Here is a 57,671-nt window from a genome sequence, read left to right as displayed (position 1 = left end):
TTTTATACAATAAAACCAGTATTTATCTGCATTTATTAAAATTAAATTTTGTAAAATTTCATTTTATCTATGTATAAAACAATGTATTTTAACTTCTCATACTATCCCAATTGATATGTAAAACTAATAAATATAATAAAAATTAATTAGTTATAATAAAAAATAAGACCTATCATCTCTGATAGATCTTATTTCATAGGTATTAATTAGAATTTAAATAACAAGTCTGCACGGTAGTAATCATTTACCTTATGGCCTTCTTGTGTTTTAGCATGGAAGCCATAATATGTTGTAATGCCTACATTTTTCTCTGGTGCATAGGATGCACTAAGCTGCCATGCTTTATAGCCTTCATAGCGAGATTTACCATATAAGTCATTACCTTCATATTTTTGTGTCTTGAATACAGGAGCATTCTTTTCTTGGTTGTAGTAGTCAAGCGCTACACGCCAGGAGTTTTTCTTAGTGATTTTGTAGTCGCCCCATTTTACGCCGACATTCCAAACATCACTATTGCTAAGACCTGTTGCGGTCACCCATTCAGCATTAGTGGCAAATTTACCAATGTTATATTGGGCATTAAAACCATATACATTGTTAAAATCATTAGTAGTCTTACCATTGCCCATTTTAACGTTAGTAGTACCTACATGAGCAAACATGCCACCTACATTTAAGTGTTTATTTACTGGTGCACTAAGGTTAATAAGCGCCATTTCGGTATTATTTTCTTTAGAGGCCTTACTAAAGCGACCTAGTGTTGGGTAACCGTAGGCAGCATTAACATTTACCTTCCCTACTTTTGTTGTATACCCAATACCATCGAAGTTACTAGAATAGATTAAACCATCACCAAAGCTTTGTGTATAACGACCAATATCTACCATATGATTTTTGCCAAATTTGTGTTCTACATAGGCTAAATCAAAGGACATAGTATGATCTTTAGCTGCATCACCAAGTTCAATAGAGCCTGAAGTTAATCGAGCTTTCACAGATGTATTCTTATTAACTTTAGCATCCACGTTCAAACGCACACGAGCTGTAAATTTACCTTCCGAATCTAGATTATCAATGCCTTCTTTTTCAACATAGTTAATACGAGCATCCCCTGAGAACTTAACATTTCCTACGCGGTCCTCTAAAGCAGATACACGAACACCAAGATTTGACAATTCATTAGAGAATTCATCGGCCAAACGATTAATCATCGCTTGTTGCTCTGCATTAGCACGATCTTGATTTGCCATCGCTTTAGCAACCATTTGAGCCATCTCAAAACGGGTAATATCCTTTTGGCCTTTGAAAGTACCATCTGGATAACCGTTAATGATACCGGCACTAGCCAATTGTGATACGGATTGATAAGCCCAGCTATCAGGTGTTACATCAGAAAAAGGATTGGCTGCAAAAGCTGTCGTTACACCTACAACAGATAATGCGGCAACTGCTAAAGATAGATTTTTCTTATTCATCATCTAAACCTCTCTAAAAAAAATTCACATAACATAGAAATAATATCAATTTTCAATATCATTGTAAATGATATTGATTATACAAATCATTCATCTTTATATGTATAAATGGGATAGATTGCAAGCAACATAATACTTCATCAAATATATAAAAAAGAACGTACATTACATTTCTGTAATATACGTTCTCATATAAAGAATTATAGTATTGCATTTTACTACTTAATACTAATAGATTTTGTGTAAAGTTACCTTTTATAGGGCATATTCTACAAAACCTAGTACATGATCTACGGGTACTGGTCCGATGAATCGACTATCGCTAGAATGATTTCGATTATCCCCCATTACAAATACATGACCTTCAGGTACTACAACAGGTGTAGAACGACTATAGTTCATTGTAGGATCTTTGGTATAAGGTTCTTGTAGTTCTTCACCATTACGCCATACGTGACCATCTTTGAATTCCAATGTATCACCAGCTCTACCGATAACGCGTTTTACCCACACATCATTGGTTTGAGCCGATTTATCGATAACGCTAACATAGTTCATCAACGGTTCTTTCACATCATCCGTCCATGTGCGTTCACGATTCACACGGCTATCAATGATAACGATTTGACCATAATCGGGTACATCGCGCATAATATGCTGCCACTTGGTTACGATTAAATATTGACCGTTGTGTAATGTATCCTCCATAGATTCACCGGATACGCGCGTTGGTTGTACGATAAAGATATGAATGACCATAGCGATGACTAGAGCCAAAACAATGGCATAGATCCAATCTAATGTTTCTTTTACAAATTTATTATTCATTAGAGCCCCCTTAATGTCCACCCTTAGTAAAACGTCCACCGAATACATCGTGCACATCTTGAATTGTTATAAATGCAGACGGGTCAACTTCATATACTGCATCCTTCAATCGAGTAATCTCTAAACGAGTTACAACTGAATACAATGCATGCTTAGGTGTTTTTAAATAACCCCCTTCACCATACAGTATGGTAACCCCTCGATTTAGGTTTGCATTTAATGTATCCGCAATTTTTTCTGAATTCTCCGCATCCGTAATAATCATAACACCCTTTGATTCTTCAAGGCCTGTAATTGTAATATCAATCATTTTATAGGCAATAAAATACGCCACCAATGAATACATGGCACTATCCCAGCTATACACAAACCCTGCAGCCCCTAAGATGACTAAGTTCATGGCCATTACGATTTCACCAACAGAGAATGTAGTTCGTTTATCAAAAATAATAGCCACAATTTCAGAACCGTCTAGGCAGCCCCCATTACGGATGATAAGCCCTACGCCAATCCCAAGTATGATGCCACCAAATATAGCACCTAAAAACGGATTTGTCGTAATCGGTGTAAATTCATGGGCAAAGGATGAAAATATGGCCATCCAAACGATAGAAAATAGTGTAGATATGGTGAATACCTTACCATTAATGCGATATCCAATATACAAAAACGGTATATTGATTAACACTACGAATATACTAAACGATATACCCGTAAGTTCAGCCGCCATCAGTGATATACCAACGACGCCGCCATCGATGATATTATTTGGTACTAAAAATAGATCTAGGCCCACCGTATAAATCAGTGCCCCTATAATCATCCAAATACATCGCAGTAGTAGACTGGACCAATGTATCTTTTTTACAACATTACTCATGTGTATCTCCTTCATTATATAATTTTTTAATTGCTGCTAAACGTTTAGCTTCTAAATCATCTTCTACATTACAGTCTTGAGGTTTATTATAATCCTCTACCTTCAATTGTTCAGTATATCGCATACCAATAACATAGGCTGTTAAATCATCTACTGGTTCAGGCGGAAATTGCATCCCTTTAGGTACGAATCGGCGCCAACCTGTAGGCGGATTATATTGCCAATATAATTTTCTAGCCTCTTCTGTGCTATGGGATTCATCAATCAAACTCGTCGTAATTTTATGATTGCGCCCAATTTGTTGAATAGATGGATATAAATGCTTATGATTGGTACCATTACCGCATACGATGTGATGTATACCAAGATAAGTACTTAATATACTTTCAAAAGAACCATTAAATGTCTTAGTTTCCACAATAGTGCGATATATTAATTCGCCTGCTTGTGAAAGAACAGCAACGCCTGTCTTTTCATTCCCTGGGTCGACAGCAGCTATATACGATGTATTATTCATACTATGTTCCTCATTCCTCAATACAATAGTTATATTTTATCACAAAATAAAAGACCTATGTATTAAATCTTAATACATAGGCCATTTATATAGAAACTAATTTGGTTTTATAAGTTTACCCGTATCTGTCATTTGTGTAATACGCAATTTAATATGTACAGGGCCAGATGAATATGTATCACCATCAGCATAGGCCTCTACATATACCTTGCCATGTAACATACCAATACGACGTATCGCCGAAAATAATTCATCTCCAGGTATTGTACCAATATCACCGGACAACGAATCTGGTATAACCCCTTTAGACTTAGCCTCTTCATTGACTTGTTTCAAGAAACGAAGCATATTGACTTGAGCATTACTACCACCATCGATAACAGACGTAGCAATCACGTCACCTGATTTATAAATAAATTGTTGTGGGTACACGTGAATCGTCGCAACCGCTGGTTCACCAGCAATGATATTACCTGCTGCAACCACTTGGATAACCATAGGCGTTTTGGATTCTTCAATTTTAGAAATGGCAACCTCTATATTTTGACGGTCCACATATACAACAGATTCACCATGATCTTCAACACCTAAGCGACGAAGAACGAGTTTATTTGTATCTTCCACAATACTATTAACTGCATCTCGCGCTTCATTAGGGGATAAACCATTACGCACTACTGCCTGTGCTAATAATTGGTCTACTTGGAATAAAATCGTACCTTCTCTAAGATGGATAATCCCCGTTTTTAACTCTTCTTGTGTTTTCTGCAAGTCCGCAATATGTTTTTCCATACTAGCCCGTGTAGCTTCTAAGGCAGCTAATTTTTTAGAGGCCTCATCATAGGAGGCTTGTAATGCAGATAATTCCGCCTCTGTAGCAACCTTCGCAGCCTCTGCATCAGCTAATTCTTGACGGCTTTGTTCAACCTCTTTACGAATTGTTTCAATCTCAGCCATACGGTCCGCTAATTCTTTTTTATTAGCTTCCAATAAGGCTTGACCTCGTTCTAATTCAGCATTTTTAGCAGCTACCTCTGCTGTTAACTGATTCATATCTGCCCGCAATTGATCCATCCCAAAAAGCGCAGTACGTACGCTTTGCGATGTAATTGTAAGAACGCCAACCGTTGCGGCTGCAACGAGTAGACCTGTTACAATTGTTACAATAATCGATGTATGCTTAGGACGCAATCCAAAGAGGGACATTCTACGCTTACCGACCTTTGTTCCTAGTTTATCACCCATATAGGCAATAAGCCCGCCCATGATAGCGATAATAACGAGAATCTTTAATCCTACAAGCATGGTGTCCCTCCTTTCAAAATAAATTGTAATCCAACATACTATCTATTAGCGTGAAACACGCCAATTCAAATATAATCCGGCAATGATACCTAATGTATCAGGAATCATTGCTGCCATCCACGTTGGTAATGCACCACCCTTACCAAGAGCTCCGGCAAAGGTCATGATACCATAGTAAATAAAGATGATTAAAATACTGATACCAAATCCGATAGACGAACTAGACCTTTGTTTTTGCAATCCCAACGGTGCGCCTACTAAGGCAAATACAAAGCTTGCCAACGGAATGGTAAAACGTTGATACATTTCCATTTCTAACTTATTAGAATTTGTATATGCAGCTTTATATGCTTTAATTTGATGACGCAATTCTTTAATCGTCAATTCTTCTGGTTTACGTTGATCTTGTTGTACTTCATTTGGTGAAGATTTAATTGGCAATACCTGTTCTTTAAACTTCATTGTCCGCTCTACACCTTCACCGGCAGATACGTCATAGATTATACCGCTATGCATGACCCATACTTGGCCATTCCATTCAGCATTTTCCGCATTTTCTACCTGTTGTAGTTCACCTTTATCATTGAATTGTTGCACCGTAATCATGCTTAGTTTTTTACTTCCACTATCATAATGTTTAGCATACATCAAGGTACTAAGATTGTCACCATTCATAGATTTTAGCACAATATGATTTTGCGTTTGTGGCGATGCATTCTTCATAATTTCTTCGCGCACAATGGTTTGATACATATTGTTTGTACGTGGTACGACAAATTCATTAAATGCTACAGCACCAATAGAAATAAGCAACGCTAAAATATATACTGGCATTGCAAGTCGTAAGAAACTAAGGCCACCAGCCCTCATAACTACGATTTCACTAGTACTACTTAGTCTGCTGAAAGCCATCAATGAACCAAGCAATACAGACATAGGGAATGTCAATAAAATGATGCTTGGCATCGCTAAAAAGAAAGCTTTCATAACGAGTAGTAACGGAGCCCCATATTCTGTTATATATTGAGCAATGCGAAATAACGTACCTGTACCAATGAAAATACTGGTAAAAGCAAATACCCCAAATAGGAATGGACCTACAAAGGCTTTTAAAATATATTTATCTAATAAGCGCATGGTCCCTCCTATAATTTAAAATTGTTACCTAAATAATGTTCACGAGCAATTGGGTTATTGGCAATTTCATCAGGTGTACCTTCCAATAGGATTTTACCTGTGCTTAGAATATAGGCCTTATCAACAATACCTAATGTTTCTCGCACATTATGGTCTGTAATAAGAATGCCGATTCCTCTGTTTTTTACTTGTAAAATAATTTGTTGGATATCAGCAACTGCAATTGGATCTACGCCGGCAAATGGTTCATCCAATAAGATAAAGTTCGGTTCTAAAGCCAAACAGCGGGCAATCTCTACACGCCGCCGTTCACCACCGGATAGTTGCATCCCCTTACGATCTCGAACATGACCAATATTAAATTCATCAATAAGAGAGTTTACAATTTGATCGATTTCATCACGATTTTTATTTGTTGTTTCCAACATGGCACGAATATTTTCCTCAACAGTCATAGATCTAAAAATCGATGCCTCTTGGGGTAAATATCCAATGCCTTCCGCGGCCCGCTTATACATCGGTAACATCGTGATATCCTTACCATCAACTGTAATAATACCTGTCGTCGGTTTTTCAATGCCTACAATCATGTAGAACGATGTAGTCTTCCCAGCCCCATTAGGCCCCAATAGCCCAACGACTTGTCCTTTTTCAACATGAAGACTTACACCATCTACTACATTCCGACCATTAAATGTTTTGACTAGGTTCTTAGTTTCTATATACATACATTAATCCTTACTAGTTCGGTGTGATAACTAATGTACTACGTCCGCCTAATGTTTCCGCAGAGTTATCCTTCAAGTACAATTTTAACTCAGGAGCATTCAACACATTACCATTTTGTACTGCATGTGCTGAGCCAGTAAGCAATACAACCCCATCATTTTGATTAGGCGTTTGCGTATATGTAGCACGATCTGCCGAACCAGATACATTTTTATCTGGATTATTAAATGTCACGCCACCTTGTGCAACGGCGCGAATTTCTTTCAACCAACCTTCTACTTGGTTACCGGTCAATGTAGTGCCTTCTGCAATTAATTTAGCATTCCCCACTACCTTACCATATTCAGTATCAGAGTTGTACTCAACAGAGTCACCAAAGATTTGGCGATCATCCCGTTGCAAATGAACATCCCCTTCTGCAGTGAACTGGTTATCATTTACACTATGTACAGATTGTGCGGACATGGACATATTATCACCAATCATAGAAACACCACCTTCTAGGGATGCTTCACGAGTTTTAGTATTGTACCATCCATTCGCACCAGTCATCGTTTTATCTTGTTGTGTAATTACTACATTACCAGATGCCTCTGCACGACCTGTATTACCATCATAGGATAATGTATCCGCACTAATGGTCAACGGACCTTCATTAGCAGCCCAAGCGGTAACAGATAGCATCATCATTGCTGAGATTACAGCTAATCCCATATATTTTTTCTTATTCATCGCAATTCCTCAACTTTACTTTTTCGTCAATTTAGCATGACCAATCGCTTTGATTTGTTTCAACGACATATTACCTTCTAACTTATCACCAGTTAAGGTAATATCTTTTGAATCATAAGTGAAAGCCGTTTTTGATGTAAGCATTTTAGTTTTGTTATCAAAATGTAATGCATCGGTCTTAAAATTAGCCCCTTCCGTATTGGTAGCTGTTACACCACCATCAATATCAAGGGAACTATGATCACCAGACAATACAGCATGAGGTGCTGTAATCGTAGTTGTCACATCATCTTGATAGAAAAGGCCCTTCAAATTAGTGAGTACAATCGATTTTGAACGTGGATCATACTCAATTTTCTCTGCTGATAGGGCCCATACCAACTTACCATCTTTCTCTTCTTGGAGCTCGGCCCCTTGGAAATTCACCAGTTGTCCATTATCAGCCCCTTTAGAAGAAGAATCTCCAGAGTCATGCAAAATAAACGCGATTAGACCAACTAGAGCAATGACGATAGCCACGACAATAGCGATTAATTTTTTATTGTTTTTCATGTGCTCTCTCCCGAATCTCTAGTTTCTTATCATAATCAACGATTTCGCTCATCTTAGTCATCCAACGATGTTGGAACCAAATCCACTCATCCGGATGCTCGCGAATAAAGTCTTCTGTTACGCGTACACACTCTTCTGTCAACGTATACATATCTACATCATCATCGCCACTATTATTGTAATGTAATGGTGGCAAGATATGAACAATATGTCCGCCTTCAGGCTTTCTAGATGCAAAAATTGGTACTACAGGAGAACCGAATTTTTTAGCAAATGTAGCCGGTCCTACAACAGCAGAAGAAGGTTGCCCTAAAAATGGCACCGGTAACCCGTGAATATATCCATCTTGATCGGCCAAGAAGCCCAACAATTTCTTCTTTTTCAATGCTTTTGCAGCAGAAACTATTTCATTACCACCGCTGGCAAACACATCGAGGCCCACCATTTCACGATATTCATTCATAAAGCGTGTAAATTGTGCATTAGGTTGTTTCTTAACAATAGTTGTAGATGGATACCCGTGTGCAGCTAACGCAGCCCCCATCCATTCCCAGTTGCCTACATGCCCCGTAAGAACAATAACGCCCTTATCTTCTTTAATAGCATTCTCCAAATGCTCTACACCACGCATTTCGATATGCTCATTAATAAATTTCTTAGTCAAATTCGGCATATACAGAATTTCCATAACACTGCGGCCTAGGTTTTTGAATAGCTTTTCAATTAAAGCCTCTGCCTGTTCGTCATTCATATTCATGCCAATTTTTATATTTTTAATGCCTCTTAGCTTTTGCTTTTTTGCAATAACTCCATACAGGGGTCCTAAGCTAGCACCTATGAGCAAAATGAGCTTATACGGCAGTCGACATACAAGCCAACTAATCCCCTTAACGACATGGTATTGCCATTCATTATTCATTCTGCTCACCTCCTTTATTGACCATGGTTATGAGCCTCCATAGCATAGTCTTTTACGACTGAATCCCACATGTTTTGAGATTTTAAAATATATTCAACAGCATCTCGCACGGCACCAGATCCACCATTGTGATTTGATACAAATTGAGCTAATTCCTTAACCTCAGCCGCCGCATCTTGAGGAGCCATCGGCAAGCCTACAAGCGATAAAGCCCCTAGGTCATTTAAATCATCACCCATATAAGCTATATGCTCTAACTCAATATTGTGACTAGCACAAAGAGAACGCAAAGCCTCTGTTTTATTAGCATGCCCCATCAATAAAGCATCAAATTTTAACTCCTTAGCACGCCGTTCCACCATAGGCGATATACGAGCTGTTATAATGCCCAAAGAAATTCCTGCTTTATGAGCGGCGGCTAGACCTAATCCGTCTCTTGCGGAGAAGGCTTTTATTTCTTCACCACCCGATGTATAGATTAATTTTCCATCTGTTAATACACCATCAACATCGAGGATAATCCACTTAATATTCATTACACGATGCCTCGACGAAGTAAGTCTGTAATGTGAACAATACCCATTGCATGGCCTTCTTCATCTACTACAGGTAGCACTGTAATAGGGCGAGGTTGATTTTTTTCCATTACATGAAGAGCTTCAGCAGCCAATTTATCCTTTGTGATAGTACGAGGCATATTCGTCATCATATCTTCAACTGGCCACTCTAAGAAATTGCTACCGGAATCAAGACCACGACGCACATCACCATCAGTTACAAGACCGATTAGGTGACCATCTTCATCGATAACGCTAGTGGCACCAAGTCCTTTTTCCGTCATTACAAACAATGCATCTCGAACAGTTGCCCCTTTGTGTACAACTGGATTATCTTCACCGCCATGCATGATATTTTCAACAGTCAACAATAAACGTCTTCCAAGTGAGCCACCTGGATGGAAAACAGCGAAGTTTTCCGGCGTAAAATGATGGCGCTCTAATAAACATACCGCCAAAGCATCGCCCAAGGCCAATGCTACTGTTGTACTTGTAGTTGGTGCCAATCCTAACGGACATGCTTCGCGTTCAACTTGCGCCAATAATACAACATCGGAATTTTTAGCCAATGTAGATTCAGGTTTCCCTACAACGCAAATCAATTTAGCACCTATGCGACGCAATGAAGGCAAAATACTAATGATTTCACCTGTTTCCCCACTATTAGAAAAGGCAAGTACCACATCATCTTCAGTAATCATACCTAGATCGCCATGAACACCTTCCCCTGGGTGCATAAATAATGCTGGTGTACCTGTACTCGCTAATGTAGCAGCAATCTTGCGACCAATATGTCCAGATTTACCCATACCAGTACATACAACACGACCTTTGCATGCAAGAATCATGTTAACAGCATTTACAAAACTTTGATCTAATGTTGTTATTAACTGTTCTATCGCTTGTGCTTCCTCATGAAGCACTTGAGCAGCCTGTTCTAAAATATCCAATACTATCGCCCCTTATCGTTTTACGATTTTATCAATAGCTACTAAGTCTTTTAATAAATCTTCAAATTGATTTAAATACACCATGTTTGGACCATCGGAAAGCGCTTCTTCAGGATTATCATGTACTTCAAAGAATAACCCATCTACACCACTAGCGACAGCGGCACGTGCTAAATTTGGCACGAATTCACGATTTCCACTAGATTTTGTACCAGCCCCACCTGGTAATTGCACGCTATGAGTAGCGTCAAAAATTACTGGATAATCAAAGGAACGCATAATAGGGAATGATCTCATATCTACAACGAGATTATTATAGCCAAAGCTAAAACCACGTTCTGTAAGCATAAGATTTTCATTGCCCGATTCTTTCATTTTATTAAGAACATTCTCCATATCTTTTGGAGCCATGAATTGACCTTTTTTTACATTTACACATTTACCTGTTTTAGCAGCACCGTAAACTAGGTCAGTTTGACGGCATAAGAATGCAGGGATTTGAAGAATATCCAACACTTCTGCAGCAGGTTCAATTTGTTCAATAGAATGGATGTCGCTAACAACTGGTACATTCAATTCTTTTTTGATAGATGCTAAAATTTTTAGACCTTCTTCTAGACCTGGACCACGGAAAGAATTAAAGCTAGACCGATTAGCTTTATCAAAGGAAGCTTTAAATACATAAGGAATGCCGATGCGTTCACAAATTGCTTTAGCCTCTTTACCAATTGCCAATGTGCGGTCGTAATCTTCGATTACGCATGGACCAGCTAATACAAATAGCCCTTTGCCGCCACCAATTGTCATATTACCAACGTTTACTGTTTTCATTTATTTCTCCTCTTGCTCGAATATTGCATTTACACGAGCTAAGTCTTCTGGTGTATCAACACCAACAAATCGTTTATCTGTAGTGATGACACGAATGGAAAATCCATTTTCCAACGCTCTCAATTGTTCTAACGACTCTGTTTGCTCTGCTGCAGTAGGCTTCATTTTTGCATAGTCTAATAAAAATTGACGACGATATGCATAAATACCAATATGCTTTAAAGGAGCATTAACAAAATCATGACGTGGATATGGAATTAAAGAACGAGAAAAATACATCGCATCATTTCGTTTATTAAGTATAACCTTCACCGCAGAAGGGTCATCATACTCATCTTCTAACAAAGGGGTTGCTACTGTAGCCATTTGTAGATGTTCATCATCTTCAAAAAGCTCTCCTAACTGATCGATTAAATGCGCATCAATCATAGGTTCATCACCTTGTACATTGATGATTACATCTAGGTCTTTATATTGTTGTGCTACTTCAGCTAATCGGTCAGTTCCAGTCGGATGATTGGCATCAGTCATAACGACCGTACCACCAAAAGATTTAACTGCATCATATACGCGTTGATCATCAGTAGCCACGACAAATACCTGTGGTTTCTTCGCCTCTGTCACACGTTCATAAACACGTTGAATCATAGGTTTACCCGCGATATCTGCCAATGGTTTTCCTGGCAATCTCGTGGAACCAAATCGAGCTGGAATCACACAACCAATATTCACAATAAAACCTCATTTCTTTTATTTGCGTATCTTATTATTATACACTAAATCTCTAAATTTTCTATGAATTCTTGTTTTCCAGAAAGGAACTCAATGCCTATAGATAGCACTAGAATCGGTATTTTCAAGTCTTCAATTGTATACAACTGACTTAATTTAACAGCATCTTTTTCAGTAATCATAATTGCCTTGGCTTGATGAGCAAAAGCCTGCTTCCAAATTTCAACTACATCATCATCCGAAAAATCATGATGATCACCAAAGCCCATTGTATGGACTACGTCATAACCACAATCTTCTAGTGTCTTTGTAAAGGACTGCGGGTTACCAATACCACTTACAGCCATAATAGGCAAATCATTATCAGTACCAATAGGATGTCCTTCATCACCATTAGCCCATGCCTCAAGTGTATAGACTACACGTGGTTTATGAATGGTCTCATAAACAGGCTTTTGTGGCGCCATCCGAGCTAATCGTTTTCTAAGTGCTGCAACCAATCCTGGATCAACTTGATCTACTTTTGTAAGCACAATAATATCAGCTCGTGCAAGGCCCTCCATAGGCTCACGTAATAATCCTCTTGGCAATACATGTTCATAGCCAAAAGGATTCGATGCATCGATTAATACGATATCCTTATCTCGATGCAACGCTCGATGTTGAAAACCATCATCCATTACAAGATAATCAGCACCTAACTCTTCAATTGCTATACGTGCCGATTCTATACGATTACGACCAATAATCACACTAGATTTTGGTAGCACTTTCGCTAATAGCCAAGCCTCATCTCCACTTTCCTCAGGCTCTACTAAAATAGATCCATGCTTGGAAATAATTGTATTTTGACTATTATCTTTAGCTCTATAACCACGGCTCAATACAGTTGGATGAAAGCCTTTCTGTCCTAAAATATCACAGATAAGTCTAACCATTGGAGTTTTACCAGTTCCACCAGCTGTTATATTACCAACACTAATTACAGGTATCGATACTTTTACAACACCTTTATTTGCATCAAACTTTGCGTTACGCATAGTAACAGCTTTTTTATACCCCTTACTAAGAAGTGATAACCCAGCCCTGGCTACATCGCCTAAGATAGATTGATCTTCGCCGCTTACAATGCTCTTAAAAATATCTTCACCATTCATAGTAGGCACCTCCTTCCGTATCGATTACACCAATATTTCTTAAGGAATAATATGATGTGATTCAAATAGTTGACGTAATTCTTGCGTATTGCGACGCGTTGCACCACGATTTTCACGGATAATATCTAAGCAATTCTGCCCCATTTCTTTCGCTAATTCAGGGTGTTTACAGAGATGTAAAATCATAGTAGTTAAATCTTTTTGATTTTTAACTTGCTCACATGCATGTCTAGAATGTAAGAGATTAAAAATTTCCTTAAAATTAAACATATGCGGGCCCACAATAATAGGTTTTCCATGAGCAGCTGGTTCTAGAATATTGTGCCCCCCTGTTTTAACAAGAGAACCACCTACGAAAATGATATCACCTAAGCTGTACAAACGACCAAGTTCCCCTATCGTATCAAGTACTACTACAGGAATTTCCTTATGCACCGGTTCGGTCATATCACTACGACAAATGGCTTCCAAACCATAACGTTTTGCTAAGGTCTGTACATCATGGCCTCTATAAATCTCACGCGGCGCAATAAGTAATCTTGCATTAGGATACTCTACTAAAACCTGTTTAAAAGATTCAAATACGGCTTCATCTTCACCCTTGTGTGTACTGCCTGCAACGATAATAGGATGATTATGACCAAATCCAAATTCGTCTAACAGGGCTTGCTTTTCTTCTTCGGATACTGTTGCATAGGTTTGATCATACTTCATATTGCCAGTAACAGTGATTTCATCAGGGTTCGCACCAAGCTGTGCAATATATTCTGCATCAAAATTTGATTGCATACAGAATCGTTCGATAGAGCTCAACATTTCCCGCGTGAAAGCACTAATATAGCGATAGCGTTTCATACTGCGATCGGAAATACGACCATTCACCATCATAACTGGAATCTTTTCAGACTCTGCGATACGCAAGAAATTTGGCCAAATTTCTGTTTCTACTAATAAAATAGCAATCGGTTTAATGATATGCAAAATTTTACGTGTTAAGTACGGTAAATCTAAGGGGAAGAAAATTATGCCTTCAGCTTCCGGTATAATTCGATGTGCCATCGCATGACCTGTGGCCGTAACGACAGATACAACGACTACCGCTTCTGGAAACTCTCGTTTAATTTCTTTTACAAGAGGACTCGTTGCAACAATCTCCCCAACTGATGCAGCATGAATCCATATCGCACGACGTCCTTCTATTTTTTTTAATAGTGTAGCAGGCATATATCCTGCACTTTGTTTTATACGCTCATAAAAACCATCTTCAAAAGCAAGACGATATAGGATAACCGGAATTAGGCCAATCCAGTAAAATATGAGCAATACATTATATATCCAGTACATGTTTATCCTTTATTAGAGAACTGAACGGAATAAAGATGGTTATATAAACCATTTTCCAAGGCTAATAGTTCTTGGTGAGTTCCCTTCTCTACCAACTCACCTTGATTTAATACAACAATTTGATGTGCATTTTGTACAGTGCTCAAACGATGGGCAATAACAAAGGCTGTACGACCTTCCATCAAGCGGTCTAACGCTTCTTGTACAAGTTTTTCACTTTCTGTATCAAGAGCAGACGTAGCCTCATCCAAAATTAAAATCTTAGGATTCTTCAAGATAGCACGTGCAATTGCAACGCGTTGACGTTGACCACCTGATAACGAACTACCTCGTTCACCTACAATAGTATCGAGACCATCAGGCATCTTATCCACAAACTCTAATACATTCGCCGCCTTAGCTGCTTCGTAAATTTCTTCATCACTCGCATCTAAGCGACCATATAAAATATTCTCTTTAATGGATGCATTAAATAAAACTGTTTCTTGTGGTACTAACCCAATTTGATTACGTAACGATTTAAAGGTTACGTCTTTAATATCTGTACCATCAATTGTTATAAATCCACTCGTAACATCATAAAAGCGAGGTAATAGATTGGCTAATGTTGTCTTGCCTGCTCCAGACGGTCCTACTAAGGCTACGCTTTCACCAGCCTTAACAGACAAGTTAAAATCACATAATGCCATTTTTTCACCATCGTAGGAGAAACTAACGTGATTAAAATCTACATCGCCTTTAATATCAGGCAATTCTATAGCGTTTTCTTTTTCCACTACATCGGCTTTTGTATCTAAAATATCAAACACACGGTCAGCTGCAGCCAACGCTTTTTGGATATTACCATAGACTTGGCTCAAACGCTTAACAGGATTTGATAGGTTAATAGCATAAATCAAGAACGCAATTAAAGAACCAGCTGTAATTGTTCCTGTAACTACGGAATAACCACCATACCACAGGATAACAGCCACTGCAATCGCTGCAGAGAACTCAACCATAGGACTTAATAAGCTAGTCAATTTAGTGGCTTTAATAACGGCATTAAAGTTATTTTGATTTTCTACTTCAAAGCGTTTAACTTCAAAACCTTCGCGAGCAAAAGATTTTACGACGCGAATAGCGGAAATTACCTCTTGTAAAAGAGCTGTAATATCAGCGATACGGCCTTGTACATCATGGCCAGCTAAACGCAACTTTTTACCAAACACATTTATGATAATCAGCACCATTGGCACCGTAATAAATGTAACCAGTGTTAACTTCCAATCGATGAGCAACATGGAAACTAAAGAACCAATTAAGGTAACGGACTCTGTAATGAGAGATATTAGATTATCCACTACTGCTGATTGAAGAGCAGCCACGTCATTTGTAAGATTACTCATGATGACGCCAGTTTTACGGCGATCAAAATAGGATAAGGACAAGCGTTGTAAATGCTTAAAAATTGCTTCCCGCACATCGATGATAACTCGTTGACCAATATAGGACATATTGTAAGTCTGTCCATATGTGGCAAAGCCACGAATTAAAAATATTAAAATGATGGCCCCAACGATGAGATTTAGCATAAACATATTTTTATCTTGCAGTACTTGGTCTACTACATTTTTGATAAGCCATGGTACTACTAGATATGCTGCAGCTGCTACAATCATGCAAAATACAGCAAATATCATTCGTTTATAATAGGGTCTCACAAAAAACAACAAACGTGAGTAACTATTCATCAATATTCTCCTTACCTAGGTTGTAAATCAATTGAGCCACACGATTAACGGCACCAGGCTCACCTAGTTTATCTCTAACGCTACGCAATTCAGTGCGCATACGTTGATTAACTTGTAAATCATCTAATAGAGGTAAGACGGTATTCACTATAGCATCTACGGAAACATCGTCTTGTAATAATTCGGGAATCACTTCCTTACCAGCCACAATATTAGGCAAACCTACATGTGTAAGATTTACGACCATCTTACCGATCCCGTAGGTAATTGGCGATACCTTATACAATAATACAGTTGGTAATTCCATCATCGCCGTTTCTAATGTAGCAGTTCCCGATGCTGCTAAACATACATCACAAATTTGCATTAAATCATATGTATGGTCCTCTGTAATCGTTACAGGAACATTCCGTTCACTGATGAAAGCTTCTAATTCACTGCGATCAATCGTATGAGCACGCGGTAAAAAGAACTGCACATCTTCATGAGATTGTAATAAACGCTCCCCACTTTCAAGCATTACATCCAAGAGGGATAACACCTCTTGTTTTCGACTTCCCGGCATCAATAGAACACGTTTTGCTTCTGGCCTAGCCCCAAAGTAGTCCATCGCCTCCTCCACAGTCATGGATGGATGCACGATATCTACTAATGGGTGCCCCACAAATTCCACATCACAATCGAACTTGCGATATGCTTCTGCTTCAAACGGAAAAATAGAGGCCACCTTTGTAACAAACTTCTTAATGGTCTTGCCGCGGCTGCTATGCCAAGCCCAAATAGTAGGCGCTATATAGTACAATACAGGAATTCCTAACTCATAAGCCACTTCAGCCAATTTCATGTTGAATCCCGGATAATCGATACATACGAGTACGTCCGGTTTTTCTTTCAACATAACCCGTTTTAAATAGGTGCGTAATTTAAAGAACTTTGGCAATGATTTTATGATTTCTACGATGCCAATAACGCCGAGATTTTTGATATCATATACGATACGAACGCCAGCTTGTTCCATCAAGGTGCCACCCATACCGAACATTTCTATATTGGAATCTATTTGTGAAAGCGCTTTGGCTACGCTAGCGCCATGTGTATCTCCAGACGCTTCGCCAGCAGAAAACATAATTTTCATCATAGTTCCTTTCTAGCATCTACAAATGCTTGATCTACAGCACAAATAATAATATTATGGCGATTAGCCATTTCTAGTACATCTTCTTGTTGTACAAATATCGTCTTTTCAGCCTCTACAGCCAAGACAGTACAACCACTATCTACCATGGACATCAAAGTCTTAATACCTACAGCAGGTACATCAAAGCGTACATCTTGATTTGGTTTTTCAGTCTTAACGACTACGGCTTCACCTCTACCGAGTTCACCACCACGCAATATGCACTTATCAGTCCCTTCAATGGCCTCAATAGCCATTGCTGCTTTATGTTTTACTACTACAGTTTGACCAATATCAAGCTTGCCCATCTGTTTAGCCAATTCAAAGCCGAAGCAAATATCCTGCCATTGTTCTTCTGTCGGTTGTCGTTTTGTCAACACTCCAACCTTAGGCATAAACGGTTTCAAATACACAGTTTGATCTAAAACAGAAAAACCTTCTCGTTCAATTTCATCAACAATAGCGAGCATAATCGTATCATCTTTACGATTTTTCAATCGTTTAAGGACACCTAACGTTTTTAAATCAGGAAAGGATAAGCCTTTATACAAAATTTCCTTTGTCACCTTCCCGAGCATGGTAAGTTCAGAAACGCCCTCTTTTTTCAGGGTTTTAAATATTTTGCCTAACTTAGCCACACTAATATGATAAAAAGCATCTGCTTCTTTCTCTAATATAGGATCTGTATCAGGTACAACACCGATGACTACGACTTGATGCCCCAACATATGAGCAGCACGCATGAACTCAACAGGTAAAACGCCAATACCTGCAATTAAACCTACCTTGGCCACGACTAAACCTCCTATGTGAAGCCGAAAACGGTCCACAATACTATGCTAAATTATGTAGTATGAGTGTAAATTTTAAGACATACTCATATACATTATATTGTACTATAAATCACGCATTTTTACTACATTATCAATGCTTTTCCAGCCATAAAAATGCAGTATTTACCTAGACTTTCACTATTAAACAGAACCTCTAAAAAGAATATAAAATAACAACAAAAAAACTCTACATTATATAAACATAATGTAGAGTTTCTCATTAATCACGACGCGTACGCATAATGCCACGATCAGCATTGCGTAAAAAGCGTAATAAGTTTTCAATTTCAACGGAAGAATCAAGTTGCATTTCCATCTCTTCAATAGCTCTAGACAAGCTAAAGCCTGAACGATAAATGATGCGGAACGCTTGCTTCAAGCTACGGCGTACCTCTTCCGAAATACCTGCACGAGATAGGCCAACAGAGTTCAATCCGATAACACGAGCTGGTTGACCATCGGCAATAACATAAGGCGGAATATCTTGTACCACCTTAGCCATACCGCCAACCATAGCATTACGGCCAATTTTTACAAATTGATGAACACCAGCGAGGCCGCCTATAACCACGCGATCTTCAACGATAGCGTGACCAGCCAAGCCTGCGCAATTACTCATAATAACATTATTCCCCACAATACAATTATGAGCTACATGCGTACATGCTTGCAATAAACAGTTATTGCCAACTCGTGTTTCCTCTCCTTCGCCAGTAGCACGACTGATGGTAACGAATTCACGGATAACCGTTTCATCCCCCACGTAACAATAACTTTTCTCGCCTTTAAATTTTAAATCTTGCGGTTCCAAACCAATGGATGCACCTGGATAGATTTCACAACGTTTACCAATGGTTGTCCAACCACCAATAACTACATTGGCACCAATCTGAGTGCCATCCCCTATTTCTACATTTTCCCCGATGACAGCACCAGGTCCAATGACAACATCTTTGCCCAGTTTAGCATTCGGATGCACTATGGCTGTGTTATGAATGTTGGATTCCGCATTTTCCATGCCTACAACTATCACTACAATCACTCCTTAAGTCTATTATACAAGGGCAAACATGTATTCACCGCTAGCACAAAGTTTATCGCCCACATAAGCGCGACCTTCAACCTTGCCCATACGGCCCTTAATTTTTACAATGTCTACTTCCATGCGTACAACATCACCAGGTTTTACTGGATGACGGAAACGTACTTTATCAATGCCTGTAAACATAGGTGTTAATCCACGATTTTCTTCAGGATATAACAAAGCAATACCGCCAACTTGAGCAATAGCTTCTGTTAATAACACACCTGGCATAACTGGATTTCCAGGGAAATGACCTTGGAAGAACAATTCATTGAATGTAGCATTTTTAATGCCCACAGCACGCTTCATTGGTTCTAATTCAATAATACGATCTACCAATAGCATTGGGTAACGATGTGGTAAAATTTCTAAAATGTCTTCGTGGTTAAGAATCATTGCTGTGTCTCCCTTATTTCTTCTATTATACTATGAGCCAAACGAGAATTGAGTTCATGGCTCGATTTTAACGCAATTACATGTCCCTCAATAGGTCCCAATAAATATAAATCACCAATCACATCAAGGGCTTTGTGACGAACTAATTCGTCTTCAAATCTTGGAACAGATAAACAAGTTGTATCATCGTATACAAGAGCATTATCTGTACTGCCCCCCTTTGCCAATCCCATGGCTTGCAATTGTTCTAATTCTTTTACAAATCCAATGGTTCTAGCTCGGGCAATATGTTCTTTAAAATACTCAGGTGTTACATCAAAATCACATTGTTGCGTACCGAGCAACGGATGTGGATTAATCGATGTAAATGTAACGCGATATCCATCATAAGGTACGATAAGAATAAATCTATCGCCATCGTAAATGGAATGGCTACGTTTCACCTTATACACATGTCGTTCAGCTTGTTGTTCTTCAATTTCCGCCTGAAGGATTAAGTCAACAAATACGGCACTACTTCCATCGCCAACAGGTGGCTCAGGAGAGTCCATTTCAACAAAACAGTTATCAATATTCATAGCACTGAATGCAGCCATTACGTGTTCAACAGTGAAAACCTTTGCTTCACCATGTTCCAAAGTAGTAGCGCGCATAGTGTTCGTCACATTATCAATGTGTGCTCGAACGGAGGGGTTTCCCTCTATATCTGAGCGCACAAACACAATTCCTGTATTTTCAGGTGCTGGCTTAAAAACCATGGTTACAGGTTCCCCGCTATGAAGGCCAATTCCCTTATATGAAATAGCCTGTTTAATTGTTTGTTGGGGCTTACTCATAAGAATGTCCTTTCATAATCTAATTCCATGTCTACTATACACCATACTGTATTATACCCTATTTGCATAGCTGTTACAAGAATATAGGACTATTTATCAACTGACTAGATGTAAAAAATCGGCATTGCAAAGCTTTATTCAAAGACATCTGCAACGCCGATTATACTTTTTATATTTTTTTAATGAAACACATCTGGTGGTGTATCAATCTTGTCACCATAGTAACGACGAGTCCATTTCCAACGATTATGTAGCCAGAACCAATCTTCTGGATAACGACGAATATAATCCTCAACAAATTCATTGAGTTTAATTGTAGTAATCGCTACATCGCGTTTTTTATCATCTGTTTTTTCTACATATAATGGTGGATGCACTTCAATTTCATGCTTTCCTGTGTAAGGGCTATAATGCATGGTCACAAAAATAATAGGTACATCTTGCATACGTCCTAATACAGCAGGACCATCTGCTGTTAACGTTTCATAGCCAAAGAATGGTACCAATACGCCATTCTCTCCAGGGTCCTGATCCATGATCAATCCTAAGAAAGCCCCACCCTTTAGGGCTTTTACCATATCCCGTACACTCGTCTTATACATCACATGTTGATGCATAAGCGCACGATATTCATTGATAAATTTATCTGCATCGCCATTTTGTTTTAATGCTACAGATATTAAAGGATACCCTTCAGAAGCCAGTACACCGCCAAGCAATTCCCAATTGCCACTATGAAGGGCGGCTAGGATTGCCCCCTTACCATCAGCTAAAGCTTCATCCAATATCTCCTTATTCGTAAAGTTGACCATATCCTTATAGTCACCATCTTTAATTTCAGGGTATCGCAATACATCGATTATCATACGACCAAATCGAGTCGTACTCGCCTTAGCAATTCGCTTCGCTTCAACAGGATCATCAGTGATTTTACAAAATAAAATCTGCCCGATTGCCAACCGCTTTCGTTTAGGCGGCACTGCAAGCCAAGCAATTTCACCAAGCAATGTACCTAATGCATACTGCCAACTATGGGGCAACATACAAATAAAGGCACTAAACAACTTCATAAACCTATACATAAACGTATTAGCTCTCCTTAAGCTGCGCTTTTAAAGCATCGATTTCCTTCTGCAATTGTTTTACAGTTTTTACCATCTCTGGTAAGCGATGTTCATAAGCGGACAGTTTTAACCATTCCTTATGAGGACGCATTGGGTAACCAGCCATGACGGCATCTGCTGGCACATTACCAGTAATACCTGTTTTGCCAGCAAATTTTGCATTGTCACCTATAGTAATATGCCCTGTACAACCGGTTTGTCCTGCAAAAATTACATTATTTCCACATTTCGTACTACCTGCAATCCCAACTTGTGCAATGAGGAAGCAGTTTTCACCAATTTCAACATTATGTCCCAAGTGAACTAGGTTGTCAATTTTTGTACCCTTTCGAACTAATGTAGATCCCATAGTTGCATTATCAATAGTTGTGCATGATCCAATTTCTACATCATCCTCTAAAATGACATTGCCGACTTGAGGAATATGCGTATGAACGCCATTTTCAGTAGCAAAACCAAAACCTTCACCACCGATTACTGCTTTGGCGCGTAATACAACACGATTTCCTAAGATACAGTTTTCATGAACAATGGCACCAGCATATATATCGCAATCATTACCAACACGAGTATTATGACCAATATAAACATATGGGCGAATTGTAACATTATCACCAATCACTGCATTATCATTAATTACACAATATGCACCAATAGCAACATTATCGCCTAGCTTAACATTCTCACCTATGATTGCAGTAGGATGGATTTCACGTGGTATTACAACAGGTGGATGGAATAATTGTAATACTTGTGCGAAGGCAGCCTTTGCATTATCTACAATGATTTGTGTCATCGGTGCATTAGGCACTTCTTGCTCTAAGATTACAGCACCAGCTTTACATAAACCAATGTGTTCCACATATTCACCAATAGCAAATGTAATCGATTGAGGTGCCGCTTGTTCAAAGCCACGTGTTTCTGTGATTACTAGCGTTTCATCGCCCACTACCTTACCACCAATAAGTTGAGCAAGCTCCAGTACGGTCTTTTCCACTATTAAGTCCCCCCCAAGTGTTAACTAAACTATTGTGCATTGCCTGATTCAGCAGGTTGCGCTTGTTGAGCGTCACCTTGTTGAGCTTGTTGGGCTTGTTGAGCTTCTTGTTGGTTTGCTTCATTTTCTGCAGCTTTAATATCTTCATCAGATGCTTTGCCCATTTTATTGATAAGGTCATCAGTTACATCAACGCCACCGCCTACAACAGCACCTTTAAGCAATACTACATCTAGCTTTTTCTCTTTAGCTAATTCATTAACTTGTTGATCGATATATTGTTTCAATTCTTGATTTTTTGCAGTTGTGAAAGCATTAAAATCTTGTTTTGCATCAGTTGTAACTTGTGCTTTGGAAGCTTCATCAGCAGCATCGATTTTAGCTTGAAGTTCTTTACCTTTTGCATTAATTTCCTTATTAATCTCAATGGATTTCGCAGTTTGTGTCACAACTTTTTGGGAATCTACATAACCAATAGTATTGCTACCGCAACCACCAATAATTGGCAATGCCATAATCATTGTTGCACCTAAAATTAAAGATTTCATTTTCTTATTCATCGTATACTCCTTACTGAACTCGATATGATGCTTTCACAGCATCAGTTATATCTAGCCCTTTGATATTTCCACCATGATCAATCAAAACAAGGTCTAAATGACGTTCTTGAGCAATAATAGCAACGCGCATTCTCACGTCTTCTAAAATGGCCTCATGAAGTGCATTTACCTCTGCCTCTTTATCCGATAATTTCTTTGCCCAACTATCGTTCCACTCTTGAGGAACTGGCAAATTATTCGTCGATACAATCGCTTTAGCTTGATTTTGCATCATTGTATCGCGTTTCTTTGCTAGTTCAGCTTGTACAGATTCGGCATATTGTTTAAGTTCTTGTTCCCCTGCATCACGAATAGGTTTTAATTCTGCATCTACTTTAGCCCGTATAGTATCCATATCAAAATTGGATGGTTTACGTTTAGCCAGCAAGCTTTGAAGTCGGCTTTCCAATTCAGCTTTTTGTGCCTGAGCAGCTTCTTTCTGCGCATCATCGATATAAACACGGCTATCAAAAGCATATAGTTGTAATTGTAGATTTACAATCTCCAAGTCATATCCCTTGTTAACAACCTTGAGCTCTTTCATGTATTTTTGTACCAGTTCAGCCCGTTTAGCATCTAGCTGTGCATTAAGTTGATTTTGCTTTGTAGCGATACGCGTTTGTAATTCAACATTCAACGCATCTGACAATGTTGTGTCTAAAGACAAGGATTTAAGCTGTTCGTTCTGCAAATCAGACTTAGTATTTAACGCCTCTTGTTCTAAAGCATATTGCGCTTTTAACTGTTCTAATTCGGTCTTTGCATTCTTATAATCTTCATAAGACGGATTAAACTCTAGTACATCATCAATTTGTACTACCCCAATAGATGGCCCTTCTGAAGATTGCCGATTAGTAATAAATCCATAGCCTCCATACATCGCAATCAGTGCAGCTGCTAAAAACAGAAATAATCCTATATACCGTTTATTTAGCTTCATACTGCTCACCCTTATCCGATTACCTTTGTATCGTTATTATTTTGCATCAGATGCAAGTTTTTTTAGTACTTGGTCAGTAATATCTACACCGCCATAAAGAACTGCGTCTTTAGGAAGAACTACAGATAAACCCTTAGCATTGCCAACAGCTTTAGCTGCTTCCATGGTTTGATCTGCCATTTGTTTATTCATTTCTTCCATTTTCTTTTCTACATTAGCTTGTGCTTCTTGCTTAATTTTAGCTTTAGTAGCATCATCTTGAGCAGCATCTACCTTCGTTTGCATATCTGCAGCTACTTGACTACGATAATCAGTAAATTCCTTAGCAGCTTTTACATATACAGGGTTTTCAGGATTATCCAAACGGCTCATATCGATTACACCTACATTACTAGCAGCACTAGTACCAGGTGTAGCCATTTGAGTATAGGCTAACGCACCAATACCGATAATAAAAATTGCGGCAATAACAATGGAGAATATTTTCACATTCTTCTTGTTATTCATCATTCTCATCATAATGAACATTCCTCATTTCTGTTAATCTACGCACTATGAGTGCCATAATAGAGATATTGGTGAAAGCCCCCTCTATAGAAGGTGCTTTCACCATAATATGTCTCAATATTAGAATTGTGTACCGAAGCTGAAGTGGAATTTCTTCTTATCCTTGCCAATACCATAGTCGAGTTTAACAGGACCGATTGGTGTAGTGATTCGAACACCGGCACCAACGCCATAGTTAAAGCTCTTAGTATTTTTATACCAAGGAACATTAGGAGCATCCCAAGCATCACCGATATCTGTAAATAATACGCCACTTACCTTTTTCACGATAGGGAAACGGAATTCCAATGTCGCATTATACATATTTTTACCGCGGAATTGATCATCTTCGTAACCACGTAATGTATCTGCGCCACCTAATGTGAACAATTGGCTATATGGTGCATCACCTTGGATGAAACCACCACGTGCACGGAATGCCAATACATTTTTGGAACCCACTTTTTTGTATGCACGCATTTCAGCTGTGAATTTATAGAAATCAAAATCACCGCCTAAGCCATGACCAGCCCATTGTGCAGTGTAGGAAATACGACGACCACGAGTTGGTTCATAAATGTTATCGCGGGAGTCATATACCTTTTGCCATGAAATGGAATTGATGCGACCAAAGTTTTTACCTACATAATCCATGCCGGCAAAATCATATGAGCCGTTATTCCATCTATTATTAGGACCTGCACCAGTACCCGCATCATAACGGAATCCAGAGCTATCGTCATTATCCCATTTGTATTTATCAGAGCGGGATTCAAGTGTTAAGTAGTCGCGTGTATATTCGCCTGTTTGACGACCAAAGGAGATATTAAAGCCTTTGGATTTTTTGTTGTATTCTGCTACTTCGCTACCATCGCTATCATAGTCAGTGTATTCATCTTCACGGTTGAAGAAGGAGAATCCAAGAGAAGTACCTCTGTGGTCAATCCAAGGTTTCAAGTAAGAAATTTGGTAGTTTTTATATTTCTTCTTACCACCGATTTCCCAGTGAACTTTAAATTTATCACCTGTACCGCGAAGGTTATCTTCACCAAATTCAACGATACCCATCAAGCCATCGGATTTAGAATAACCTGCACCTAATGTGATTGTACCTGTTTTATGTTCCAATACGTCAATTTCGATGATTACATTGTTAGGATCTTTTTCACCTGGTAACATACGTACATTTACATCATCAAAGAAGCCCAAGTTGTATACGCGTTCTACGGAACGACGAACTAAGAACTTGTTGAATGGTTTACCAGTTTTTTGTACGAACTCACGAGTGATAACTTTGTTACGAGTTTTCTTATTACCAGCTGGTACAATATCTTCTACAATGCCTTCCACGATATGGATATGAATCATACCATTGTCATCTACAGCAATACCATCTACATGAGCTAACATATAACCATCACGAGCATATGCTGCATTGATGCCTTGTACCTTTTGGCCTACATATACGGAGTTCATGATTTGGCCTTCAGGAATTGCCATATATTTAGATAATACATCAGATGTATATACTGAGTTGCCTTCAAATACAACACCGTGTACTACAGGGTTAGTTACTACAGCAAAGTCAATTTTTACGCCTTCTGGAACAGATGTAAAGACTGGGTTTACTTCTGAGAAATAACCACTATTGCCCAAATTTTGTACATCTTTAAATACACCATCAACGGAAACAGCATCGCCTACTTTTTCAGATAGCAATGTCATTAATTGCGCTGCTTGATCTGCAGGAATGCCAGAGATAGATAAACCTGTAATTGTTTTACCTACATATGGGTTAACAGAATCAGCACTCACACCGGTAACATATTGTGCTTCAACAGATGTTACAGCTTGAGCTTGACCATTTTCTGCAACCTTATCCAAGTCTGTCCCGGCTGTAGTTTTAGAAACCATTTTAACTTGTTTATCGTCTGTTTTTAAAGCTCCGTTATTAACGGTAACTGTACCATCGGAACCTTGAACGACAGTGCCATCAGTGGATAATGTTGTGTCACCACGAGCAGCTAAAATAGCCGCATCAGTATTATCTTGTGTATTAGCGCCCTTTTCTGTACCCGCATTGTATACAGCTGCTTTAGTTGTTGTATCATCAGTAGTCGCAGTGTCTGCTGTAGCAGTTGCATTCATATCTGGTGTATAGCCTGTTTGTACTTCTGCAGCAAACACACTGCCAGTACCCATAACGGCAGTCAACACAGATGCTGCGAGCATACGTTTATAGGCTTTGCTTGTTAACATAAAATCCTCCTAAAATTATCCCTCTTTAAAGAGTATTAAATCTTTATTATTATATCATATAATACTGGGAATTAGTACTACTATAATTCAATTTTATGAAATTAAAATGACTATAATGAAGGCCCCTATTCAGTTTCTTCATTATAGTCATCATTGTTAGAATTCTCGTGTCCAACGTCCACCAATATAGGTACTACCTTTTGATGTATGCCAAGCATTAAACTTAACACTTCGTCGTAACGAATATTCAATACCGTATTTATTTTGTTTATTATTGATACCTTGCGTATAGGTAACCATCGTTCTCGGCAAGACATATTTGCCGATTTCGATATTATAATTCCCTGATGTATCCCTACTAGTAGGTTCGTTCGGATCTATGGAGCCTGTCGTAATATTAACACGATCTAGGCCCAATGCATTTTGCACCGCATCTTGTACATACCCGAAAGCAAACATTTGTGCACTAGCTACTGCTAATGCATTTGCATCTTCATTGGTAATTGTACTACTATTCGACGGCTCACCGCGACCAAAGGTCAACATGGAAATAATTTGTTGGCGCGACAATGAAGGTTCTGATTTAAGCGTTAAATCCATATGATCCACAGTACCTTTCACACCGAGCTGGATATTATACGTACCTATATTTGTTTCCGCATCAAGCTGAAGCATAGGTAGATACGATCCGGTCGCAAATGTTGCAGTTCCTTTATTAATATCGAAGGTGTGACTTAGATATTTAAAAGTACCACTTACTACATTAAACTGACCACTAGCTGAAGGCTCGAAAACAGAACCGCCAAAATGAACATCCCCTCTAATACGCATATCATATAAGGATCTATCATAAAGTCGTACATTTTTACCAGCATGTACATTAACATCAATCCCCAAATTACGCGTACTTTCACTAGTTTCTAGGGAAAGTGGAATTTTGAACTTCATGTTCTCTAGATTTAAATCGCCCATCAATGTAGGGATTCCCTCTTTTTCAGCTATATAGAGTTCCCCCTTTAATGGACCAGAAATATACTCGTTTGCTAAATCTAACCCATCCAATTGAATAGCTGCACGGTAATTAGTCATCATATGTCCCGACCAGTTAATCTTTGCCGCTAAACCAGCGGACCCTTTACCAGCAGACACGCGAGATTGGAAATCGACTTGTTGACCTGAGAAAATTAAATCCCCATCGATATCCTTAAGCTCATTACCTATGGTCTTTATCTTCATGGTACCATTGCGAACAGATACTGTACCGTACGCTTCTGGCTGATCAATAGTTCCCGTTACATGAACAACACCTTTTAACGCCCCAGTTGCGTCTTTCACCGTAGGAGTGATCAAAGGGATAACAGCCATATCAGCCTCATTAAAGTCAATAGTCATATCCATCGCTTTAGAGTCATTTGCATCTAGATATCCGGTCGTATATAACGCAGCTAGCGGAATCTTACCATATGCACTAAGCTTATAGTCCCCTTTAACCCCTTGAATGCGTTGAACATTGATAACATGATTTTCCATAGTGGCCAATACGAATCCTTGATCAATATCGATACCATTATAAGAACCATTGGCAAGGCTTGCAGACAATTCAACCTTAGGATTTTTTGTAGCTCCTGTCATATTAATAACACCGGTAACAGAACCAGTCGCATTAATATTATCGCCGATAAGTGGTAAAAATGGTTCAACATCCACATCACGAACGGCGATTTGTAGATCTGCATCACCATCCAAATCAACAGTACCACCAGCCGCAATTAGTCCATCATCAACAGGTAGTTTTAATGTGCGAATGTTAAATTTACGATTTTCTAGACTTGCGTCTATCTTTGCATCGCCTACTACCTTAGAGTCAATAGTTACATCCTTAATTGAGCCCACCACATTAAGGCTTGGATTACCATAGGTACCACCTAAATCAACAGTACCACTCAAAGAACCGTCTAATTTATCCACCGGTTTTCCAAGTAACGATAATAGATTGCTTACACGACCATTTGTTACCTGTAACATGCCAAATAATCTCTTATCTCCTACAGTAGACATACCTGCGCGCGCCATATAATGACCACCATTTTCTTCATCGAATTCAAATTTTTCTAAATTGACAACGGTTTTATCTGCATATAATGTACCAGAAATATTGGTGATACCTTCGCCATTGATGGTTAAGAAATTAGATGTTACTGAGCCATTAAAATTAGGATTATATAAAGAGCCTCCAATATGCCCCTTAGCCTGTACATAGCCTTTTACATCATAATCAGTATTGACTAATAACCTACCAATATCTATATCTTTACCTTCTAAATCGATATTTAAGGCATCTTCTGACACGGTACCAGAGCCTTGAATTACGGCACCATACCCTTGAATAGTAAACTTAGGTAATGTAAGAATCTTATTTTCTAATGTATAATCGGCCTTTGCATCACTAATTAATTTACCATTATAGGAACCGTCATATAAATGAACATGGCCCTGAACATATGGATTATCTAAAGTGCCCTGAATTTCGTTTTCAGATTCAAACCAACCAGTAAGTGGAACATCAGAAAACGGTCTAATTAAGTTCTCTATTCGAACAGCTTTTGCACGCGCTCGCATATTAAGTGCATTAGAATTCAAATCAAGTGTACCCTCTATAGTAATGGCGCCATCTCCATCACCTATAGATGTATCGGTTAATTCTAATATATGATTTTGAATCGTAAAGCCTGCATTAATGGAATTAAAATGAGCTCCACCATACACAATCTCAGGACTTGTAACACTACCAGTCACAGATGGATTGTCTAAGTTTCCTGTAACGGAGGCATAGCCTGTAATATTACCAGATATGCTAGTACCAACAAGACTTGAAAAATTAGATGCATCTAATGAATCAGCCGATAAGGATAGATTCAATAAATTATTATCAATCGTCCCATATCCACTAAGTTGGCCATCCCCTATTGCCCCTGTAAGCGCTATATTCGTTAAGTTACCTGCGTTATTAAAGCTAACTTGAGCAGAATCAATGGATATACCACGCACGGATAGGCTCGTTCCCACTATATTACCTTCTAAGGAGGTAATATCACTATGTTTGCCTCTTACAGAAAATTCACCATTCACAGTGCCAGACACTGGTGTAGATAAATTTTGTGTAAACGGAGCTATTTCTGCATTATGAATAGTCCCATCAATGGAAAATTCACCGCTATCAATACCGTATTGGCCTTTGCCTTTTACGCTACCATTACCAATGTACAATGAAGCATCATGAATATCCACGGTACCATTAGAATAACTAAAATTAGCCTCACCACTATCGATATGATAGTTATCATACGAGATGGCATCACTCTTTATAGAACCAGATACATAAGGATTAACACTCGTGCCGCCGATATGAACACGACCACCTACGTTACCAGTAATTTGATTCTTGGTAAAAGCCTCTAAAGCTACAGAATCAGCAACAGCATTTAAGTTTAAACCAACCTCGTCCCCTAATGTTACTAAACCATTTACCTTAACAGCTTGATCGTTTACATACCAACCACTATGACTGATTAAAATGGTATTGTTTTGGAAGAAAATCTTACCATTCCCTTGTCCAATTTGATATGTAGTAGAACCATTTTTATAGGTACCACCTACGCCATCAAAGGCTACATTACCAGACATGGAATACTTGCCATCACGGCCTGTAATCTGTGTTTTTACATCATGCAACATCCCGGATGTTATAGATAGATTTTTATTGGATGGAGCCATACTCATAAAGCCTGATATATCAACGGCTTCAGCTTGGATAAATAAATCAAAATCATCCATTTTGTTCATGTCAATTGAGCCATTAACAGCAATCGAATGGTCATCTAAGAGTCCATTTAATGCGCCTTTTGTCATACCATCAACATTTAAGGCTATATTGCCATCTAGATTGGATAGCCTATGTACATTGCCATCTTTAAATCGAACAGCACCTGTAGCATCATGAACGACGATATTGCCATCAAATGATTTCTTAGCACTTTTGGACGATGGTTCTAATAAAGAATTTACATTCCAAGATCCATCAGCTAATTGCCACACATGAATGTCCGGTTTTTCTAAAGTAATGGTAGAAACGATGGCTGCACCACTTGAATTCCCCATCAAAATCGATGGAACAGATGTATATTTCATCGATACATTCATAGTTGGAACAGCTGCCACCAAATGGTTATTCTCATCGCGCAATGATACATTTTGCAGTACTACATCGCCATCCCAAGTGATGTGCATAGAATCATACTGAATTGTACCCCTTACTGTATTATGTAGTTGTTCCTGTACCATGGGCGCCACATAGCGTTCTGCAATTGGATTGATGGAAGTAGCTATTCCAGCCACACCTAATCCTAACACTGCCGCACCAATAAGGCACCATTTTTTCCGTGTCATAGGAAACCCCACGCCTAAAAAACTACGCTTATTTATACATCAATATTACCATACTCTATGATATTTCAATAGTATATGATGCATAAATTTTATGAAATCAAAATGTAATTTATCCTAGTTAATCATAAAAAAATGACGACCGCTAAAGCAGTCGTCATCCGATTAATCATCGTAATATATTATCGGTTATACGATTATTTTTTTGTAGGTGCAGCTGTTGCCAATGCTGCTAATTGTTCTACAGCACCACTATTGGCAATCACATTTGCACCTTGACCTACAGGCGTATCTAAAGGAACACCTGTTGCTTGTTCAAGAGCAGAAATACTTACATTGTAATTATATAGAGCATCTACATAATTATTACGAGATTCTGTTAATTTAGTTTCCGCATCGAGTACATCAAGGTTTGTTCCTACACCAGCACGGTAACGAAGCGTTGCAATACGGAAATTTTCTTGCCCCTGTTTAACAGCAGTTTGCGTGCTTTGAATTGTTTGTTCTGCAGACCGCAAGTTAAGGTATGCTTGTTGTACTGCAAGATTTACCTTATCTACAGCAGCCAAGTTAGCTTCTTTAGCTTTTTCTAATGTATCTTGAGCGACCTTAATTTTATTTTGTGTTTGGCCCCCATCCCACAAGCTCCATGTCGCAGATGCGCCAATATGCCAAGATTTACTGCTTGTACCAAAGTAACCATCAGGATCAGCATAGCCACGACCAGCCTCAACACCTACAGTTGGTAAATAGCCAGATTTTTCAGCCTTTAATGCCTCTTCAGCTTGTTTCACAGCCATTGCAGATTGTACAAGGGCAGAACGATGAAGCATTGCATAAGCCTTTGCTTGCTCTAATGTAACTGCATATGGTTTATATTGCAAATCATTTTCTGCTGTTGTAATAGATGTTTGTGCAGGATATGCGATGACTAGATTCAAATTTGCTTCTGCCAAATTTGCTGCATTTTGAGCTTTTACAAGATTAGTTTGAGAATCTGCCAAATTAGTATCAGCCGCTAATACATCAGAATTAGCTACAAGGCCTACATTATATTGAGCCTTAACACTATCTACATGACCTTGATAGTCCTTAACCGCTTGGTTCGCTACGTCTACCTTATTACGATACATAATCAATGTATAGTAACCATTGATAGCATCATATTTGGCTTGTTGTAATGCTTCTTCATAAGCAGCACCACTACCTTCACGAGCAAAACGAGACTTATCAATATTAGCATCTAGTGCAGGACTAAATACAGGTGCTTTAATCGTGAAGCTATGTTGACCGCTCTTAGTAGTAGCAGTTCTACCTGTCATAGCATTGGCACCATGATTACGAGTACCTTGCCATGCGTAGGATACATTAGGATTTTTTCCCGCTGCAGTAGCACTTACTGTTGCTTTTGCCGCTTGGTAGTCCCACAAGGTTTGTTTTGCCGTGCGATTATTCGCCAATGCAAGAGAGACTGTACTATCTTCATTTAGGTTCAATGCAGCTTCATATTGTTGTGTATCTTGAGAAGCTTTTTGAGCTAATTGTTGTTGCGTTAATTGAATCGCTTCTTTTTGAAGTTTTGTAAGTTTATCACCATTATTGACAGATGTAGAAACAACGTCACTTGCGAATGCACCTGTTGTAGCCATCGATAATATTACGGCTAAAGAAAAGGCCTTCTTATTCATACGTATACCTCCACACGATATGTGTTTTAAAAGACTTGTTTAATACCAAAGTAGGTGCCTCCATTTGAAGAACCAAATGGGCGTGTCATTTGCACAACACCGTACGTATTATTATGTAAGCGTATATCAGAACGTAGTCGATATTTAGGATGATTTAGATCATACATAGCTGCAGAAACGCCAAAAGACCCACGTGGATTATAGTCAATGCCAAATCCGAGCTTGCTTTCAAAAATACCGCCGCGTACTAACCATTTATTGGCGATAAATTTACCACCATTCAAATCAAAATCAGTTCCATCACCAATGTTAGAAAGTCCAAATTCGCCCATGCCTTTATCTGTGTAAACACGAGCACGACCATTGATACGAACCTCTTCTTGATTTGTATTATAAAGTAAATCCACAGAAGGTTCTACTTTAATAGATGACTTTTTTTCAGAACCATTAGCCTCCGCGGAACCATTAGAGTTTTCAGATGCATATGGTTTGCCACCTAACAATTTATTGACACGAGCAGAAATTTGCTCTGTATTATGCAATGTTGCTTTAATATTTTCTTGTGCTTTTGGGTCCGTTACGGTTCCTTCCATGGAACGCGCCATATGGTCAACACGATCTGTAGTTTGTTTAATATTTGTTAAAATGGCACGCATGTCATTACCAGCATTACCATCGGCATTAAATTGTTGAGCCACTTGATTTAGTTGAGCCGTCACATCTGCCATATTCTGTGTAACTGCTACCGCATTATCAGCCATAACAGCCGTAGATTGTAAGGAATGTTTTAATGCATCCTGAGTCTTAGGATCACCAATAATAGTATTAATGGATTGCAACATTTGTTCTGTACCAGCCATTAGTTTTTGAGCGCTTTGCATGGCTTTATCCATCGCATCAACACCTTCACCCTTAACGGAATCTCCATCATGTAAATAAACAGTTGATTTCCCCGGTGAAATTTGAATAAATTTATCTCCTAAGAATCCATCAGATCCTAAGGTAAAGGTTGAATCGCTTGGTATTTGTGTTTTATCGTCGATTTTCATCTTTACCATAACCCCAGATGGTGTGATTTCAATATCCGAAACTGTACCAATTGCGACACCAGAAAATTTAACCTGATTGCCATTTTTCAACCCATTAACTTGAGCAAAATCACCAGTAATCGTCATCTGCGGTTTTGCAAATACGTCTATGCGTCCCACAAATATGATTCCCAGTACAAACAACACAATACCTACAATTGTGAAAGCCCCTACTTTAGCTTCCGTCGTCCACTTCATTATATGTCTCTCCTTGTTACGATATCGATAGCCTCCGCCTCACCATGAATAAATTGTTGCACCTTAGGATTAGGTGAGTTTTTAAAATCCTCAGTTTTTGATACTTCTATAAATTTCCCCTTATCAAGCAATGCAATTCTGTCAGCCACATAAAAAGCAGACTGCATATCATGAGTTACTACGATAGATGTACAACCCAATCGTTCTTGCATACCTCGGATGAGCATACTAATGGTCCCCGATGTGATAGGGTCTAGACCTGACGAAGGTTCATCGTACAAGATGAGCGTCGGGTCTAGCGCGATAGCCCGAGCAAGACTCACCCTTTTTTTCATACCCCCAGATAACTCATTAGGCATGTAAGATTCATAACCGCTCAAACCAACCCAGCCAAGTCGTTCAGCAACAATGTGCTTAATCTCATCATCACTCATATTGGTATGTTCTCTTAGACCGAAGGCGACATTTTCCCCCACTGACATAGAGTCAAATAGTGCGGAGTATTGAAATACCATGCCCATCTTTTGTCGTACCTTATTAAATTCTTCTTCAGATAATGTAGTAATATCTACACCATCTACAATAATTTGGCCCGATGTGGGACGTTGTAAACCTATAATCAAGCGTAATAGAGTACTTTTACCACTACCACTACCACCTAAAATGACAAGCGTTTCTCCATCTGCAATGGTTAGATTAACAGAATCTAATATTACACGCGTGTCATAGGCTACAACTACATCACGTAATTCAATCATAAAGCCCTCGTTCGAGATAATCGATTAAAAGAGTAGAGTCGATAAAAAATAATTCAACACAAATACTAAGATAATACTAGTTACAACAGAGCTAGTAGTGGAAAAACCAACTGCTTCGGCCCCCATCTTTGTATGCATCCCCTTATAGCACCCTACAAGAGCGATGACAGCACCAAAAACGCTAGATTTAATTAACCCCAATGTAAAATCAGAAATGGTTGAAAACATTTGTATCGAATCTAAATAGGTGGCTGGTGCTAGCCCCTTTATAGCGGTAGCTACAAAATAACCGCCTACTATACCAATGACAACGCCATAAAATGCAAGAATTGGTACCATAATCATACAAGCTACAACACGAGGTACAACGAGATACCCAATCGGATTTACAGCCATAACCCGTAATGCATCGATTTGTTCTGTAACCTTCATCGTACCAATTTCAGCCGTAATGGCAGCCCCTACACGGCCTGCTAATACGACGCCTACAAGAATAGGCCCTAATTCACGGCCCATTGCAACGGCCATGAGTCCACCAACCGTCCCTTGAGCACCATAGGTAATCAATACATCGGTAATTTGTAGTGTCATTACACCACCTGCAAATAATAGTGTCAGGCTAATAATCGGTAGTGAGTCTACGCCAAGATGAGCCATCTGTTGCAGTACATGCCATGCATTGAGCATTTTTAATTGTTTTATGGTCTGCCATACAAGTAGCATAGCAGTACCCACATTCGATAGACCGGCCATTACATTGCGACCTATCATCTCAAGCCAATTCACAACAGCCCTCCCCTTACTTACTATTTGCTTATATTTCGAATTTTACTCTACTTGATCATTCGAAGGTTTATCATTAGATGGTTTGTCATTCGAAGGTGCATCACCTGCTGGTTTATCCTTGGATGGTTTTTCCTTGGTTGGTTTAGTAACAGTTTTATCTTTTTTATTTTGAGATGCCTTGGAATCTTTTTTATTACCTTGATCTTCTAATTCCAATTTATGTTCCATCTTAACCTGTTCTTTAGCTTCTTTAGCACGTTTAGCTAATGCTTTGTCACGGTCTTTAACACTCATAACTTGGATTGTAAATTGACCGTCCCCTTGAACGATATACTCTGTGTCGATAGCAGTTTTTTCATTTTTCTTTTCATCATCTTTGCCATCGCTAAGGTCTTCACTACCTTTTTTCTTTTTAAGGTCTCCAGGGCTAGGTTTATCTTCTACACCTTGAAGTTTTGCCTTTTTCACAGAACTTGTAGAAGCCTCTTCATTTACAAGACTAACGCCATCTTCTAAGATTTCTACAACAATTTGATTATTCGTATCAGTCTTTTGTAATTCGTCAAACAAATCGTTAAAGTCTTTGTAAACTTTTAAACGGCGTAGAACTTCATCAGTCAAATTATATTTTTGTTTTTCTAATACATATGGCAATGGAATCTCGCCACCACCACGAACCTCTAAGGTGTATTTACCTAAAGGTTGGTCCTTAGGCACTGTGAAGAATACCTCTTTATTAACTTTTTCCCCACGATATGGTTCTAATGTAACGTCAACTACAATCGTGTCACCAGGAGATACAACGGTCGATGATGCAGCTGCATCCACAAGTTTTGCCGTTTTCTTATCTTGCGTTACCTCTGTTTCCACATTGATATCCGCAATTTCATAGTTAATAAATCGATTGTTCATCAATACATCGATAACATTGTAAAATTCATCAACCGTTTTTTCACTAATGGATTCAGAGCTATAAAACATATTTGTTCGCGTTAATGATTTTTGTTCACCATTACGTGGTGTAATCGTATAGGTAATTTTAGCAGTACCAGCACCACTGCGATCTAATGTCTTATTCAACATATTATACAGTGCTGTAGCCGCTAATGTAGGTGTCATATCCTTATCTTCAATAACCTTTACATTAGACTGCTTATCACGGCCCATATCGATATCTTTTAAATGAAAGCGAACTGGAATCCCGCTAGAAATAGTACCAGAAACACCGGCAATACCTGCGCCACGGTCCTCTGTAACGGTACCGATTTCACGTCCCATAGAACCTAGTTTAAAGGCTGATTCATAACTTTTAACAACCGTAAAAATATTGGCATTATGCATAAAATAATTAGCAGAACCATGTTTTAAAAAAGGATGCCCAAAGGCTACCATTTGTTTGCCATCAACATAGGTAACGGTCCCAATAGCACCGAGTTTTAAATCGCCATCAACCAATAACGCTGCTACAGAACCACCAGCCTCTAAAGGCTTCGCAATATCATCACTACTAGAACTAGCAGTATCATAGGTTTCGTAATTGTATTGAGGTAATTTTGATTTAAAATACTCCATAGATGTACTATCAAATCCATAGGCCATCAAAGGAGTCTTCATTGGAATTAATTGTTTATCTGACCAGGTATTTGTCAAATTCTTTTCATATGGTATATTCCATAATTTCACCATATCTTCGATAGGCGTTATCATGCCAATCGTGCCATCCGCAAAGCCCCAACCATATGCTACGGCACCTACAAGTTTCCCATTAATGTATACAGGACTACCACTCATACCATGCGCAATGCCACCGGTCTGTTCCATAACAGGGCCAGAAAACTTTGCGAGAATCAAATGTCCAGATGGGCCTTTATCCTTCATAACGCCCAATACCTTAACATTAAAATTAGATATCGTATCCCCTACTATTACTGTTTTTGCTATACCTTCCATACCAGTCTGTACATCTTGAACAGGCATAAAATCAACTGCCTGTGCCGATGATAGAGCACTACAGAAGAAAAGCGCCAGTATCGTTTTTCTATACCGACGCCAAGAATGAGAAAACTTCATTCCTATCTCCTTTATTTGCTTTCTACAGTGACAACGACTTGATCACGAGAAATATCCGAACCTACTGTAACATCAACTGCAGTCACAGTGCCATTCACCGTGGATTTAGCTGCCGCCATAGGGCCTGCCAATGTTTCTACAGTCACCAATGTTTGACCTTCTGTAACAGAAGTGCCAACAGCAACAGTAGAAGCAACTTTACCTGTTAATACACTTTGGTATGATACAGGGGCCGCCATTACAGAAGTAATCCCTAGTGCTGTTAAAGCCGCTAAGGCTAAAAATGTCTTTTTCATAACGATCCCTCCTTTTACAATAGAATACATAAAGACATTATACTAAATATCTAGCTTTTTTTCAAACAAAATTGTATGCAATATATCACTTAATTATAAGCATTTTTTCATAAGCACTAGGTGTTTCATTACCTTTGTGAGTATAATGACCACCAACCTCTACATCAACACTGCCTTGATTGGATAATTCAAAGCCATTGATAGCCCCTAAAGAGGTCAATAAGTTAGCCCCTTCTTCCAGTGTAACACCGACAGACGAAGCATTGTGTTTATCTACAGTGGCTACAACGAGTTTTTCATCCTTTGTGGTTCCGATGAAACTTCGACTACGATTCGTAGAGTCTTTAGGTCCCACATAATTACCATTATGTAAAACGAGTGTGCCCCCTTCAACCATAGCACCGCCAGCAGTCTCTACCTTCGCAAGCTCCTGACGTGGTTGCAATACAACAGGCGTGCCCACTTTTAACGGTTTTAATGAAGCTATGGCCTCACCATGAGCAGATAATACAAATTGATTAACCCCTAATGCGGAATTGCCATTTCCTACCTTAATAACCTTCCCATTACTTACTGTCACTTCATAACCGAATTCATTTGTTTCCGTACTTTTACCAAAACTAGATGTATACAGCGTAAGAGCATTATTTCTACGAGGACCATTTACGGCGGTTATCACCAACGTAGATTTAGGTGTCTTAGCCTGTAGCAATGGTTTCTTCTCTTCTATAAAATATCCTCTACTCGGCGTATAGCGAAGAACGCCAACAGATTGAATGCGATTTAAATCCACCTCTCCAGAAGCACTAACAGAATATGGTTTATCAAAGTTCTTTCCTGGAACGGATAAACCGACAGAGGCAATGTGTTGCTGTGAAATCGAAGACAACGGTTTTCCACTAGGCACACTTGCTACTACCATTGGCGCATCATTATTAACTGTCATCGCATAAGCGCGAATCAACCCCTCGTTAACGGCTGTTTTTATATTAGCAGTCTGAATTGATGCACCTACACTTTTTGTTGTCTTCTGGCTATAATCCGAAAACAAATCAACAACTACACGATTGGGATTTGATAAGGTGAAAGCATGATAATTAATCGATTGATTTGCAGTTAATCGAACCTGCAAGCCATCATTGATAGGTTGAAAGGACATCCCCTTTAACACACCGGTTTTATGTGTGGTACGATCTGCGGCATTGGAAATTTTATTCGTTGTATTGGCTAAGTTTAAGGTAACCGTATTTTGGTTTGCATTATATGACTTAGTCCAAGATAAAGGTAATTCAGTCATATCAAAAACAATACGGCTTGCACCATCATAATCAGATACTCGCACGGCAGTTAAATCACCGGCATAAGCAGTAACAGTAGTTGTTACCATAATAGATGCCATTATAGCGGCTGTTTTAAGGCGTATCATCATCGAACTCCTTTACAATATATAGAGTTTATAAATCTTGTATGTCAACGTATTCTGTTATAAATCAGAACTAGATATAACAACTTAAATTAGATTATATTTTATTATTAATTTTATACAATCTATTTACTTGTAGTATACACTATTTCTCGTAAGAATTCAAAAAGCTGAGGCAGTTTCCCACCTCAGCTTAAAAAAATTTTATTGTAAGTCTTCTAATGTATCTCGCAATGATGACATTTCATCTAATGTTTTTGCTACCCCTTTAATCACCGCATATCTTGGTAATTCGACTAAATAAGCAGCTATACCAACAGACCGAGAAATAACACGATCAAGTCCACTAATCAAAGCCCCACCACCGGTGAGAATGATACCATGATCACCTATAGCAGCCACTAATTCAGGTGGCGTTTTTTCCAATATAGACTTGATTGCCTCAAGAATACTCATAACTTGAGACTCTAATGCACGTTGTATCTCTAACGAATGTAATGTAACCATCTTAGGCAAACCGCTAATAGCATCACGGCCTCGAATTTCTACCTCTCGCTCTTCAGAACGCCGATCGACCGTGCCTGCAGATATCTTTATTTCTTCTGCTGTTAAAGGACCAATGACGAGCTTTTTCTTACGTCGCACATATTGAATAATGGCTTCATTGAAAGAGTCCCCTCCAATACGTAATGATTCACTCACCACTACGCCCGTATCGCAAAGAACGGCAATATCCGTAGTGCCACCACCTATATCTACGACCATAGCACCGACCTTGTCAGCTTCATTTAAATTTGTGCCCATAGCCGCCGCTAAAGGTTCTTCAATAAGAACCGTCTTCTTAGCGCCGGTTCGTAATAATGCTTCAAGAATAGCACGTTTTTCAACAGGAGTAATTCCCGATGGAACACAAACAACGATACGCGTTTTCATAAGACGCGATGCAGGAACAACAGAACGAATAAAATACTTTAGCATAAATTCCGTCATGTCGTAATCAGCAATAACGCCTGCCTGCACAGGTCGTATAACTTCAATTCCCGTCGGAGTTCGCCCAATCATGCGACGTGCGCTTTCACCTACAGCTAATACATCGCCAGTCCGAGTATCTTTCGCTACACAGGCTGGTTCATCTAGCACAAGGCCCTTGCCCTTAACATAGATCAAAACATTAGCCGTACCTAAATCGATACCCAAATCAAATGTAAGGGAACGACCAAATTTAAATACTGTCTCTCCTACATTCTGAGGGGACACAATACGCTTCAATGTCATAGCTGGAGTAGTCTTTGCTATAGGCATTGTCCGTTTTTGACGACGTTCTTTACGGCGTAATTCCGTCACCTTAACCATAGCTGCTCGCGAAGTACGCTCTACAACCGACTCTTTTTTAGCATTTACATCATTGTCTTGACTGCGACGCAAAGCCGGCACTTGTTTACGCCGGCTTCGTTTCTTATTATTCTGTTTTGGCCTTTTGTTCTTATTCGTCAACCCGAACAATATCGGCACCTAACCTTTTCAATTTACCCACTAAATCATCATAACCGCGATCGATATGATGCAAACGACCCACTTCTGTTGTACCTTCTGCAGCTAGGCCTGCACAAACTAAAGCCGCCCCAGCGCGTAAATCAGTTGCATTTACAGCAGCGCCATGTAAGGATTGCATACCTTCTACGATAGCTTGTCGATTGTCAATATCGATATGCGCCCCCATCTTACGCAATTCTGCAACATGCATAAAACGGTTTTCAAATACAGTTTCCGTTACTGTACTCGTACCTTCCGCAATAGTGGTAAAGGCCATAAATTGAGCTTGCATATCTGTAGGAAATCCAGGATATGGCAATGTTTTAATATCTACAGCTTTTAAGCCTTTGCCAGTGCTAATAACACGAATTCCGTCAATATCTTCTTCTACAGTAACACCCGCTTCTTTCAACTTAGCTACCACTGGTTTCAAATGTTCAGGCAAGGCATTTTCTACGAATACATCACCACCAGCCATAGCCGCAGCAATTAAATATGTACCAGCTTCAATACGATCTGGAATAACGGTATGGATAGCACCATGCAAGGATTCTACACCTTCAATACGAATCACATTCGTACCTGCACCGCGAATATTGGCACCCATCGCATTCAAGAATGTAGCTAAATCAACGATTTCTGGTTCTTCTGCAGCATTTTCAATAACTGTTTTGCCCTTAGCCATAGAAGCCGCCATGATTACATTTTCGGTAGCCCCTACGCTTGGGAAATCCAAATAAATTTGTGTACCTTGTAACCCCTCTGGAGCATGCGCATATACATAATCTTCTGTAATTTCAATCTTAGCACCTAGTGCTTCAAATGCTTTTAAATGTAAATCGATAGGACGCGCACCAATAGCACAGCCACCAGGCATGGAAATTTTTGCTTCCCCTTTGCGAGCCAACAATGGTCCCATCACAAGGAAGGAGGCTCTCATTTTTCGAACTAATTCATAAGGAGCTTCCGTAGCTGTCAACATAGATGCATCGAAGATAATTTCATCATCAGCTTCGTTTCGTGTAATCTTAACGCCCAAAGATTCTATAACTTGGGAGATTGTACCAACATCCTCCAAATTTGGAATTTCCAATAATTTACTCGGTGTTGATGCTAATAAAGTAGCTGCAATAATAGGCAACACCGCATTTTTCGCACTACTAACGCGCACGCGACCATTCAGCTGATTACCGCCTTTAATAACGAGCTTTTCCAAAAGAATTCCTCCTACATTTCTTATATTAAAATGGTTATATTCATGTATAACCATTTTCGTCACACTGTTATATACTAACGATTATTATACTATTTTTTAGGCTTTCTCATCAAGTAAAAACCCCTAAGATTATCAATCTAATCTTAGGGGTCTACACGGACTATATAATGAAAGCAAAGAAATTAACGAGCTTTCAATGTTGTTAATTTTTCATCTCTATGAATAGTATCTAGGAATCGTACAGTACCTGTTTTAGAGCGCATTACAATAGTATGAGTACGAGCACCGCCTGGGAAGTATTGAATAGGATTCAATAAATTACCGCGTGTAATCGCTGTAGCAGCAAAGATTACATCATCAGTACGAACTAAATCATCTAGTGTCAATACTTGGTTAACATCTTTAACACCCATTTCATGGCAACGACGAATTTCTTCTTCGTTCCCTGGTTTCAAACGAGCTTGCATATCGCCACCGGCACATTTAAGTGCTGCTGCTGCTAATACGCCTTCTGGTGCACCACCAGTGCCGACTACCATATGTACGCCGGAACCTTCGATACAACATTCCATCGCAGGGTTAACATCACCATCAGAAATAAGCATAATACGAGCGCCTAAATCACGAGCTTCTTTCATTAAGCCATAATGACGTTCGCGATCTAGCATTACCAAGTTGATTTCATCAACCTTACGGCCCATCTTTGCAGCTACGTTTTGAATATTTTCGGTCAAAGATTTTGTAATATCAATAGCGCCTGCACCACGAGGACCTACGCAAATTTTTTCCATGTACATATCAGGTGCATGTAATAAGCCACCCTTTTCAGCAATGGCCATAACAGCAATAGCACCATTTTGGCCTTTTGCAATCAAATTTGTACCTTCGATTGGATCTACTGCAATATCTACTTCTGGACCGCCAGCACCAACATGTTCACCAATATATAACATAGGAGCTTCGTCAATTTCGCCTTCACCGATAACAACGGTACCGGAAATACGGACAGAGTCAAATGCTTGACGCATTGCATCAACTGCTAAGCCATCAGCTTCGTCTTTTAGACCTCGACCTAACAAACGACCACTACGAAGTGCAGCTGCTTCGACTACACGAGCAAATTCTAAAGATAAAGTACGATCCATTTTAGGGCCTCCTTAAAAAGATGTTTATATTACTTATTGATTAGCTTGTTTCCAATCAGCCATGAATTTTTCTAACCCCGCATCAGTCAATGGGTGTTTCATAGCTTGTAACAACACTTTATATGGCACTGTTGCAATATGGGCACCAGCTTTCGCACATTGTAAAATATGCAATGGTGTACGTACGCTAGCAGCGATAATTTCAGTATTAATACCATGAATAGCAAAGATATCCGCAATATCTTGAATTAATGTCAATCCATCCATGCTAATATCGTCAATGCGGCCTACAAAAGGGCTCACGAATGTGGCACCAGCACGAGCCGCCAATAATGCTTGATTAGCAGAGAAAATCAATGTTACATTTGTCTTAATGCCTTCTTTTGAAAGCACTGCAACGGCTTTTAAACCTTCTGGAGTCATTGGGATTTTAACAACTACATTAGACCCGAGTTTTACAAGCTCATGCGCTTCTTCAATCATACCCGGTGCATCACTAGCAATAACCTCTGCACTCACAGGGCCCTCTACAAGATCAGCAATTTCCTTGATTACTTGTTTTAAATCGCGTTTAGCTTTCACAATCAAGGATGGATTTGTCGTTACCCCGTCAATAAAGCCATAAGAGTAGGCATCTTTAATTTCACTAAATTCGGCTGTATCAATAAAGAATTTCATGGGACCTCCTTATTTGGCAGGCGTAATTTTTTCTACGCCGCCCATGTATGGAACCAACACCTTAGGAATCACAACGGAACCATCTGGTTGTTGATTATTTTCCAAAATTGCCGCTACGGTACGACCTACTGCAAGGCCAGAACCATTCAATGTATGAACGAATTCAGGTTTGCCTTTAGGACCACGACGGAATTTAATATTTGCACGACGAGCTTGGAAGTCCGTCATATTAGAGCAAGAAGAAATTTCTCTATATTTATTTTGTGCAGGCATCCATACTTCTACGTCATACGTTTTAGCAGAACCAAAGCCGATATCACCAGTACACAATGTAATAACACGGAATGGCAATTCTAATAGGCGTAATACTTCTTCTGCATTATCTGTCAATTTTTCTAATTCATTCCAAGAATCTTCTGGTTTTGAAAGTTTTACCATTTCTACCTTGTTAAATTGATGTTGACGAATCAAGCCACGTGTATCACGGCCAGCTGAACCTGCTTCAGCACGGAAACATGCAGTAAATGCAGTGTAATATTTAGGCAATTCATCTTCACTCAAGATTTCACCGCTGTGATAATTTGTTAATGTAACCTCAGCAGTAGGAATCAAAAAGTATTCTGTATTCTCAACGTGGTACATATCTTCAGCAAATTTAGGCAATTGACCTGTACCTGTCAACGTTTCACGAGTTACCATATATGGTGTCATCATTTCTGTATAGCCTTGCTTATCAACATGAAGATCAACCATGAAGTTAATAAGAGCACGTTCTAAACGAGCACCTAAGCCTTTATATACGGTAAAGCGAGCACCGGACATTTTTACAGCACGGTTAAAATCAAGAATATCTAATTCTTCGCCGATATCCCAATGCGCTTTTGGTTCAAAATCAAATTGACGTGGTTCTCCCCATTTGCGTTGTTCTACATTTTCGTCTTCATCAGCACCAACAGGAACAGATGCATCACACATATTTGGCAACATCAATGCAGCATTGCGCAAAGATTCTTCTACTTCACGAATGCGACCATCTAACTCAGAGATTTCGTCGCCAACGCGTTTCATTTCTGCAATTTTATCATCTGCATTTTCTTTATTGCGTTTTAATTGGCTGATTTCTTCTGTTACAGAATTACGTAATGCCTTTAATTCTTCAACCTTTTGAATCAATTGTTTTCGTTCATCATACGCAGCAACAAAGGTGTCAAGATCACCCTTTGTATGACGATTATCCAAATTTTGTTTTACTAATTCGAGATTTTCTCGGACAAATTTCAAATCTAACATAGTATCAGCCTCTTCTATTATGTCGTACAATTTAGTATTTTAATACACTTAAGTATACCATAAAATATAGCATTATTCATCATCTTCTTCATCGAGAAGATAATCCTTAGCCATCCATTTACGGGTCGCAGTGAAGGAAATAGTGACCCATTTCTCTGTAGGATTACCGCCGATTTCTTCATCGATTTCATTTCGAATACGATCGAGTTCCGCTATTGTTTGATAAGGAAACTTCTTTGGCACTAGAATATCAATCTCTATGATACGCGAGTTACCATAAGCCTGTACACTCGTCACATAATCCTTAAATGAATATTTTTCCATAAAACGATCCATGATTTCTTGTACCTCATCATGTAAAGACGAAGGTGCCCAACCTAATATCTGTTTCGTAGACGGTACAAGAATCTTAATAACCGACGGAATCATTTGCAATGATAATACTATTAAAACAATAGGGTCAATATATACCGCCAAATAACTGTATGATGTATCCTCTAACAAGATAGCAGCTATAAAGCTGATGAGGAGGGCTGCCTCAAGCCACGCGTCAACAGACCAGCTCACATTATCAAACTTGATCAGATTCGATTGTAAACTTTTATTAATGCGATGTACGTAAAAATAATATGCTGTATCGGCTATAGTAAAGAAAATAGCATAGTAAATAGCTATACCGAAATCAACATGGCGACCACCATTTAGTAAATCCCCTATACCACTAATCAGTGCGTATAATACAATCAATAGGATAAAAAATCCTTCCACAACGAGCACAAGAGGCTCAAACTGCCAATATCCAAACTGGAACCGTTTACTTGTTTCGCGCGCTACCAATTTGGCCGTCATAAGCATCATAATCTTAATGATTACATCGATGAATGAAAATATACCATCTAATAATACGGCACTAGAACCAGTAATTACACCCATAATAGTACCACTAACGGCCACCAACGACATTAATGCAACGGACTGCTTTAGTAATCGTTGTTCTATGGAACGCCTTGCAGCTAATATATCCATAATTACCCCCTTTTATACCTATATTATTTCATTATACTCTAATATTGAGTATTTTTAAAATCACACAAAATAGCCCCCCACTATTAGAATTCTATACTTCTAATAGCAGAGGACTATTCAAAGGAGATAGTATCGCCAAAGTTCTTATAACAATAGCTTAATGGTACTATTTACCAATATTATGTTCTAAATCAAAACGATCGGATACGAAACCGTATAATGTCCAACCTGCAAAGGTTACAATAGAACCGTATGTCATAGCGTCAAAACCAGATGCATACAATGCATATAAGCTATATAAGGAACCGATAAAGGCGATGAATGTCGTACCTTTAAGTTCACTACCAGCACGTTTTGCAGCTTTCATCAATACGATAACGGCACCCATGGATAATAGATAAGGAATAATATTCGTTACAACGGCCAAGTTAACCAATGTTTCGAATTGTTCACTTAAGGAAGGACTAATTGTCATCAAACTCATAAGAGATTGCAAGATAGTAATTGTTACCATACCAACTACTGGAGCATCTTTAGATGTAATTTTACTGAACAATTTAGGGAAGTAGCCTTCGTCAGCGGCACCTTTAAATACATTCGCAATCGTGAACTGCCAACCAAGCAAGGAACCGAAACAAGACATAACCATAAGGCCCATAACGATTTTACCAACTGTACCATTGAACATGGACGCGAACGCTAGACCGAATGGTGCGTTACTATTAACGAGTTCGCTAGCTGGTACGATACCAAATATCATATTAGTAGAAACGATATAAATCGCAGCAGCGCCTAATGTGCCACCAAGAACGGCTTTTGGTACATTCTTTTCTGGATTATCTACAGCATCAGCATTAGCACATGCGGATTCTAGACCAAGGAAAGCCCACAATGTCATGGCGATGGAGTTTGTAGCCGCTTCGCCAAATGGCATGTTGTTGACATTCCAGTTTGCCACATACATATCTGCGGAGAAATATGCCCAACCTACAGTACTAATTACAAGTACTGGTGCAATAACGCCCCATACAGTAAAGCTAGATACACGACCTGTAATACTAGCACCACCAAAGTTCAATACTGTTGCAAGCCATAATGTGAAAATTGTATAAATACCAGTCATTAATGGTGTTAATGTTGCATCAGCAAAAGTTGCTGCATACCCTACAGCGGAAATAGCAATTGCAATATTAGCAATCAAAAGAGATACACCATAGGTATAGTTCGCCATAAAGTTCCCTGCTTTACCGAAGGAATATTCAGCATAACCACCCATGCCGCCACCTTTGCGTCCATACATACCACATTTAGCAAATGCGTATGCCAAACACATGGAGCCTACGGCTGTGATCAACCAAGATACGATTGAAAGAGCGCCTACCTGTGCCAACTTTGTTGGCAACATGATAATACCGGAGCCCATCATATTTACAGCTGTTAAAATTGTCAGCTGCAATACGGACATTTTATTTTTGCCTGTACTCATAGTTTTACCACCTTTTTATTGATTGTGGCGCCGTCAGAGAAACTCTGACGGCACACAATAGTGTTATTTTTCAAATTCTTTTTTCAATACATAGCCATATGCTTTTTTAGTTCCATCTGGTTGTGGTGTAATGTATACGCCTTGAATTTCAGGAGCAAAGCCAGGTAACTTGTTGATGCCTTCTTGCAATGCTAAGAAGTAATCACAAGCAGTCTTGGACCAACGTTCACCAGGTTGTACACACAATACTCCAGGAGGATAAGGAAGAGCACCTTCAAGAGCAATGCGGCCTTCAGCTTCATCTAATGGTACAAGTTCGCCTTTACCACGTTGGAATTCAAAGTTCGCTTCTTGAGGATTCAATACATATTCTGGGAAGTAGTCATGTAAGAACAAGCGTTCTTGTAATGTACTAACTTGTCTATCTTTGTAGAAATCATGCATTTCTTGGCATAATTGACGGATATGATAGCCTTTATACTTATCGATATTAGCATAATAAATCGATGGTAAAACATCTTGCATAGGCGCATCGGCTTCAATTAATTCTTCAAAACGAATCAATTGTGCAACCAAATCATCCATCTTAGTTTTGGATTCTGCTGGTGTCATCAAGAATAGAATTGTGTTCAAGTCACATTTTTCAGGAATGATACCATTTTCACGCAAGTAGTTTGCAAGAATATTGGCAGGAATACCGAAATCTTCGTATTCACCAGTTTCTACATTGATACCAGGTGTAATCAATTGGAATTTGCAAGGGTCGATAAAGTATTGGCCTTTACCATAACCTTTGAAGGAATGCCATTTAGCATTAGGTTCGAATGCGAAGTATTCCACATCTTGAGCCATTGCTTTTGTATCCCCATCTTCCCATTTTTTACCATGTACAACAGGAGGTACTAATGGACGAAGGTATTTACAATGTTTCAATACAGATTTACGAGCATCGATAACTGTTTCTACACAGTCAATCCAAAGTTTTTTACCAGCTTCGCCTTCATGCATCTTAGCATTTACGTCGAGTGCTGCAAATAATGGATAGAATGGAGATGTAGACGCATGCATCATAAATGCATTGTTAAGACGTTTATGGTTTACATAACGGTCTTGACCTTTAACGTGTTTATCTTTTTTGTGGATTTGAGATGTTTGAGAGAAACCAGCTTGTTGTTTATGAACAGATTGAGTTACCAATACACCTGGGTCATTAGGGCCTAATTCCAAGAGCAATGGACTGCAGTCTTTCATCATAGGGATAAATTGTTCGTAACCAACCCATGCGGAGTCGAAGAAAATGTAATCACAAAGGTGACCAATCTTATCAACAACTTGACGCGCATTATAGATAGTACCATCGTATGTACCTAATTGGATAACTGCTAAGCGGATAGGACGTTCCGCTTTTGCTTTTTCAGGATCTTTTTCAGCAATCAATTCACGAATGTATTTTTCGTCGAAGCAGTGTTCCAAAATACCGCCGATAGAACCAAATGGATTACGAGCTGTTTCAAGGTATACAGGTGTTGCACCAGCCATAACAAGAGCACCATGGCAAATAGATTTATGGTTGTTACGGTCATATAAAACGATATCGCCAGGTGTTAATAACGCATTCAATACAACCTTATTGGATGAAGATGTACCATTTAATACGAAATAAGTTTTATCTGCATTATATACTTGCGCTGCATGTTGTTGAGCTGCGCATGCTGGGCCTTCATGGATTAAAAGGTCCCCTAATGCAACGTCCGCATTACAAAGGTCAGAACGGAACACATTTTCGCCGTAGAAATCGTAGAATGCACGACCTGCTGGATGTTTACAGTAGAATTGACCACCTTGGTGACCTGGGCAATCAAATTGAGAATTACCTTCTTCTACATAATCTGCTAACGCTTTAAAGAATGGAGGCAATGTAGATTCTTCATATTTATCTGCAGCAGCCTCTATTTGACGTTTATACAAGTCAAAGTTTGTGCTAGAACCATCAATTACACGTTCCACTTTCCCCATGAATTGATCTATATCAACAGTATTATCAAAAACCACTAAAAAAATAGGGATGCCAAAGGATTTTACAGTTTCATTTTCTAAGATAGCAGTATCATTTTCACTAATAACGATGGCTGCTATATCAGTAAAATCAGTTTGACTTAAATCAACACTTGCACGACCTTCTAAAGGGCCAAAGTAATATTGTGCCTTATGAGAAAATGCGACCTTCATGTGTTTCATAATACGTTCCTCCTAATATAAGAGTTGTAATAAAATTAATGGAACTTATGTACATAAATATAAGATGTATACCCCTTTAGTAATTGATAGCTATCTCATTTAGTTAGGTATATTCTTTATCTTTATGTATATTCTAACATTTATATAATTTAATTTATAGCGTTTAATAATACGCATTATACATGCACTTATCGCAATTATGAGTTTTATGCAAAATGAATATTACGTTAAATTATAGAATATAGTTGTATAAACTTTTTCATATGTTGATAACCATTATTAATATATAAAGTAATTTATACCCCACGCTTCATGTATATCTACTTACTGACAAAAAAAAAGGCTGTAATAGCACACAGTTTCACCGCATTCTATTACAGCCTTTAATTTAAAAATTATTCAGTTATTTCTTCTTGAACTTGAGATGTTTCAGGTTTCATTAATGGGAACAACAATACATCGCGAATGGATGCAGAGTCTGTCAAGAACATAACAAGACGGTCGACACCAACGCCCAAACCTGCTGTTGGTGGTAAACCGTATTCAAGAGCATTGACGAAGTCTTCATCCATACGGTGAGCTTCATCATCACCTGCTTCACGTTCTTTCAATTGATCCAAGAAACGTTGTTTTTGGTCAATTGGGTCATTTAACTCGGAGAAGCCATTTGCCAATTCACGGCCATAGATAAACGCTTCAAAACGTTCTGTAGCCAATGGATTTTCACGACTTGCTTTGGCAAGTGGAGAAATTTCTTTTGGATGACCATATACGATAGTTGGTTGAATCAAGTTTTCTTCTACATAATCTTCGAAGCAAGCATTCAAGATTTTACCAATACCATCATTATCTGTGTATTCTACATTCAAACGATCTGCAATAGCACGCGCTTCTTCTACAGTAGTTACTGCATCAAAGTCTTCGCCAGTGTATTTTTTTACACCTTCTGCCATTGTGATGCGGTTCCAAGGTGGAGTTAAATTGATTTCAGTACCTTGGTATGTAATTTCTTGTGTACCTAGTACTTCTTGAGCACAGTAGGATACAAGATTTTCTGTTAAACGAATGGCATCTTCTACATCACCATATGCTTGGTAGGATTCGATAGTTGTAAATTCTGGGTTATGGCGATTATCGATACCTTCATTACGGAAACAACGGTTCATTTCGAATACGCGTTCCATACCGCCAACAATTAAACGTTTTAAGTATAATTCAGGTGCAATACGCATATAGATATCAATATCAAGCGCATTGTGATGTGTAATGAATGGACGAGCAGCAGCACCACCTGGAATTGGATGCATCATAGGTGTTTCCACTTCCATGAAGCCATCGTTCATCATATATTCGCGAATCTTCGCAACGATTTTAGAACGTTTAATAAATGTATCGCGTACTTCTGGATTTACGATTAAATCTACATAACGTTGACGATAACGAAGTTCGGTATCCTTTAAGCCATGCCATTTTTCAGGTAATGGACGCAATGCTTTGGATAACAATGTCAATTTGTCGACTTTAATCGTAACTTCACCACTGTGAGTTCTAAATACATGGCCTTCAATGCCTACAATATCGCCAATATCAAGCATTTTTACATATTTGTAATTATCTTCGCCCAATATATCTTTACGGAAATATACTTGGATATCACCAGACAAATCGCGAATATTGGCAAATGCTGTTTTACCATGGGAACGCATCGTCATCAAACGACCTGCGATGACTACAGGTTGGTCTTCGTAGTTCAAGAAGTCATTTTTAATATCTTTTGCATGATCTTTAACAACAAACCGTTGGCCGAATGGATAAATACCATCAGCTTCGTATTCAGCCAATTTGTCGCGGCGAATTTGCATTTGATCATTTAATTCTTCTTGTAAGTTTTTAATTTCTTCACTCATGTTATCGCCTCTTTTGATAAAATGAAAAATTATTGAATTGCTAACACTTTGAAAGTAACAGGACCATCCGGTGTGGATACCTCTACTTCATCGCCCTTACGTTTACCCAAAATAGCTTTACCTACAGGTGATTCGTTGGAAATACGATTGTTGAAAGGATCTGCTTCGGAAGAACCAACAATAACATATTCCAATTCATCATTGTACATTGTATCTAATACGGTAACCTTGCTACCTACGGATACTACATCACCCTTAATGGATTCATCAATGATTTTTGCTGTATTAATTTTATTTTCTAACTCAGAAATATAACCTTCAATGAAAGCCTGTTCATTTTTAGCATCATCATATTCAGAGTTTTCGCTGATATCGCCGTATTCAATAGCTGTTTTAATACGTTGTGACACCTCAATACGGCGCACAGATTTATAATATGCTAATTCATCCTCAAGTTTTTTCAAGCCTTCGGCTGTAAGTAATGTTTCTTTTACGTCTGCCATGGAATCTCCTAATCTTTCTACATATAAATAATAGAAAAAGTGTCATAGTACGATGACACCTTATCTTTCATCTTTAATTTTTAATCAATTATACTAAGAACCCCTGTATTTGTCAATGTGAGCCCCAGTTTTCCAATACATCTCTATAGGTTGAAAGCTCTGTTTTAAAGCTTTCAACAGTGTGAATTGTATTCACACGATTGCGCCAATAAGCGGCTTCAGGCATTCCCCTCATATACCATCCCGCATGTGTTCGGATTTCTCTTACCCCTAGAGCCGCCCCTTTATACCGACAGAGTAGTTCAAAATGTTTGAGCAACATATCTAGTCGCTCTAAATAGGTAGGTTCTGGTCTTAATTCACCGGTCCTTAAATAGTGATTAGTGCGCTCAAAAATCCATGGATTGCCTTGTGCACCACGACCAATCATAACCGCATCACAACCTGTTTCTTGCATCATACGAAGTGCATCTTCAGGAGTCCATACATCACCATTCCCTATTACGGGGATTGATAAGGAATCTTTAACCGCTTTTATATAGGACCAATCCGCTCGCCCCATATACATCTGTTCCCGTGTGCGCCCATGAACAGCAACAGCTGCAACACCAGTACTTTCGATACGTTTGGCAAAGTCGACCACATTGATATGATCATCGTCCCAACCGATACGCATTTTGACCGTCACCGGCACATCAACAGCTTTTACTGCGGCTTCTGCTACGCGAGCCGCCAAGTCAGGTGTTTTCATCAACGCCGAACCGTCACCGCTAGTGACGACCTTTTTAACAGGGCACCCCATGTTGATATCTACAATATCTGCACCAGCATCTGCTACCACCTTCGCGCCCAATGCTATTGCTTCTGGATTAGAACCAAAAATTTGTATCGATACAGGATGCTCGACCGCTTCCATACGCAATAACTCATGCGTGCGCTCATTTTTATATTTGATACCCATAGCACTGACCATTTCGGTACAAACCATAGAGGCACCATGTTCTTTGGCCAACAGTCGATATGCTATATCGCTAACCCCTGCCATAGGAGCTAAAATAGCCTTACCTTGGATAGGTACATTACCAATGGTCCATGTTTCTTTCATTATAATTCACCTAATAAAACAGGTACAGCCTAAGCCGTACCTGTTGTTATACATTCATACTATAATTACAACCAACTCTATTATAGTACCATTATTTATTTCGTTCGTAAATGAGACGGAGGCCTTCCAATGTAAGCATTGGCTCTACATGGTCGATACAATCGGTAGCACTGCTGATGAGCTGTGCCAAACCACCTGTTGCCACCACAGTTACATCGCCACCCATTTCAGCTTTCATACGTGTCACTAGGCCCTCTACCTGTCCTACATAACCATAGAACATACCGGATTGCATAGATGATACCGTATTACGATTAATAACCTGACCTGGGTCCTTTACCTCAATACGAGGCAATTTTGCAGCGCGTTGGAACAGAGCCTCTGCTGAAATCGTTACGCCTGGCGTAATAACGCCACCAATATAATCACCATTTCCAAGGACTGCACAATAAGTTGTAGCGGTGCCAAAATCAATGATAATCAATGGCCCCTTATATACAGCATTGGCCGCTACGGCATTAACGATGCGGTCAGCACCTACCTCACGAGGATTATCATATTTAATAGCGATACCGGTTTTTGTGCCAGGACCTACAATGATAGGATTTACATTAAAGTAACGCAAGCATACACGTTCTAATGTTGGCATCAATGGCGGTACTACAGAGGAAATAATGATAGCCTTGATATCCTTTGCGTTAACCTTGCGATCATGAAAAAACAAATTCATCATCAACATGCCATATTCGTCCGTGGTACGCACACGATCTGTAGAAATTCTCCAGTGTCCTACTAAATTTTTCTTATCGTAAACACCGAGAACAATATTCGTGTTTCCCACATCAATTACTAATAACATGCATTCCTCCTATTTTCGCGGACGTATAGAAACATCGCCTGCAACAATTCGTTTAACTTCTCCATTAGTCGTTTTCACCAATAAATTTCCATCGTCATCGATATCAGTTGCCACACCTTCATAGGTATTCCCCGGTGCTCTAACCTCAATTTCTTGATTCAAAGTAACGCTCAACTTACGCCATTCATTTAGGGTATCCTCAAATCCACTATCTAGCACATCGTAATATTGGTGTTCTAATTCTTCTAAGATGATTTTGAAAGCTTCTGTCCGTTCAATATCAACGCCTTCCATTAAGAGAGATGTGGCGATTTGTTTTATTTCTTCCGGTAGCTCTTCTTGTTTCGTCTTAACATTGACCCCTATGCCCATAACGATATAGGAAATTTCCTCCATCGATCCAGACATTTCCGTCAATATACCAACAAGCTTACGACCATTTACCAAAATATCATTCGGCCATTTAATACCTGCATCAGCAAGCCCCATTTTGTGAAACGCCTTGGTAAGGGCCACAGCAGCCATCAACGTACATTTAGGAGCCTCCGCAGGGGGAAAATCAGGTCGTAGAATAAGGCTAAACCACAAGCCTTTTCCAAAGGGAGAATACCAACCACGAGACAAGCGGCCACGACCAGCAGCCTGTTCCTCTGTAACGACTACGGTGCCTTCCTCAGCGCCTTGTTGCGCCAATCTACGAGCTTCTAAATTCGTTGATTCAGTTGTATCCATATATACATATCGTTTACCAAAAATATCGGTATTCAATATTTGTTTCATTGCTAATGGGCTTAACAAATCCGGTTCCTCCAACAAACGATAACCACGCTTTGTATAGGACTCAATTTTATAGCCCTTTTGTCTTAGTGCTTTTATATGCTTCCAAATGGCAGTTCGTGATACATGACATGCTTCAGACATATCTTGACCTGAAACAAAGTCACCTTGATTCTGTCTTAAGAATTCTAGTACTTCATCACGCATGATAAGGCCCCTTTCTCCTGTCGGTTTACAATTCGATTGTACAAGTGGGCCCTTGAAAAAGCAAGTGTTATTTATCAATTTAATAAATAATCATTCAAAAAAATGCAAAAAATCTAGATTTTTATACCCCATTAGGTAGACAAATAGATTAATGAATGATATTACAGACCATTAATAGTATAATGAGTTAAGGATGATAAAATTAAGGAGTATTAATGAAACGATTTACATTAGAAGAAAAAAATGAGGTCTTGGAGACCCCCTTTATCCATATTCATCGAAAATTGGATGTATTATTAAATATTGCTAAATTACTAATGGAATGCGGTGCTGACACGGTACGAATAGTATCGGAAATCCAACAGGCTGCTACATTTATGGGAATTCCACACAATTATTTAAATATCCATATTAGTTATACAACGATTATGATTAATATTTTTCATGAAGAACGCTCTATAACAGTTTTCCGAAAAACGCCAATCCACATACCGAATATGGCCATGATTAATGCCATATCAAAACTCACCTGGCGAGCTTTTGAACGCCATTATTCTTTAACTACCTATGAACGTTTAGTTGAGAAACTACAACAAACCATTCCCGTCTATCCAGTCTGGGTAAAAGGTATTGCTTGCGCATTAGGATCTGCCGGTTTAGCTTACTTATACAGTGCGGATATTATTGCATTAGTAGTAACATTCATCTGTTCATTATGTGGCTATTTTATGAGGGTCGTATCTCAGCGCCTTGGATTTAATGAATATTTAGGCAACGCTATCTGCGCCTTTACGGCCATGTTTATTGCCTATGGTTTCTATACCTTCATCGAGTTAGGATCACTGGTATATGTCCTCGTCTGTTGTACACTCTTCATGATTCCAGGTGTGCCACTTATCAATTCTGTTATCGATACTATAAATAATCACATTTTATCCGGCATAACACGAGCTATTAGAACCTTACTTATCGTGGGCAGCATGACACTCGGCATGGCGATGGCACTTTACTTCAGTCCATTGCCGGCATTTAACTTTGTGGATATTAAACCTCATATTTTTTCTATAGCACAGATTATTGGTTCCTTTGTTTCCGCCGCCTCATTCGCTGTACTATTTAATTCACCAGCTCGACTATTACCCTATATCGGGCTAGGCGGTGTCGTTTGCGTAGCAATTCGTAATCTAATGCTTTTAGAATATGGATTTGCCTTACCCGGTGCTACATTCATTGGTGCAGCCGTAATGAGCGTCATCTTTGTCAAACTCTCCACATGGCTACGAACATCTGGTCCGGTACTAGTCGTACCATCAGCTATCGCACTGATGCCCGGCATTTTGCTCTATCGTTTTCTATTTGATATATTACACATAAACTCACTAAACGAATCAGGTCTATTGTACATGGCACAAAACGGGACTACTGGCATTCTATCTATTGTGGGTATCGCAGTTGGTGTGGCTGTACCAAATGTACTAGCCCAACGATACCTTCAAAAACGTAAGAATCAACGCACTCAAGAATTGATGGCTACGAGACATGCCTGTGATGGACAATAAAAGGACTTGTTATAACAGAAACATTTCACATACAGCAAAAGGGGCTACCTAACGGTAGCCCCTTTTAATTATGTAGGGTTATAGGACAAAAAGTGTGTGTGACTAATCCCAATAAGTTGGAAAATCTGTAGACATATGTAGCTCATTCCAAACAGGAGCATCGCCCCATTGAGGGATTGAACGATCTATTTGGTAATAATCAGATAACCGTTTGTAGATAGCA

50 protein-coding genes and 1 pseudogene are annotated in these 57,671 nt (G+C 39.0%); 1 reads left to right on the top strand and 50 read right to left on the bottom strand.

Annotation, left to right across the window (positions count from 1 at the left end; genetic code table 11):
- Positions 1–206: 206 nt before the first annotated feature.
- The 49 genes from VIHSUH07_RS07555 to VIHSUH07_RS07315 form a co-directional block, all read right to left on the bottom strand.
- Entirely contained in the window at positions 207–1,478 is a 1,272-nt protein-coding gene (locus tag VIHSUH07_RS07555) for an S-layer homology domain-containing protein (protein ID WP_105084489.1), read from the bottom strand.
- Positions 1,479–1,730: 252 nt separating this feature from the next.
- Positions 1,731–2,303 (bottom strand): signal peptidase I, encoded by a 573-nt coding sequence (lepB, locus tag VIHSUH07_RS07550; protein ID WP_105084488.1) that lies wholly within the window; start codon positions 2,301–2,303, stop codon positions 1,731–1,733.
- A 10-nt stretch (positions 2,304–2,313) separates the two neighbouring features.
- Entirely contained in the window at positions 2,314–3,183 is an 870-nt protein-coding gene (locus tag VIHSUH07_RS07545) for a YitT family protein (protein ID WP_105084487.1), read from the bottom strand.
- A complete protein-coding gene (locus VIHSUH07_RS07540) occupies positions 3,176–3,700 on the bottom strand; it encodes a hypothetical protein (protein WP_105084486.1) in 525 nt (174 codons plus the stop codon). The genes VIHSUH07_RS07545 and VIHSUH07_RS07540 overlap by 8 nt, the downstream gene beginning before the upstream one ends.
- 96 nt (positions 3,701–3,796) lie before the next feature.
- Complete coding sequence (locus VIHSUH07_RS07535) at positions 3,797–5,005, bottom strand: DUF3084 domain-containing protein (protein ID WP_105084485.1); 1,209 nt, start codon at positions 5,003–5,005, stop codon at positions 3,797–3,799.
- Positions 5,006–5,050: 45 nt separating this feature from the next.
- Entirely contained in the window at positions 5,051–6,142 is a 1,092-nt protein-coding gene (locus VIHSUH07_RS07530; protein ID WP_105084484.1) for an LptF/LptG family permease, read from the bottom strand.
- A gap of 8 nt (positions 6,143–6,150) precedes the next feature.
- Entirely contained in the window at positions 6,151–6,870 is a 720-nt protein-coding gene (gene lptB, locus VIHSUH07_RS07525) for an LPS export ABC transporter ATP-binding protein (protein WP_005376602.1), read from the bottom strand.
- A gap of 13 nt (positions 6,871–6,883) precedes the next feature.
- Positions 6,884–7,603, bottom strand: coding sequence for an LptA/OstA family protein (locus tag VIHSUH07_RS07520; protein WP_105084483.1), 720 nt, complete (start codon positions 7,601–7,603; stop codon positions 6,884–6,886).
- Between the two features lie 15 nt (positions 7,604–7,618).
- A complete protein-coding gene (lptC, locus tag VIHSUH07_RS07515) occupies positions 7,619–8,155 on the bottom strand; it encodes an LPS export ABC transporter periplasmic protein LptC (protein ID WP_105084482.1) in 537 nt (178 codons plus the stop codon).
- Positions 8,142–9,074 (bottom strand): lysophospholipid acyltransferase family protein, encoded by a 933-nt coding sequence (locus VIHSUH07_RS07510; RefSeq protein WP_105084481.1) that lies wholly within the window; start codon positions 9,072–9,074, stop codon positions 8,142–8,144. Before VIHSUH07_RS07510 ends, lptC begins: the two co-directional genes overlap by 14 nt.
- 14 nt (positions 9,075–9,088) lie before the next feature.
- Complete coding sequence (locus VIHSUH07_RS07505; RefSeq protein ID WP_105084480.1) at positions 9,089–9,610, bottom strand: KdsC family phosphatase; 522 nt, start codon at positions 9,608–9,610, stop codon at positions 9,089–9,091.
- Positions 9,610–10,581 carry a KpsF/GutQ family sugar-phosphate isomerase gene (locus VIHSUH07_RS07500; RefSeq protein WP_105084479.1) on the bottom strand — a complete coding sequence of 324 codons (972 nt, stop codon included), beginning with the start codon at positions 10,579–10,581 and terminating at the stop codon, positions 9,610–9,612. The genes VIHSUH07_RS07505 and VIHSUH07_RS07500 overlap by 1 nt, the downstream gene beginning before the upstream one ends.
- Positions 10,582–10,593: 12 nt before the next feature.
- Positions 10,594–11,412, bottom strand: coding sequence for a 3-deoxy-8-phosphooctulonate synthase (gene kdsA, locus VIHSUH07_RS07495; RefSeq protein WP_105084478.1), 819 nt, complete (start codon positions 11,410–11,412; stop codon positions 10,594–10,596).
- Entirely contained in the window at positions 11,413–12,144 is a 732-nt protein-coding gene (gene kdsB / locus VIHSUH07_RS07490) for a 3-deoxy-manno-octulosonate cytidylyltransferase (protein WP_105084477.1), read from the bottom strand. It abuts the gene before it with no gap.
- 44 nt (positions 12,145–12,188) lie between these two features.
- Positions 12,189–13,301: a tetraacyldisaccharide 4'-kinase gene (lpxK, locus tag VIHSUH07_RS07485; protein ID WP_105084476.1), complete on the bottom strand. Its 1,113-nt coding sequence runs from the start codon at positions 13,299–13,301 to the stop codon at positions 12,189–12,191.
- A 39-nt stretch (positions 13,302–13,340) separates the two neighbouring features.
- Entirely contained in the window at positions 13,341–14,645 is a 1,305-nt protein-coding gene (locus VIHSUH07_RS07480) for a 3-deoxy-D-manno-octulosonic acid transferase (protein ID WP_005376599.1), read from the bottom strand.
- Between the two features lie 2 nt (positions 14,646–14,647).
- On the bottom strand, positions 14,648–16,378 hold the full coding sequence (locus tag VIHSUH07_RS07475; protein ID WP_105084475.1) for an ABC transporter ATP-binding protein: 1,731 nt from the start codon (positions 16,376–16,378) through the stop codon (positions 14,648–14,650).
- Positions 16,371–17,513, bottom strand: coding sequence for a lipid-A-disaccharide synthase (gene lpxB / locus VIHSUH07_RS07470; protein ID WP_105084474.1), 1,143 nt, complete (start codon positions 17,511–17,513; stop codon positions 16,371–16,373). The genes VIHSUH07_RS07475 and lpxB overlap by 8 nt, the downstream gene beginning before the upstream one ends.
- Entirely contained in the window at positions 17,513–18,349 is an 837-nt protein-coding gene (locus tag VIHSUH07_RS07465) for an LpxI family protein (RefSeq protein ID WP_105084473.1), read from the bottom strand. The genes lpxB and VIHSUH07_RS07465 overlap by 1 nt, the downstream gene beginning before the upstream one ends.
- A 259-nt stretch (positions 18,350–18,608) precedes the next feature.
- Complete coding sequence (lpxA, locus tag VIHSUH07_RS07460; RefSeq protein ID WP_005376607.1) at positions 18,609–19,421, bottom strand: acyl-ACP--UDP-N-acetylglucosamine O-acyltransferase; 813 nt, start codon at positions 19,419–19,421, stop codon at positions 18,609–18,611.
- Positions 19,422–19,442: 21 nt separating this feature from the next.
- The gene (gene fabZ, locus VIHSUH07_RS07455; protein WP_005376579.1) at positions 19,443–19,868 is read right to left on the bottom strand and encodes a 3-hydroxyacyl-ACP dehydratase FabZ; all 426 of its coding nucleotides are present in this window, start codon (positions 19,866–19,868) and stop codon (positions 19,443–19,445) included.
- Positions 19,865–20,704, bottom strand: a complete 840-nt coding sequence (gene lpxC, locus VIHSUH07_RS07450; protein ID WP_105084472.1) for a UDP-3-O-acyl-N-acetylglucosamine deacetylase — start codon at positions 20,702–20,704, stop codon at positions 19,865–19,867. Before lpxC ends, fabZ begins: the two co-directional genes overlap by 4 nt.
- A gap of 179 nt (positions 20,705–20,883) precedes the next feature.
- Entirely contained in the window at positions 20,884–21,786 is a 903-nt protein-coding gene (locus VIHSUH07_RS07445) for a lysophospholipid acyltransferase family protein (protein ID WP_105084471.1), read from the bottom strand.
- A 7-nt stretch (positions 21,787–21,793) separates the two neighbouring features.
- Positions 21,794–22,825 (bottom strand): UDP-3-O-(3-hydroxymyristoyl)glucosamine N-acyltransferase, encoded by a 1,032-nt coding sequence (gene lpxD, locus VIHSUH07_RS07440; protein WP_105084470.1) that lies wholly within the window; start codon positions 22,823–22,825, stop codon positions 21,794–21,796.
- 29 nt (positions 22,826–22,854) lie between these two features.
- The gene (locus VIHSUH07_RS07435; RefSeq protein WP_105084469.1) at positions 22,855–23,385 is read right to left on the bottom strand and encodes a hypothetical protein; all 531 of its coding nucleotides are present in this window, start codon (positions 23,383–23,385) and stop codon (positions 22,855–22,857) included.
- A gap of 10 nt (positions 23,386–23,395) precedes the next feature.
- Positions 23,396–24,364: a hypothetical protein gene (locus VIHSUH07_RS07430; RefSeq protein WP_009661462.1), complete on the bottom strand. Its 969-nt coding sequence runs from the start codon at positions 24,362–24,364 to the stop codon at positions 23,396–23,398.
- Positions 24,365–24,400: 36 nt separating this feature from the next.
- Positions 24,401–24,883: an OmpH family outer membrane protein gene (locus VIHSUH07_RS07425; protein WP_009661451.1), complete on the bottom strand. Its 483-nt coding sequence runs from the start codon at positions 24,881–24,883 to the stop codon at positions 24,401–24,403.
- 108 nt (positions 24,884–24,991) lie between these two features.
- The gene (locus tag VIHSUH07_RS07420; protein ID WP_105084468.1) at positions 24,992–27,169 is read right to left on the bottom strand and encodes a BamA/OMP85 family outer membrane protein; all 2,178 of its coding nucleotides are present in this window, start codon (positions 27,167–27,169) and stop codon (positions 24,992–24,994) included.
- A 156-nt stretch (positions 27,170–27,325) separates the two neighbouring features.
- Positions 27,326–31,615 (bottom strand): translocation/assembly module TamB domain-containing protein, encoded by a 4,290-nt coding sequence (locus tag VIHSUH07_RS07415; RefSeq protein WP_105084467.1) that lies wholly within the window; start codon positions 31,613–31,615, stop codon positions 27,326–27,328.
- Between the two features lie 194 nt (positions 31,616–31,809).
- Positions 31,810–33,300, bottom strand: coding sequence for a TolC family protein (locus VIHSUH07_RS07410; RefSeq protein ID WP_105084466.1), 1,491 nt, complete (start codon positions 33,298–33,300; stop codon positions 31,810–31,812).
- A 26-nt stretch (positions 33,301–33,326) separates the two neighbouring features.
- Complete coding sequence (locus VIHSUH07_RS07405; protein WP_105084465.1) at positions 33,327–34,586, bottom strand: MlaD family protein; 1,260 nt, start codon at positions 34,584–34,586, stop codon at positions 33,327–33,329.
- Complete coding sequence (locus VIHSUH07_RS07400) at positions 34,586–35,344, bottom strand: ABC transporter ATP-binding protein (RefSeq protein WP_105084464.1); 759 nt, start codon at positions 35,342–35,344, stop codon at positions 34,586–34,588. Before VIHSUH07_RS07400 ends, VIHSUH07_RS07405 begins: the two co-directional genes overlap by 1 nt.
- Before the next feature lie 24 nt (positions 35,345–35,368).
- A complete protein-coding gene (locus VIHSUH07_RS07395; RefSeq protein WP_105084463.1) occupies positions 35,369–36,130 on the bottom strand; it encodes an MlaE family ABC transporter permease in 762 nt (253 codons plus the stop codon).
- 42 nt (positions 36,131–36,172) lie between these two features.
- Positions 36,173–38,200, bottom strand: coding sequence for a SpoIVB peptidase S55 domain-containing protein (locus VIHSUH07_RS07390; protein WP_105084462.1), 2,028 nt, complete (start codon positions 38,198–38,200; stop codon positions 36,173–36,175).
- 11 nt (positions 38,201–38,211) lie between these two features.
- Positions 38,212–38,496, bottom strand: a complete 285-nt coding sequence (locus VIHSUH07_RS07385; protein ID WP_005376637.1) for a biotin/lipoyl-containing protein — start codon at positions 38,494–38,496, stop codon at positions 38,212–38,214.
- Positions 38,497–38,581: 85 nt separating this feature from the next.
- A complete protein-coding gene (locus VIHSUH07_RS07380) occupies positions 38,582–39,922 on the bottom strand; it encodes a phosphodiester glycosidase family protein (protein WP_105084461.1) in 1,341 nt (446 codons plus the stop codon).
- A 201-nt stretch (positions 39,923–40,123) separates the two neighbouring features.
- Positions 40,124–41,353 carry a rod shape-determining protein gene (locus tag VIHSUH07_RS07375; protein ID WP_105084504.1) on the bottom strand — a complete coding sequence of 410 codons (1,230 nt, stop codon included), beginning with the start codon at positions 41,351–41,353 and terminating at the stop codon, positions 40,124–40,126.
- A gap of 49 nt (positions 41,354–41,402) precedes the next feature.
- Positions 41,403–42,668 (bottom strand): UDP-N-acetylglucosamine 1-carboxyvinyltransferase, encoded by a 1,266-nt coding sequence (murA, locus tag VIHSUH07_RS07370; protein ID WP_105084460.1) that lies wholly within the window; start codon positions 42,666–42,668, stop codon positions 41,403–41,405.
- A gap of 182 nt (positions 42,669–42,850) precedes the next feature.
- Positions 42,851–43,813, bottom strand: coding sequence for a class II fructose-bisphosphatase (gene glpX, locus VIHSUH07_RS07365; protein WP_105084459.1), 963 nt, complete (start codon positions 43,811–43,813; stop codon positions 42,851–42,853).
- 33 nt (positions 43,814–43,846) lie between these two features.
- The gene (gene fsa, locus VIHSUH07_RS07360) at positions 43,847–44,491 is read right to left on the bottom strand and encodes a fructose-6-phosphate aldolase (RefSeq protein ID WP_009661456.1); all 645 of its coding nucleotides are present in this window, start codon (positions 44,489–44,491) and stop codon (positions 43,847–43,849) included.
- Positions 44,492–44,500: 9 nt separating this feature from the next.
- Complete coding sequence (serS, locus tag VIHSUH07_RS07355; RefSeq protein WP_005379799.1) at positions 44,501–45,781, bottom strand: serine--tRNA ligase; 1,281 nt, start codon at positions 45,779–45,781, stop codon at positions 44,501–44,503.
- Positions 45,782–45,853: 72 nt separating this feature from the next.
- Positions 45,854–46,807 (bottom strand): cation diffusion facilitator family transporter, encoded by a 954-nt coding sequence (locus tag VIHSUH07_RS07350; RefSeq protein ID WP_105084458.1) that lies wholly within the window; start codon positions 46,805–46,807, stop codon positions 45,854–45,856.
- A gap of 166 nt (positions 46,808–46,973) precedes the next feature.
- Positions 46,974–48,293 carry a putrescine-ornithine antiporter gene (gene potE / locus VIHSUH07_RS07345; RefSeq protein ID WP_105084457.1) on the bottom strand — a complete coding sequence of 440 codons (1,320 nt, stop codon included), beginning with the start codon at positions 48,291–48,293 and terminating at the stop codon, positions 46,974–46,976.
- A 63-nt stretch (positions 48,294–48,356) separates the two neighbouring features.
- Positions 48,357–50,531 (bottom strand): ornithine decarboxylase SpeF, encoded by a 2,175-nt coding sequence (gene speF / locus VIHSUH07_RS07340; protein ID WP_105084456.1) that lies wholly within the window; start codon positions 50,529–50,531, stop codon positions 48,357–48,359.
- Between the two features lie 395 nt (positions 50,532–50,926).
- Positions 50,927–52,438: a lysine--tRNA ligase gene (gene lysS, locus VIHSUH07_RS07335; protein WP_105084455.1), complete on the bottom strand. Its 1,512-nt coding sequence runs from the start codon at positions 52,436–52,438 to the stop codon at positions 50,927–50,929.
- A gap of 29 nt (positions 52,439–52,467) precedes the next feature.
- Complete coding sequence (greA, locus tag VIHSUH07_RS07330) at positions 52,468–52,941, bottom strand: transcription elongation factor GreA (protein WP_005379802.1); 474 nt, start codon at positions 52,939–52,941, stop codon at positions 52,468–52,470.
- Between the two features lie 112 nt (positions 52,942–53,053).
- The gene (gene dusB / locus VIHSUH07_RS07325; protein WP_105084454.1) at positions 53,054–54,046 is read right to left on the bottom strand and encodes a tRNA dihydrouridine synthase DusB; all 993 of its coding nucleotides are present in this window, start codon (positions 54,044–54,046) and stop codon (positions 53,054–53,056) included.
- A gap of 91 nt (positions 54,047–54,137) precedes the next feature.
- Positions 54,138–54,905 carry a type III pantothenate kinase gene (locus VIHSUH07_RS07320; RefSeq protein WP_005376623.1) on the bottom strand — a complete coding sequence of 256 codons (768 nt, stop codon included), beginning with the start codon at positions 54,903–54,905 and terminating at the stop codon, positions 54,138–54,140.
- Positions 54,906–54,914: 9 nt separating this feature from the next.
- On the bottom strand, positions 54,915–55,889 hold the full coding sequence (locus tag VIHSUH07_RS07315) for a biotin--[acetyl-CoA-carboxylase] ligase (protein WP_005376606.1): 975 nt from the start codon (positions 55,887–55,889) through the stop codon (positions 54,915–54,917).
- A gap of 215 nt (positions 55,890–56,104) precedes the next feature.
- On the opposite strand from VIHSUH07_RS07315, the gene VIHSUH07_RS07310 reads away from it, so the two are divergent.
- Positions 56,105–57,448: a threonine/serine ThrE exporter family protein gene (locus VIHSUH07_RS07310; RefSeq protein ID WP_105084453.1), complete on the top strand. Its 1,344-nt coding sequence runs from the start codon at positions 56,105–56,107 to the stop codon at positions 57,446–57,448.
- A 102-nt stretch (positions 57,449–57,550) separates the two neighbouring features.
- On the opposite strand, the pseudogene VIHSUH07_RS07305 reads toward VIHSUH07_RS07310, so the two are convergent.
- A pseudogene (locus VIHSUH07_RS07305) lies at positions 57,551–57,671 on the bottom strand (IS256 family transposase); the annotation flags it as partial.

The sequence above is a fragment of the Veillonella sp. T34266-5 genome (assembly GCF_002959815.1).
Taxonomy (GTDB): domain Bacteria; phylum Bacillota; class Negativicutes; order Veillonellales; family Veillonellaceae; genus Veillonella; species Veillonella atypica.
Note: the sequence above shows the minus strand (reverse complement) of the source record. Positions and strands in the feature narration are given on the sequence as shown.

Coding starts and splice junctions, on each gene's coding strand:
- VIHSUH07_RS07555 (WP_105084489.1), bottom strand. CDS start 1,478: ATGATGAATAAGAAAAATCTATCTTTAGCAGTTGCCGCATTATCTGTT.
- lepB (WP_105084488.1), bottom strand. CDS start 2,303: ATGAATAATAAATTTGTAAAAGAAACATTAGATTGGATCTATGCCATT.
- VIHSUH07_RS07545 (WP_105084487.1), bottom strand. CDS start 3,183: ATGAGTAATGTTGTAAAAAAGATACATTGGTCCAGTCTACTACTGCGA.
- VIHSUH07_RS07540 (WP_105084486.1), bottom strand. CDS start 3,700: ATGAATAATACATCGTATATAGCTGCTGTCGACCCAGGGAATGAAAAG.
- VIHSUH07_RS07535 (WP_105084485.1), bottom strand. CDS start 5,005: ATGCTTGTAGGATTAAAGATTCTCGTTATTATCGCTATCATGGGCGGG.
- VIHSUH07_RS07530 (WP_105084484.1), bottom strand. CDS start 6,142: ATGCGCTTATTAGATAAATATATTTTAAAAGCCTTTGTAGGTCCATTC.
- lptB (WP_005376602.1), bottom strand. CDS start 6,870: ATGTATATAGAAACTAAGAACCTAGTCAAAACATTTAATGGTCGGAAT.
- VIHSUH07_RS07520 (WP_105084483.1), bottom strand. CDS start 7,603: ATGAATAAGAAAAAATATATGGGATTAGCTGTAATCTCAGCAATGATG.
- lptC (WP_105084482.1), bottom strand. CDS start 8,155: ATGAAAAACAATAAAAAATTAATCGCTATTGTCGTGGCTATCGTCATT.
- VIHSUH07_RS07510 (WP_105084481.1), bottom strand. CDS start 9,074: ATGAATAATGAATGGCAATACCATGTCGTTAAGGGGATTAGTTGGCTT.
- VIHSUH07_RS07505 (WP_105084480.1), bottom strand. CDS start 9,610: ATGAATATTAAGTGGATTATCCTCGATGTTGATGGTGTATTAACAGAT.
- kdsA (WP_105084478.1), bottom strand. CDS start 11,412: ATGAAAACAGTAAACGTTGGTAATATGACAATTGGTGGCGGCAAAGGG.
- lpxK (WP_105084476.1), bottom strand. CDS start 13,301: ATGAATGGTGAAGATATTTTTAAGAGCATTGTAAGCGGCGAAGATCAA.
- VIHSUH07_RS07480 (WP_005376599.1), bottom strand. CDS start 14,645: ATGTACTGGATATATAATGTATTGCTCATATTTTACTGGATTGGCCTA.
- VIHSUH07_RS07475 (WP_105084475.1), bottom strand. CDS start 16,378: ATGAATAGTTACTCACGTTTGTTGTTTTTTGTGAGACCCTATTATAAA.
- lpxB (WP_105084474.1), bottom strand. CDS start 17,513: ATGAAAATTATGTTTTCTGCTGGCGAAGCGTCTGGAGATACACATGGC.
- fabZ (WP_005376579.1), bottom strand. CDS start 19,868: ATGATTCTTAACCACGAAGACATTTTAGAAATTTTACCACATCGTTAC.
- lpxC (WP_105084472.1), bottom strand. CDS start 20,704: ATGAGTAAGCCCCAACAAACAATTAAACAGGCTATTTCATATAAGGGA.
- VIHSUH07_RS07445 (WP_105084471.1), bottom strand. CDS start 21,786: ATGTATAGGTTTATGAAGTTGTTTAGTGCCTTTATTTGTATGTTGCCC.
- VIHSUH07_RS07435 (WP_105084469.1), bottom strand. CDS start 23,385: ATGAATAAGAAAATGAAATCTTTAATTTTAGGTGCAACAATGATTATG.
- VIHSUH07_RS07430 (WP_009661462.1), bottom strand. CDS start 24,364: ATGAAGCTAAATAAACGGTATATAGGATTATTTCTGTTTTTAGCAGCT.
- VIHSUH07_RS07425 (WP_009661451.1), bottom strand. CDS start 24,883: ATGATGAGAATGATGAATAACAAGAAGAATGTGAAAATATTCTCCATT.
- VIHSUH07_RS07420 (WP_105084468.1), bottom strand. CDS start 27,169: ATGTTAACAAGCAAAGCCTATAAACGTATGCTCGCAGCATCTGTGTTG.
- VIHSUH07_RS07415 (WP_105084467.1), bottom strand. CDS start 31,615: ATGACACGGAAAAAATGGTGCCTTATTGGTGCGGCAGTGTTAGGATTA.
- VIHSUH07_RS07410 (WP_105084466.1), bottom strand. CDS start 33,300: ATGAATAAGAAGGCCTTTTCTTTAGCCGTAATATTATCGATGGCTACA.
- VIHSUH07_RS07405 (WP_105084465.1), bottom strand. CDS start 34,586: ATGAAGTGGACGACGGAAGCTAAAGTAGGGGCTTTCACAATTGTAGGT.
- VIHSUH07_RS07400 (WP_105084464.1), bottom strand. CDS start 35,344: ATGATTGAATTACGTGATGTAGTTGTAGCCTATGACACGCGTGTAATA.
- VIHSUH07_RS07390 (WP_105084462.1), bottom strand. CDS start 38,200: ATGAAGTTTTCTCATTCTTGGCGTCGGTATAGAAAAACGATACTGGCG.
- VIHSUH07_RS07385 (WP_005376637.1), bottom strand. CDS start 38,496: ATGAAAAAGACATTTTTAGCCTTAGCGGCTTTAACAGCACTAGGGATT.
- VIHSUH07_RS07380 (WP_105084461.1), bottom strand. CDS start 39,922: ATGATACGCCTTAAAACAGCCGCTATAATGGCATCTATTATGGTAACA.
- glpX (WP_105084459.1), bottom strand. CDS start 43,813: ATGGATCGTACTTTATCTTTAGAATTTGCTCGTGTAGTCGAAGCAGCT.
- fsa (WP_009661456.1), bottom strand. CDS start 44,491: ATGAAATTCTTTATTGATACAGCCGAATTTAGTGAAATTAAAGATGCC.
- serS (WP_005379799.1), bottom strand. CDS start 45,781: ATGTTAGATTTGAAATTTGTCCGAGAAAATCTCGAATTAGTAAAACAA.
- VIHSUH07_RS07350 (WP_105084458.1), bottom strand. CDS start 46,807: ATGGATATATTAGCTGCAAGGCGTTCCATAGAACAACGATTACTAAAG.
- potE (WP_105084457.1), bottom strand. CDS start 48,293: ATGAGTACAGGCAAAAATAAAATGTCCGTATTGCAGCTGACAATTTTA.
- speF (WP_105084456.1), bottom strand. CDS start 50,531: ATGAAACACATGAAGGTCGCATTTTCTCATAAGGCACAATATTACTTT.
- lysS (WP_105084455.1), bottom strand. CDS start 52,438: ATGAGTGAAGAAATTAAAAACTTACAAGAAGAATTAAATGATCAAATG.
- greA (WP_005379802.1), bottom strand. CDS start 52,941: ATGGCAGACGTAAAAGAAACATTACTTACAGCCGAAGGCTTGAAAAAA.
- dusB (WP_105084454.1), bottom strand. CDS start 54,046: ATGAAAGAAACATGGACCATTGGTAATGTACCTATCCAAGGTAAGGCT.
- VIHSUH07_RS07320 (WP_005376623.1), bottom strand. CDS start 54,905: ATGTTATTAGTAATTGATGTGGGAAACACGAATATTGTTCTCGGTGTT.
- VIHSUH07_RS07315 (WP_005376606.1), bottom strand. CDS start 55,889: ATGCGTGATGAAGTACTAGAATTCTTAAGACAGAATCAAGGTGACTTT.
- VIHSUH07_RS07310 (WP_105084453.1), top strand. CDS start 56,105: ATGAAACGATTTACATTAGAAGAAAAAAATGAGGTCTTGGAGACCCCC.